The following is a 56,080-nucleotide window of genomic DNA, read 5'->3' on the forward strand; positions in this document are numbered from 1 at the left end:
GCCTGGGGGGGGGGGGGGGGGGCCGGGTGGGGCGGGTGTTGGGGGGGGGGGGGGGGGGGGGTGGTTTTTTTTTTTCTCGCGGGGGGGGGGGGGGGGGGCCCCCCGGCCGGGGGCGCTGCCCCCGGACCCCCGGGATATTTTTTGCAAGAAAAAGCAGGGGGTTGTCTTGAAGGGAGATAGGCTATGAGCAAGGTCATCAAGGGCGGCACGGTTGTCACGGCGGATCGCCAGGTGAAGGCGGATGTGCTGATCGAGGGCGAGGTGATCGTCGAGATCGGCGAGGGGCTGAAGGGGGATGAGGTCATTGACGCCTCGGAGGCTTATGTGATCCCCGGCGGGATCGATCCGCATACCCATCTGGAGATGCCCTTTATGGGCACGACGGCGGCGGAGACCTTTGAGACCGGGACCTGGGCCGCGGCCTGTGGTGGCACGACCATGGTGATCGATTTCTGCCTGCCGGGCGAGGACGGGTCTATCAAGAACGCCGTGGCGGAGTGGCACCGGAAATCGGCGCCGCAGATTTGCTCGGACATCGGCTATCATATGGCGATCACCGGCTGGAACGAAAACATCTTTGAGGAGATGAAGGACGCGGTGGATGCCGGGGTGAATTCCTTCAAGCATTTCATGGCCTACAAGGGCGCTTTGATGGTGGAGGATGATGAGATGTTCGCCTCCTTCTCCCGCTGTCGCGAGCTGGGGGCGCTGCCGATGGTGCATGCGGAGAATGGCGATCTTGTCGATCTGATGCAGAAGAAGTTTCTGGCGGAGGGGAAGACGGGCCCCGAATGGCATGCACGCTCGCGCCCGCCCGAGTTCGAGGGCGAGGCGGCGAACCGGGCCATTACCATTGCCGATGCGGCGGGGACGCCTTTGTACATTGTGCATGTGAGTTGTGAGCAGGCGCATGAGGCGATCCGCCGGGCGCGTCAGAAGGGGATGCGGGTCTATGGCGAGCCGCTGGCGCAGTTCCTGACGCTGGATGATGACGAGTATCTGAGCGAGGACTGGCTGCATTCGGCGCGCCGGGTGATGTCGCCGCCGTTCCGCGGCAAGGAGCATCAGGACGGGCTCTGGGCCGGGTTGCAGGCCGGGTCGCTGCAGGTTGTGGCGACGGATCATGCGGCGTTCAATTCCGACCAGAAGAAGATGGGCGTGGGGGATTTCACGAAGATCCCCAATGGGACCAACGGGCTGGAGGAGCGTCTTGGGGTGCTCTGGACCCGGGGCGTGGAAACGGGGCGGCTGACGCCTGAGGAGTTTGTCGCCGTGACCTCGACCAATATCGCGAAGATCCTGAACATGTATCCGCAGAAGGGGGCAATCGTGCCCGGGGCGGATGCGGATATCGTGGTCTGGGATCCGTCGATCAAGAAGACGATCTCGGCCTCCAACCACCATTCCATCCTTGATTACAATGTCTTCGAGGGGATGGAGGTGACGGCGCAGCCGCGTTACACGCTGAGCCGTGGCGAGGTGATCTGGGCCTGGGGGCAGAATTCTCAGCCGCAGCCGGGCCGGGGGCGGTTCGTGCCGCGCAAGCCGTTCTCCTCGGCCGCGAAGGCGCTGACGAAGTGGAAAGAGCTGAACTCGCCCCGGTCGGTGCAGCGTGATCCGATGAATATTCCGGCGGGGATCTGAGTGGCGCCTGTTCCCGTTATTTCCGCCAAGAGCCTCGATCTGACCTTCCAGACGGGCGACGGCCCGGTCCATGCGCTGAAGGGCGTGGACCTCGATATCGGTAAGGGCGATTTCGTCAGCTTTATCGGGCCGTCGGGCTGTGGCAAGACGACCTTCCTGCGGTGCATCGCGGCGCTGGAGACGCCGACCGGCGGCACGCTCACCGTCAACGGGATGGAGCCGGAGGAGGCGCGGCGCGCGCGGGCCTATGGCTATGTGTTTCAGGCGGCGGGGCTTTACCCCTGGCGGACGATTGCCGGGAATATCAAGCTGCCTCTGGAAATCATGGGGTTTTCCAAGGAGGAGCAGAAGAAACGGGTTGAGCGGGTGCTGGAGCTGGTCGATCTGGCAGGCTTTGGCGGCAAGTTCCCCTGGCAGCTGTCGGGCGGCATGCAGCAGCGCGCCTCCATCGCGCGGGCGCTGTCCTTTGACGCGGATATCCTGCTGATGGACGAGCCCTTCGGGGCGCTGGACGAGATTGTGCGGGATCATCTGAACGAGGAGCTGCTGAAGCTCTGGGCGCGGACCGGCAAGACCATCGGATTTGTCACCCATTCGATCCCGGAGGCGGTGTATCTGTCGACCAAGATCGTGGTGATGTCTCCGCGGCCGGGCCGGATCACCGATGTGATCGACAGCCCGCTGCCGAAGGACCGGCCGCTCGATATCCGGGACACGCCGGAATTCCTTGAGATTGCGCATCGGGTGCGTGAGGGGCTCCGGGCCGGGCATGCTTATGACTAAGGCGCCGCAGACCTCTGCCGATCTGGCCGCGATCTGGTGCAGGCGCTGGCTGCCGACCTATGGGCTGATGGTTGTGACGGTGATCGGGGCCTATCTGCTGTTGGCGCCGGAGCCGCCGGAGGACAGTGAACTGCCGCCGCGGCGCGCGCTTCCTGTGTGGATTTCCCTGCCGGGGCTGGTGGCGGTCTTCGGGGGTTTTGGCTGGCTGGACTGGCGGTTGATCCGGCAGCATCCGGAGGCGCCTGAGAAATGGCTGTTCAGCAGGGGGCGCCGGACATGAGCCGCATTTTCCCTGTTGCCGTTGTCGTGGCCGCGATCATGGCCTTCTGGTATGTGGCCTGCATTCCGATGAACATCCATCTGGCCGCCAATCTGGCTGGCCGGGCGGGGATCGAGATCTCGCCCGAGGCACCGGGAGAGCGGCGGGAGATGGGCGCCTTTGCCCTCGCCGCGCGCAATCCGGCGGCCTGGGGGCTGACCTATCAGCTGGACAAGCCGAAGCTGCCGGCGCCGCATCAGGTGGTGGCAGAGCTCTGGCAGACGACCGTGATGCAGAAGGTGACGTCGAAGCGCAGCCTTGTCTATCATGGCTGGGTGACGCTGTCTTCGACGCTCTTGGGCTTTGCCATCGGGACGGTGGCCGGGATCGTGCTGGCGGTGGGGATCGTGCATTCGCGGGCGATGGATATGTCGGTGATGCCCTGGGCCATCGCCTCCCAGACCATTCCGATCCTGGCCATTGCGCCGATGATCATCGTGGTGCTGAATTCGCAGGGGATACAGGGGCTGCTGCCCAAGGCGATCATTTCTGCCTATCTGTCCTTCTTTCCGGTGCTGGTGGGCATGGTGAAGGGGCTGCGCAGCCCCTCGCTGATGCAGCTGGATCAAATGCGGACCTGGAATGCCTCCCGGGAACAGACGTTCTTTAAACTGCGGCTGCCATCCTCGGCGCCCTATCTCTTTGCCTCGCTCAAGATCGGTATCGCGGCTTCGCTGGTGGGGGCGATTGTCGGCGAATTGCCGGCCGGTGGCGGGCGGGGGCTGGGTGTGCGGCTGCTGACGGGGAGCTATTACGGCCAGACGGTGCAGATCTGGTCGGCGCTCTTTGCCACGGCGATCCTGGCGGCGGTGCTGGTGGCGATCATCTCGGGGCTGGAACGGACGACGCTCCGCCGTATGGGGGTGGGGCGATGATGCTGGTTGGTGTGGCGCTTGTGCTCTGGGGGCTGGCCTGGTGGCTGAACGTCCGGCTGGCCAATGGCCCGGCGGCAGAGACGCGGCCGGTGAAATTCGCGGTGCCGGCGATCTTCGGCCTGACGCTGCTGGTGGGGTGGGAGCTGATCGTGCGCGGCCTGTCGGTGCCCATGGTGATCCTGCCCGCGCCGACGCTGATTGCGGAGCGGATTTCGGTCAGCCTGCCGGTGCTCTGGCAGGATTTTCTGCAGACGGTGATCAAGGGAGCGCTGTCGGGCTATGTGATCGGGGGGCTTGCGGCCTTTGTCGTGGCCATCGCCGTGGACCGCAGCGATTTCCTGCGGCGCGGGCTGATGCCGGTCGGGTCTTTCGTGGCGGCGCTGCCGATTGTCGGCACGGCGCCCATTCTCGTCATGTGGTACGGGTTCGACTGGCAGTCCAAGGCCGCGGTGGTGGTCGCCATGGTCTTTTTCCCGATGCTGGTGAACATCACCGCCGGGCTGCAGGAAACCACGCAGATGCAGCGGGACCAGATGAAGACATGGGCGGCAAGCTATTGGCAGGGCTTGTGGAAACTGCGTCTGCCTGCGGCTATGCCCTTTGTGTTCAACGGGCTCAAAATTTCATCGACGCTGGCTCTGATCGGGGCCATCGTGGCGGAGTTCTTCGGCTCTCCCATTGTGGGGATGGGCTTCCGCATTTCAATATCCGTAGGTCAGCTGGCGCTGGACATGGTCTGGGCGGAAATCGTCGTGGCCGCTCTGGCGGGGTCTGCCTTCTACGGTATCGTGGCCCTCATCGAACGAAAGGTCACGTTCTGGCATCCCTCGCAACGGGGATAAAACTAAACCAACGGGAGCTAATGGTATGAAACAAGTTCTGAGCTGGGCCGCGCTGACCGCGGCCATGGTGGCGGGCGGTGCGGCACAGGCGGTCGATCCGGTCACGCTGCAGCTGAAATGGGTCACACAGGCGCAGTTCGCGGGCTATTACGTGGCCGAGGCGAAGGGGTTTTATGACGAGGCCGACCTCGACGTGACGATCAAGGCCGGTGGCCCGGATATCGCGCCGGAGCAGGTGATCGCAGGCGGCGGTGCCGATGTCATCGTGACCTGGATGGCGGCCGGTCTGGCCGCGCGTGAACGCGGTGTGCCGCTGGTCAATATCGCCCAGCCGTTCAAATCGGGCGGGCTGCAGGTCAACTGCCTGAAGTCCACCGGTGTCGAGAGCCCGGCGGATTTCCCCGGCAAAACCATGGGCGTCTGGTTCTACGGCAATGAATATCCGTTCTATGCCTGGATGGCCTCTCTGGGTGTGGAGACGGACGGTGCCGACGACAATGGCGTGACCGTGATCAAGCAGGCGTTCTCCGCCGATCCGCTGATCCAGGGTCAGGCCGACTGCATCTCGACCATGACTTATAACGAGTACAAGCAGATCCTCGATGCCGGGATCACCGCGGACGAGCTGGTGACCTTCAACTACCTTGAAGAAGGGTTCGGCATGCTGGAGGACGGTCTTTACGTGCTGGAGGACAGCCTGTCCGACGATGCGTTCAAGGACAAGATGGTCCGGTTTGTCGCGGCATCCATGAAGGGCTGGAAATATGCCGAGGAGCATCCCGACGAGGCCGCGGAGATCGTGGTTGAGGCCGACGAGACCGGTGCCCAGACGCTGGAGCACCAGACCTACATGATGGGCGAGGTCGCCAAGCTGACCGCAGGGTCGGACGGCGCGCTGGACCCGGCGGATTACGAGCAGACGGTGGCGACGCTGCTGAAGGCCGTCTCGCCGGAGAACCCGGCGATCACCAAGGAGCCCGAGGGCGCCTATACGCTGGAGATCACCGACGCGGCGCTGAAATAAGCGATCCGTATCGGACCTGATTTCGGGCCGTCTGCACGGCCCGATCCGCACGCCGGGTCCTGCGGACCCGGCGCGTCTCTGCCTCCGGCGGGAGTATTTTTGGAAAGATGAAGTCGGACTGTCGTCAGCTGCGGTTGGGTTGAATTGCGGCGGTTGGCCGTGTCGGGCCGGGAAGGCGCAATTTCTCATGATGAATTGTCTTGGCAAGGGGGGCTGCGACGCGGTAATCCAGTTAAATGCCAGGTGACGGGACGGACAGGTCGGAGCTCAAGGCAGGTGCGGAGGTGCAGAAGCGATCCCGCCCTGTTGCGGTGGCTGACGCGATCAAGGACTGGGTGGTTTCCCAGGGGCTGCGCGGTGGCGACAGGCTGCCTGGCGAAGCCGAGATGATGGAGCGGTTCGGTCGGTCCAAAGGCACGATCCGCGAGGCGATGCGCATTCTTGAGGCGCAGGGGCTGGTCAAGACGCGGACCGGCCCGGGGGGCGGCAGTTTCGTGCATGAGGTGTCGGGCGAGCGGGCGCGGGCGCTGCTGGGCAATTACTTTTATTTCCGCGATCTGACCCTGCATGACATCTACAGCCTGCGGCGGATGATGGAGCCGGAGCTGGCAGCATCGCTTGCCGGAAAGCTGCGCGAGGATCAGCTGGCCACGCTGGAGGAGATCGCGGAGCGCTATCGCCATCCTGCCACCACGGCGGAGGAGGAGCGGGCGCAGCATGTGGCCTCTCTGCTCTTTCACCAGCGGCTGGCGGGCTATGCGGAGAATGAGCTGCTGGGCTTCATAATCGGGTTCATGGCGCAGATCCTCACCGATATGACGGTTTATCGGAAGCTGTACGATCCGCCCAATGTGGAGCTCTGGTCCAAGGGGCGTGCCTATCAGTTGCAGCTGATCGAGGCCTTGCGCGACGGCGATGCGGTGCGCGCACGGCTGGTGATGTCCGATCACATGGCCACGGCGGAAGCGCTGATGGAGGCGCAGGAGGCCGAGATCCTCAAGGGGTTCATGTCGGCCTGACGGCGATGCTGCCCGGACTGTCAGTCGGTTTCGACAAAGGGCGTCGGGATATCGTCATCGGGGTCGGCGGGCTGACTGAGCCGGTCGATATCTTCGGGCGTCGGCGCGCGGTCAGGCGTCTGAATGGTGGGCACGAGGTGCATCCATTCGGCATAGGCGCCCTTGGTGGCGCGCAGGTGCAGTTTGCGCAGATCCTCCAGCGGGGTTTCGGAATAATCGACGCGCAGGGTGAGGGGCGGCATATCATAGCCGATCATCAGCAGTGCGGCGGACATGAGGCCACGGGAATCACTTCCGGCCGCTTCGCCGGCGTTGAGGGCGGCGAGGATGCGTTTGTCGAACCGGTCTTCCGTGGTCAGGAAGGTGTCGAGGATGGCCTCGAGCACGGCTTCGCTGGCCAGCATATTGCCGGAAACGATGACATTCTCAGCCGCGCGGTGGCCGCAGGCGGGCACGCTTTCACCGCCGGTAAAGGCGGATGTCGTGCCTCTGGGGTCGATGGCGGCGAGCTGGCGATAGGCCCGGCCTTTGTCGGCTGAGGTGACCTTTTCGACGGCGTCTGAGGCGCTAAGTCCTTGTTTCATATGGTCCAGAACCGTTTCCCCCCAGACGGTGGAGGGCGCCGTGCCCTGGCTGGCCGACATGCCGGAGGCGAGGGTGCCGCGCAGAACCCATCCGCCGACACATAAGGAGCCGGTTGCGGCACCTGCGCCGAATCTGCCCGTTTCTGCGTCATATGCGAGGATGGAAAAGGTCATTGGCCGGTCTCCCTTGTCTGGCCTCTTGAATTTATCATGACAATTTGCCTGACTGCAATTTATCATGATCAATATAGCAGCCTGCAACAGGGAGAGGCGCATGACTGATGGATTTCTGAACTGGACCCGTCGGGGGGTTCTTGCGGCCGGGGTGGCCGTGGCAGCATTGGGCGCGGCGGTGCCCGCGCTGGCGCAGACACCGCCCGGCGTGCTGATCGTCGGCCAGATCGCGGAGCCGAAGGCGCTCGACCCGGCGGCGGTGACCGCGGTGAACGACTTCCGTATCCTGATGAACGTCTATGACGGGCTGGTGCGGTACAAATCGGGCACACTGGAAGTGGAGCCCGCACTGGCCGAATCCTGGGAGATTTCCGAGGACGGCACGGAATATACGTTCAAGCTGCGCGAGGGTGTGAAATTCCACGACGGCAGCGATTTCAACGCCGAGGCGGTGAAGTTCAACTTTGACCGGATGCTGAAAGAAGACCATCCGTTCCACGACACCGGGCCTTTCCCGCTGTCGTTCTTCTTCTCTTCGGTGGAGGAGACAGAAGTTGTCGATCCGCTGACCGTCAAATTCAAGCTGAGCGCGCCCTATGCGCCGTTCCTGTCCAATCTGGCCTATCCGACGGGGCTCATTGTCTCTCCGGCGGCGGTGGAGGCCAACGGGGCCGATTTCGGTCGCAATCCGGTTGGGACGGGCCCGTTCAAATTTGCCGAATGGCGGTCGAACGAGGCGGTCGTGGTTGAGGCGAACCCTGACTATTGGGACGGCGCGCCGGCCACCGAGGCGGTCGTGTTCCGGCCCATCACCGATGCGAACACCCGGACGGCAGAGATGCTGGCGGGCGGGATCGACGTGATGGTCGAAGTGCCCCCCGTCGCGCTGTCGGAATTTCAGGGCGATACCTTCAGCGTGCTGGAACAGGCCGGACCGCATGTGTGGTTTCTGATCCTGAATGCCAAGGAAGGCCCCTTTGCCGAGAAGGCCGTGCGTCAGGCGGCCAATTACGCGATCAACAAATCCGCGCTGGTCGATCAGGTGCTGGAAGGCACGGCGGATGTGGCCGCGGGGCCCACGCCGCCGGCCTTTGCCTGGGCCTATAATGAAGCGCTGGAGCCCTATCCCTATGATCCGGAGAAGGCGAAGGCGCTGCTGGCCGAGGCTGGTATGGAGAGCCCGGAACTGACGTTCTATGTCACCGAGGGCGGCTCTGGCATGCTGGACCCGATTGCCATGGGGACGGCGATCCAGGCCGATCTGGAAGCCGTGGGTTTTGACGTTAAGATCGAGACCTATGAGTGGAACACCTTCCTGGGTGAGGTGAACCCGGGGCTTGAGGGCAAGGCGGATATGGCCGAGATGGCCTGGATGACCAACGATCCGGACACGCTGCCCTATCTGGCGCTGCGCACGGATGCATGGCCCGACAAGGGCGGGTTCAACTCGGGCTATTATTCCAACCCGGAGGTCGACAAGCTGCTGGAAGAGGCACGGGTCGCCACGGATCAGGCGGAGCGCGCCGCGCTTTACAAGAAGATGCAGGAGATCGTGCAGGAAGATGCACCCTGGGTCTTTGTGGCGAACTGGAAGCAGAATGCCGTGATGTCGGACCGGGTGGAGAATTTCGAGCTGGAGCCGTCGTTCTTCCTGCTGCTCAAGGATGTCGTGAAGAACTGACGTTCTGTTTGTGATCAGGATCGGGGCGCTGGCGCGCCCCGATCCGACAAGGTTTGATTGTGCTGCTGTTGCGGTCCGGCCTGAGATGATTTGATCGGGCCGCTTTGCGGCCCGATCGGGGCGCCGCGCGTGCCGCGCGGCGCGGCCTCCGGCGGGGATATTTGAGGCAAGAAAAAGCTGAAGGCCCCGCATTGCCCGACCCAGTCACTGGCCAGGAAAGGGAAGCCCCATGGGTGGATATATCGTAAAACGACTGATCTCGGCGATCCCGGTGCTGTTCGGGATCACGGTGATCGTGTTCCTGATCATGGCGATGATTCCGGGCGATCCGGCTCTGGCCATTCTGGGGTCTTATGCGACGCCGGAGAATGTGGAGAAGCTGAACCGGGACCTGGGGCTCGATCAGCCCCTGGTGGCGCGGTATTTCATCTGGCTGGGCAATATGGTGACGGGCGATTTCGGACGGTCGTTTTCGCTGAACCGGCCGGTGATCGACGAGGTGCTGGACCGGTTTTCGGCGACGCTCATACTGGCGGGGACGTCCTTTGTGCTCTGCGCGATACTGGGGATCGCGGCGGGGGTCGTGTCGGCGGCGCGGCAATACGGGTTTGCGGACAAGGCAATCACCTTTGCGGTTTTGCTGGGGATTTCGATCCCGTCGTTCTTCCTCGGCATGATGATGATCCTGCTGTTTGCGGTGCGCTGGAAGATGCTGCCGGTCTCGGGGATGTATGCGATCTATGGCGGGGGGGATCTGCCCGATCTGCTCAATCACCTGATCATGCCGGCTTTGGCGCTGTCGGTTGTGGCGACGGGGGTGGTGGCGCGGCTGTCACGCTCGGCCATGCTGGAGGTGCTCAGGCAGGATTTCATCCGGACGGCACGGGCCAAGGGGGTGCGCGAGGGGCGCGTGGTCTGGGCGCATGCGCTGAAGGCCGCCATGGTCACGATCATCCCGGTGCTGGGGGTGCAGGCGGGGTTCGTGCTGTCGGGCGCGGTCTATATCGAGATGGTGTTCCAGTGGCCCGGCGTGGGGCGGATGCTGGTGGATGCGATCCTGAAGCGGGACATCCTGCTGGTGCAGGGGGGCGTGGTCTTTGTCGCGGCCTGCTACGTGCTTTTCAATATTGCGGTTGACGTGGCGCAGTCGCTTCTGGACCCGAGGATCAAGACATGACCTTTCTCAAGCTCCTCTTCCGCAATCGTCTGGCCGCCGCTGGCGCCGTGGTGATGATCTTTGTGCTGCTGCTGGCGCTGCTGACGCCGGTGCTGCCGCTGGCCGAACCCAATGTGACGGATACGGCCAACCGGTTCCTCAAGCCCTTTTCGGAGGGGCATCTGCTGGGGACCGACCATCTGGGGCGCGATCTGCTGTCGCGGCTGTTGTGGGGGACGCGGCTGTCTTTGGCCGTGGGGATCGCGGCGGCGATCTTTGCGGCGTTTTTCGGGGCGGCGATCGGGATCGTGGCGGGCTATTTCGGCGGGACAACGGATAACGTGATCATGCGCGGCGTCGATATGCTGATGGCCTTTCCCTATATCCTTCTGGCTTTGGCCATTGTTGCGGCTCTGGGACCGGGGCTGGTGAATGCGCTGATCGCCGTGGCCGCGGTGAACATCCCCTTCTTTGCGCGCAATATTCGCGGGGTGACCGTGGGGATTGCGCATAAGGAATTTGTCGATGCGGCCAAGCTGGCGGGCGAGGGGCATCTGAAGATCATCGTCTCGGAGATCCTGCCGAATGTGATCCCGGTCATCGTGATCGCCATGTCGACGACCATCGGCTGGATGATCCTTGAGACGGCGGGGCTGTCGTTTCTGGGGCTGGGGAGCCAGCCGCCGCAGGCCGATCTGGGGTCGATGCTGGGGGAGGCGCGTTCGGCGCTGATCACCAATCCGCATACCTCTGTCGTGCCGGGGGTGATGATCCTGATCATCGTCATGGCGATCAATCTGCTGGGCGACGGGGTGCGGGATGCTCTGGACCCGCGCCTGCGCTCTGGCGCGCTGACCCGGCCGATGCCCGCGACGCGGGTGGAGCGGGCAGGGCCGGTGCCGGAGCCGGTGGAAGAGGGCGCGCTGGTGCTGACCGATCTGCAGACGCAGTTCCATGTCGGGCCGCGGGTCTACAAGGCCGTCAACCATGTCTCGCTGCATGTGGCGCCGGGGGAATGCCTGGGGGTGATCGGCGAGTCGGGGTCGGGAAAATCCGTCACGGCGCTCAGCATCATGGGGCTGGTGGCCTCGCCTCCGGGCGTGATCGTGGGCGGCTCGGCCCGCTATGACGGGACAGAGCTGATCGGGGCGCCTTATGAGAAGCTGCGGAAGTATCGCGGCGACAAGGTGGCCTATATCTTCCAGGATCCGCTGGCGACGCTGCATCCGCTTTATACCGTCGGCGATCAGCTGTGCGAGGCGATCCGGGTGCATCATTCCGTCAGCAAGGCGGAGGCGTGGAAACGGGCGGTCGATCTGCTGAAACAGGTGCGGATTCCCAATCCGGAGGGGCGCGCCAAGGTCTATCCGCATGAGATGTCGGGCGGCATGCGGCAGCGCGTCGGCATCGCCATGGCGCTGGCCAACGACCCTGACGTGATCATCGCGGATGAGCCGACGACGGCGCTTGACGTGACGGTGCAGGCGCAGGTGCTGGCGCTGCTGAATGACCTGCGGCGGGAGCGGGGGCTGGCGATCATCTTCATCACCCATGACTTTGGCGTGGTGGCGCAGCTCTGTGACCGGGTGGCGGTGATGTATGCGGGCCGGATCGTGGAGACGGGGCCGACGCAGGCGGTGCTGGACGACGCCGCCCATCCCTATACGCGCCGCCTGATCGCCTGTGTGCCGGAGCTGGGCGAGGGGCGGAGGGAACTGCATGCCATCCCGGGCCTGCCGCCTGCGGTCGACAAGCTGCAGCCGGGCTGTGCCTTTGCGCCACGGTGCCAGAAGGCGCAGGCGCTCTGCCAGGTCGGCAATGTGGAGCTTGAGGGGAATGCGCGGCGCAAGGTGCGCTGCCTCTATCCCGAAACGCATCTGGAGGGCATGCCCACCGTGGTGGCCAAGGTGCCCGACCATCTGACGCAGGAGGGCCAGGCATGACCATCGCGCTGAAGCTTGAGAACCTGAGCAAGACCTTCGAGATCGGCAAGCGGATGTTCCGGCCCGCCAAGGCCCATGTTCATGCGGTGCGGCCGGTGTCGCTGGATGTGGAGCTGGGGGAGACTTTGGGCATTGTGGGCGAGTCGGGCTGTGGCAAGTCCACGCTGGCGCGGATGCTGGTGGGGCTGCTGCCCGCGTCGGAGGGGCTGATCGAGATCAACGGCGCCAAGCTCGACAATGCCAATCCGGCGGAGTTCGGCAAGAAGATCCAGTATGTGTTTCAGGACCCGATCTCCTCGCTCAACCCGCGCAAGACGATCCGGCAGGTGATGGAAGCACCGCTGAAGAACCTGCATGGCATGAACAAGGCCGCACGCGACAAGCGGATCGCGGAGATTTTCGACAGTGTGAACCTGCGGGAGGAATTCCTCGAACGCTATCCGCATGAGTTTTCGGGCGGGCAGGCGCAAAGGATCGGGATCGCGCGGGCTCTGGCGGCGGATGCGAGAATTATCATTCTGGATGAGCCGGTCTCCGCGCTTGATGTGTCGATCCAGGCGCAGGTGCTGAACCTGCTGGAACGGCTGAAGGCGGAGCTGGGGCTGACCTATCTGTTTATCTCGCATGATCTGGCGGTGGTGGAGGCGATCTCCACCCGCGTGGCGGTGCTCTATTTCGGGTCGCTGGTGGAGCTGGCCCCGGCGGAGGATATCTTCAAGGCGCCGCGCCATCCCTATACCAAGCTGCTGGCGTCGTCCGCGCCGGTTGTCGGGCGGCCGCTGGTCAATCCGGAGGGTAAGGCCACGGATCTGCCTGATCCGATGAACCCGCCCAAGGGCTGCGCCTTTGCGGCGCGCTGCCCCAAGGCCACGGATATCTGCCGGGAGGCGCCACCGCCGCTGGCGCCTTACGCCGAGGGAAAGGCGCATCAGGTGGCCTGTTATCATCCGCTGTCGGACGGAGAGACGGTGTTTTCCTGATCCGCGGGATATCAAGATGAGATGGGTGCAAGCACCCATCCTACGGGTGGTGCGCGGAGTGTGTCGAAACGTGTGATGGGACGGGGGCATAAACCCGTCCTACGGGCGGTGCGCGGAGTGTTTAGAAACGTGGGACGGGATGGGGACAGGCCCCCATCAAACGGGTGGTGCGCAGGGTCCTGTAGGATGGGTGATCGCACCCATCGCACCGCAATTATGCTGCCGAAGCTTCCAAACCCCTATAATTTGATGCAGCCAGGCGCGAAACGCGCTTGCCGCACCCGGCCACGACGGGCACACTGGCGTGAACAGGTTGACTCCGGGCACAGGCATACCCAGATCCACCTTTCGTAAACGGAAAGCCGTCCGCTGCCAGATTTTGGGGTGGCCCGCTTTGCCCAACATAAGGATAGAGCATGAACGAGCCTCTCAATCCCACTTATCCCGTCCTGCCGCTGCGCGATATCGTCGTGTTCCCGCATATGGTCGTGCCGCTCTTCGTGGGGCGCGACAAGTCGGTGCGCGCGCTGGAGGAGGTGATGGCGGAGGACCAGCAGATCCTGCTGTCCAGCCAGAAGGACCCCTCTGAGGATGAGCCCTCGGCCGACGCGATTTTCGAAACCGGCGTGCTGGCCAATGTGCTGCAGCTGCTGAAACTGCCCGACGGCACCGTGAAGGTGCTGGTCGAAGGCACCGCGCGCGTGCGCATCACCGAATATCTGGACAACCCGAATTACTTCGAGGCGCGGGCCGAGCTTCTGGAAGAAGAGCCCGGCGACGAGGAGACCACGACGGCGCTGCTGCGCTCTGTCGGGGAGGAATTCGAGCGTTACGCCAAAGTGAAGAAGAACATCCCCGAAGAGGCGCTGACCGCCGTGTCGGAAGCCATGGAGCCGGCGAAGCTCGCCGATCTGGTGGCCGGTCATCTGGGGATCGAGGTCGACCAGAAGCAGGATCTGCTGGAGACGCTGGCGGTGAGCGAGCGGCTGGAGAAGGTCTATGGTCTGATGCAGGGCGAAATGTCCGTTCTGCAGGTCGAGAAGAAGATCAAGACCCGCGTGAAATCCCAGATGGAGCGGACGCAGCGCGAATATTATCTGAACGAACAGATGAAGGCGATCCAGAAGGAGCTGGGCGACGGCGAGGATGGTGAGGGCGAGATTGCAGAGCTCGAAGCCAAGATCGCGGAGACCAAGCTGTCGAAGGAGGCCAAGGAGAAGGCCGAGGCGGAGCTGAAAAAACTCAAGAACATGTCGCCCATGTCGGCCGAGGCCACCGTGGTGCGCAATTACCTCGACTGGATGCTGTCGATCCCGTGGGGCGTGAAGAGCCGCGTGAAGAAGAACCTGCATGGCGCCGAGGAGGTGCTGAACGCCGATCACTACGGCCTTGAGAAGGTCAAGGAGCGGATCGTCGAATACCTTGCCGTGCAGCAGCGCTCGAAAAAGCTGAAGGGGCCGATCATGTGCCTTGTCGGCCCTCCGGGCGTGGGTAAAACCTCGCTGGGGAAATCTGTGGCCAAGGCGACGGGGCGTGAATTCATCCGGATTTCGCTGGGTGGCGTGCGTGACGAGAGCGAGATCCGCGGTCACCGCCGAACCTATATCGGCTCCATGCCCGGCAAGATCATCCAGGCGCTGAAAAAGGCCAAGACGACCAACCCGCTGATCCTGCTCGATGAGATCGACAAGATGGGTCAGGATTTCCGGGGCGATCCGGCGTCCGCCATGCTGGAAGTGCTGGATCCGGAACAGAACGGCACCTTTGTCGATCACTATCTGGAAGTCGAATATGACCTCTCGAACGTGATGTTCCTGACCACGGCGAATTCCTACAACATGCCGGGGCCGCTCTTGGACCGGATGGAGATCATTCCGCTGGCGGGCTACACTGAGGACGAGAAGGTCCAGATCGCCAAGCAGCATCTGCTGCCGAAGCAGGTGAAGAACCACGGGCTGCGGAAAGGCGAATTCTCCGTCTCCGAGGATGCGCTGGTGGAGATGGTGCGCCGTTACACCCGCGAAGCCGGGGTGCGGAACCTTGAGCGCGAACTGGGCAAGCTGGCACGGAAGGCCGTGACCTCCATCATCAAGGGCGATGTGGAGACGGTGGCCGTGACGGCGGAGAACCTCGACGACTACCTGGGCGTGAAGAAATATCGCTACGGGCTGGCGGAGAAGGAGGATCAGATCGGTGTCGTCACCGGGCTGGCCTATACCTCCGTGGGCGGCGACCTGCTGCAGATCGAGGCGCTGCGCCTGCCGGGCAAGGGCCGGATGAAGACCACCGGCAAGCTGGGCGACGTGATGAAGGAGTCGATCGATGCGGCCTCGTCCTACGTGCGGTCCATCGCGCCGGAGATCGGGGTGAAACCGCCGCGGTTCGACCGGATGGACATCCACGTCCACGTGCCGGACGGGGCGACGCCGAAGGACGGCCCCTCGGCCGGTCTGGCGATGGTGACGGCGATCGTGTCGGTGCTGACGCAGATCCCGGTGCGCAAGGACATCGCGATGACCGGGGAGGTGACGCTGCGTGGCAATGCCTCTGCCATTGGCGGGTTGAAGGAGAAGCTTCTCGCGGCGCTTCGCGGCGGCATCAAGACGGTGCTGATCCCGGAGGAGAATGAGAAGGACCTGGCCGATATCCCCGACAATGTGAAAGAGGGGCTGGAGATCATTCCCGTCACCCATGTGCGGGATGTGCTGAAGCTGGCGCTGGTGCGGGAGCCGGAAGCAGTGGAATGGGATGAGGAGGCGGAGGAAGCCGCCGCCGCAGCCCGGGCCGCAGCCACGGCGGATGCGATCAGCGAGGCGTCGCGCGCGGCGCATTGATCGGTCTGGTTTGAAAATAGAAGAAGGCGCGTTCCGAAAGGGGCGCGCCTTTTTCTTTGGACCTGTGCCTGTGGCGGGCGGCGGCCTGCCTCCGGCGGGAGTATTTTTGCCAAGATGAAGGGGTTAGGGCGTGTCTGGCCGGATGCCCCGCGGGTCAGCAGGCCGGTCAGGGTTGCGGTCAGGGCTGCGAGGCCCCAGAGGGTCCAGATGGCCTGGGGCTGGCCGGTGTCGAGGTCGGAGACGAGGTCCAGCTGGCTGGCAAGCCAGCCCGAAAGCCCGGCGCCGACGGCAAAGCCTGTCGTCTGCAGCGTGGGCAGGAAGGTCGAGGTGCGGGCCGTTTCCCCGGGCGGGGTGATGGTCATGATGACCTCTGAGATCGGGCCCCAGGTGAGACCGAAGGCAGCGCCGCAGCAGATCTGACCCAGAAGCACCAGCGGCAGGAGTTGCAGGGAGAGGCCGGCGGCGAGGCAGGCGAGCCCGGCGGCCTGCACGAAGGGGCCGAGGCGCAGGAGCCGGGCGCGGCGGGGGGCGGTGGTGAGGGAGAGCAGGAAGGCGGTGCCGCTCCAGCTGAGGGCGAGGGTGATGATGATCCAGCCGGTGATAATGGGAGAGAGCCCCCAGATTTTGACAAGCGCCAGCGCCAGGAAGACCGTGGAGGTGGCCTGGGCCACCGGCATCAGGAAATTTGTCCAGGCGGCGCGGCCGAGGGGCGAAAGCGTAAAGAACCCGGTGGGGAAGAACCTGTTCGGTCGCTGCTGGTCGAGCTGGAAAGCGAGGCCGAAGCCGCCCAGGCCCAGGAGCAGCATGGGCAATGTCCAGACGGTTTCGGGGAGGGCCGAGGGCAGGGCGACGACCAGCGTGGCGGCAAGCGCCACGGCGACCGGGAGGCCGAGCGCTCTGCGGTCAGCGGGTGAAACGGTCAGATCTGTCGATCTCAGCACGGGCAGGGCGAGCAGCAGGAAGGTCAGGACCAGCGGCAGGCAGGTCAGCATGGCGGCGCGCCAGCCCAGGGCTTCGGTCACATAGCCGCCGATGAGGGGGCCAAGGCCGGCCGCGAGGGCCCAAACCACCGCTTCGACCGAAAAGACGCGGGCTCTCATCTCAGGCCGGATCAGCCTTGGGATCAGGCCATAGCACAGGGCGACGATGATCCCGTCCGACAGGCCCTGGAGCAGGCGGCCCGTGGCAAAGCTGATCCCGTTGGGCGCTGCACATGTCAGAAGGACGCCGGTCAGGAAGAGGGATGTTCCAAGAATGGATGTTCTTGTCAGCCCGATCCGGCTTTGCACTTCGGCCGATATCAGCCCGCCGGAGACGACGCCCAGGTAAAAGAGGGCATATGCGGCGGGCAGCAGGGACAGATCGCCAAGTGCGGTGAAGGCCAGAGGGATTGTCGCGGCGATGGCGAGGTCATTGAAGGCATGCATGCCGATGCCGCTGGAGATCAACAGGACGGGTCCGCGCTGGCCCGGTGACAGGAGCCGCTCGGCGGGGCCGGTTGTGGCGGTGGGATAATCGGTCATTGGCATTCCTTGCTGATGAGGCAGGATGCGGGGTCAAGCCCGGTTGAGGTCAAGGAGTTATTACAGCAGAAATTCAGGTGGTTGCGGATCGGCCCGGTGATGCCCGTTCGGCGGGCTTGCGGCGACTCGCTGGCAATTCGGGGCTTTATCTGCTTTCCTGTAGCGGCGCTTCAACTGGAAGGCAGAGCCATGACAATCAAGAAAGACACGTCCGGGCAACCGGAGGATACCGGCGGGCAGGCCGAGTCAAAACCGAAATTGCAGGAGGCCGCGATTGCGGCGGCACCGGCGGTCAAGCCGACGCTCGTGACCTTGTCATCGCCCGATCCGCAGTCGGAACCATTGAAGAACAAGGAGCTGCTGGATGCTGCCGCCGAGCGGTCCGGCATCAAGCGTGGCGAGGCCAAACCTGCGATCGAGGCGGCTCTGGCGATCATCGGCGAAAGCCTGGCAGAGGGGCGGGATGTCGATCTGCCCGGTTTGGGAAAGGTAAAGATCAAGCGTGTGAAAACGCTGTCGGGCCGCCGGATCGTGGAATTGCGTCTGCGACAAAAGACGGAGTGACCTGACCGGACGCTCGCGGAATGGAAGAGCGATTCAGAGGGTTGCAATGCTTTGCAGGTGTCGATAAACGGCGCCTCACGGGTGATTAGCTCAGTGGTAGAGCGCTTCGTTCACATCGAAGATGTCAGGAGTTCGAATCTCTTATCACCCACCAAAGACTTTCGCGCAGCGAAAGTCGTCCGCCGAGAGAGATTGCGGAGCAATCGCGTCGGCCCTTCGCGCAGCGAAAGTCGTCCGCCGAGAGAGATTGCGAAGCAATCGCGTCGGCCCTTCGCGCAGCGAAAGTCGTCCGCCGAGAGAGATTGAGGAGCAATCGCGTCGGCCCTTCGCGCAGCGAAAGTCGTCCGCCGAGAGAGATTGCGGAGCAATCGCGTCGGCCTTTCACGCGCAGCGAAAGTCGTCCGCCGAGAGAGATTGCGGAGCAATCGCGTGCAAAGGGCGCCTGCGCGGCGGTCAAAGCCGGCGCCGAATATTGCCGCAACCCCGGCCCACATCGAACTGACGGGGACTGGGTTTGGCACTGGGGCTTGTCCTTCGCCCACCGATCTGGAAAGTGAAAGAAAAGCTCCGGGATACGATGCAAGAGTTCGACGCCACCTTTCGCGCCCGCCTGATGACTCTGATCGGGCAAATTTATCCCGATGCCGACGCATCGGCGCTGGCCGTCAGCATAACGGAGACCTTCTGGCCGGAAGGAACACAGCATCGCCGCAGAGGCAGAGTTCCCGGCAACCGGCAATGGTCCGAACGCGATGCCATGGTGATCACCTACGGCAACTCTATCGTGGACGGGCAGCATAAACCATTGGATCTGCTTCGTGATTTCCTGCACCGCGAGATGGCGGGCGTGGTCAATGGCGTGCATATCCTGCCCTTCTTTCCCTATACCTCCGACGACGGGTTTGCCGTGACGGATTACCGGGCAGTGAACCCGGTGCTGGGCGACTGGGCCGATATCCGGCGGATCGGGTCGGAATTCCTGTTGATGTCCGATCTGGTGCTGAATCACGTGTCGTCGCAATCGACATGGTTCAACGAATATCTTCAGGGGCATGAACCCTATGACGGGTTCTTTTTTGAGGCCACGCCGGAGGATGATCTGTCGGACGTGGTGCGCCCCCGGACCCATCCGCTGCTGCGGGAGGTGGAGACCTCGCGCGGGGTGCGGCATGTCTGGTGCACCTTCTCGCATGACCAGATCGATCTGGACTTCCGCAATCCGGAGGTGCTGCTGGAATTCCTGCGGGTGATGCGGCTGCATATCGACAATGGCGTGCGGATTCTGCGGCTGGATGCCGTGGCCTTCATCTGGAAGGAGATCGGGACCAAGTCGATCCATATGCCGCAGACCCATGCGATCGTGCGGCTGATGCGGCTCTTGGCGGATTTCGCGTCGGAACCGCTCATTCTGCTGACCGAGACCAATGTGCCGAACCAGGAGAACCTGAGCTATTTCGGCAATAGGAACGAGGCGCATGCGGTCTACAACTTCACCCTGCCGCCGCTGGTGCTGCATGCGATGATGGCGGGAACGGCGAAGAACCTGATCCGCTGGCAGGGCTCCATGCCGCCGGCGCAGCTGGGCTGTGCCTATCTGAACTTTACCGCCTCCCATGACGGGATCGGGATGCGGCCGGCCGAGGGGATCCTGAACCCCGAGGAGACCGCGCAGGTGATCGAGACTGTCCGGTCTCTGGGCGGTCGGGTGTCGATGCGGGCGCTGCCGGGCGGGGGCGAGTCGCCTTATGAGCTGAACATAACCTGGTTCAGCGCGATGAAGGGGACCTTTGCCGGAGAGGACGGGTATCAGATCCCCCGGTTTCTGACCTCACAGACGCTGGTGATGGCGCTGGAAGGGATCCCGGCGTTCTACATTCATTCGCTGGTGGCCACGTCGAACGACCTCGAAGGTGTGGAAAAGAGCGGGCACAACCGGGCGATCAACCGTCATCGCTGGGATTACGGGGAATTGCAGGCGCATCTGTCCGATCCGCAAAACGACCATGCGATCGTTCTGGAAGAGATGAAGCGGAGGATCGACATCCGCCGGCGGCAGCGCGGCTTCCATCCGAACGCCACGCAGTTCACCCTGCAGCTGGATCATCGCATCTTTGGCCTCTGGCGTCAGAGCCTCGACAGGGATCAGTCGATCTTTGCGCTGCACAATGTCTCTGCCGACGAGGTGGAGATCGAGCCGTTTGCGATCAACCTGATTGAGGGCGAGGACTGGGTGGACCTCTTGTCCGGCGAGGAGATCGACCCGGCCGATCCGGCGATCCGCTTTGCCCCCTATCAGTGCCGCTGGATCACCAACCGCGCCTGATCCAAATGCGCGCCTGCGGCGCGTTCGATTTTATTTTGCTCAGGCCGCAAGGGCCCTGGAGGGCGCTGCCCTCCAGACCTCCCGGGATATTTCCAGCAGGAAAATCTATTTTTCTTGCCCCAAATATCCTGGGGGGGAGTCTCGCAGAGACGGGGGGCAAAGCCCCCCTCCCGCCGCCTGAGCCAAGGCTCAGGCATAATCTTTGAGATCGGCGGCAACAGCTCTCAGCATATCCGTCATAAGACCGGGATCGGCCGCGTGAACGCGGCTCCAGGTGGGAATGAACGGCGTCTCAGACGGGTTTTCGAGGAAGATGCGCCCCGCTTCCATGATGTTCTCGGCAAAGAGTTCGGCTGTTCTTTCTTCGGTATGCCGGTCCACGGCGAGGCCATTCATGGTGGCGTCGTTGTAATAGGCCTCAAGCAGATCGAGTGCGGAGCGATAATAGGTTGCCTTGAGCGTCCGGAAGACCTCTTCGTTGAAGACGGTGCCATCGGCGGCGAGCTTGCGGAAGACCGCTTTGCAGATGTCGATGGACATGCGCGAGAGACCGGTGGTCTTGTCTTCTTCGGACAGGTCCTGATGCTTGTGGTCGTAATGGTCCGCGATCTCTACCTGGCAGACGGATTTTGGTGCCAGATTGCGCCAGGCCTCTGACAGTACGCCGATTTCCAGGCCCCAGTCAGAGGGGATTCTCAGGTTGCCCAGAATGGATGTTCTCATCGCAAATTCGCCGGAGAGCGCATAGCGGAAGGCGCGGAGGAAATCGATGTAGTCGCGGTCACCGATCACGCGTTTCAGGGCGATCAGAAGTGGCGACACCAGCATTCTGGACACGCGTCCATTGATTTTGCCCTGGCCGACACGCGCGTAATATCCCTTTGCAACCTGGTAGGGGAAATTGGGATTGGCGACGGGATAGACCAGACGGGCGAGCATCTCTTTTTCATAGGTGACGATGTCGCAGTCGTGGATGGCCACGACTTCCGTATCGGCGCAGGCCAGAAGGAATCCGATGCAACCCCAGACATTCTTGCCTTTGCCGGGTTCCGTCGGGGCGAGCCCAAGATCGAGCAGGCGGGATTCGATCTCTTTCATGCGGGGGCTGTCGTTCCAGATCACCACATGGTTTTGCGGCAGGACCGAGAAGAATTCCCTGGCGTGGCGATATTGGGCCTCGTCTGCGCGGTCCAGGCCGATGACGATCCGGTGGAGGTAGGGCACATCCGCCAGTTCCTTGAGGATATTGGGCAGGGCGTCGCCTTCCAGTTCGGAATAAAGCGATGGCAGAATCAGGCTGATTTTCCGGGTGGTGGCGAAGCTGACCAGTTCGCGGGTCAGATCGTCATTCGACATCGTCCGCAGGTTATGAAGCGTCGCGATATTGCCATTCTGGTGAAAATCCGACACTTGCTGGCTCCTAATCCTGTGATGTCAGTGTTGAAACTAGTCTGAGGATCATCTCGTTCCAACCGGTTGGGCCAGTATTTTCGCTGCGACGGATACGCCCATCCCGTTCGCCGGCCAGCCGGGGCAGGTCATTGCCGTCGGGGTTGGTGATGATGACGCCGTGATCGGCATGTTCCAGCATTTCGACATCATTGGGCGCATCGCCCAGGGCGATCGAGGTCGGGTTGCCGTAGGGGGCGGCGATTTCATCCATGCGATCCGCCTTGGTGCCGCCGAAGGACAGGGTCAGGAACCGCCCGCCGCGCCGCGCGGTGACGCCCAGGTCCGACAGGCAGGAGACAAAGGCGTCGAGGTCTTCGCGGCTGCTGTCGAAGAGCCCCGGTTCGGAAAAGGCGCGTTTGCGGGCGAGGATCGCCTGGGGGCCGGGCAGGCCGGTGATCCTGGCCACGTCATCATCGCTGAGATCGCCGAAGCCGCGGAACCCGGCGCGCAGAGCCTGCGGCACCTTGTCCAGCGTGGCGCGCAGTCTGGCATAGCTGTCGCCGGTCTGGTCGGCATCGGCATGGGGCGGCAGGATGCCGGCGCCGTTTTCGACGATGGCGGGGCAGGCGGACAGGCGCATCTCGCTGCGCAGGGGGGCAATCTCCGCGGCGGTCTTGGAGGATGCCAGTATGACGGGCACCTGCATCGCCCGCAGCCGGGACAGGGCGGGAAGCGCGGGGGCCCAGGAATAATCGTGGTGATCCAGCAACGTTCCGTCGAGATCGGTGAAGACGATCAGGGAGGGTGCTTTCATATGGGTCTTGCCTGTCCTGCCCCGGGTTTGCTATGGCGTCCCGCACGGGTGATTAGCTCAGTTGGTAGAGCGCTTCGTTTACACCGAAGATGTCGGGAGTTCGAGTCTCTCATCACCCACCAAAGACTTTCGCGCAGCGAAAGTCGTTCGCCGAAAGCGATTGCCCCGCAATCGCGTAGGCGCACCTTAAGCGCAGCGAAAGTCGTCTGCCGAAAGCGATTGCCCCGCAATCGCGCAGGCGTTTCTAGAGCGCAGCGAAAGCCGTCCTCCGAAAGTCATGGCGCGGCGAACGCGCAGGCGCTCGGAAAACCCATTCATGCCGTCACCGGATGCGGCGTTCCATACCTGCCTCCGGGAAACAGGTCTCTGCCAGGCCCGCGCTGGCCTGCCACCGGCCGATGGAGCGGCGGGTCTTGAAGCCGGGCAGGCCGTCGACACCGCCGACGTCATGGCCCTTTGCTTCAAGCCGGCGCTGGATGTCGGCGATGCCGGCGCGGCTCATCTTGCCAACATCGCGCCAGGGAGCCGCAAAATCGCCGGAGCCATACTGGATCCGGTCGCCGACATGACCGACGAAGAGCGCGTAGAGATCGCTCATGTTGTAATCCTTGAGAACGTAGAAATTGGGCGTGACCAGAAAGGCCGGGCCCTTGCGTCCTGCGGGCATCATGAGAAACCCCTGACCGCGCTGCTCATGCTGGGGAAAGGGGCGCCCGGAGGTGCGGCGAATCCCCAGTTTCTCCCAGTCGGAGATGCGGCGGCCCTGATCGGGGCCCTCCAGCGCGCAGGAGACCGTATCCGGCACCGTGACCTCGAACCCCCAGTCGCGGCCGGCGACCCATCCGTGCTGCCCCAGATAGCGGGCGATGGAGGCGATCGTGTCGACCTCTGACCGCCAGATATCGGCGCGCCCGTCGCCATCGCCATCTGCGGCATAGCGCAGAAAGCTGGAGGGCATGAACTGGGGCTGGCCCAGGGCGCCGGCCCAGCTGGATTTCATGGCGCTTTCCGGGGCGTGTCCGGCCTGAGCGATCCGGAGGGCGGCGATCAGTTCTTCTGTGAAATAGGAGGCGCGGGTGGACATGAACCCCTGTGTGCCCAGAATCTCAAACACGTCATGGGGGATGGCGGCGCGGCCATAGGCGCTTTCCCGGCCCCAGATGGCCAGGATGATCCGGCCGGGCACACCTGTGGCCTGTTCGGCACGGGCCAGCGCCGTGGCATGGCGTCTGGCCATCTGGCGGCCGGTGGCGGTGGCGCCGGACAGGTTTGCGGGGGCGAAATAGCGCGCGGGGGCGCCAAATTCGGATTGCCGTTGCTTGCCGGGCTTTGCCGTGGTGCCCGGCGGGACCAGATCGGGCAGGTCCCAGTTCAGGCGGGCGTTACGGAAGGCCCCATCGAATATGCTGCGGGAGACGCCCTGACCCCGGGCCGCCGGCCAGATCACCTGTTCGAGCCATGTTCGGTACTGCGCCTCTATCGCGGCCCGGTCGAGGGCGCGAAGCGGGCCGGGAAAACAGGCAAGGCAGGCAATGGTGAGGGCGAGGATCAGGGCGAGGCGCGTCAAGGCAGGCTCCGGCGCGGGGATGGTCGCGCCCATCTTAGCCCCGCGCCGGTGCTCTGGCCACCGGCCAGACGGATCAGCTGCGCACGGTTTTCAATGCCGGCGCAAGCTTGGCCAGCTCTGTCAGCATGATCTGGGCGCCTTCGGACATCTTCTCGTTCGGGGTAAAGACACCGTCCTGCACGAACTCCGGATAGAAGGGGAGCGGGACAGATTGCGGGATCGGCATCATGCCAAGATTTACGGCAAGTTTCCGAAGTTCTTCCGCCCCGCGCATCCCGCCGGAGACACCGCCATAGCTGACCACGCCCGCCGGTTTGTAGCGCCATTCATGAACGAGGCACTGAATGGCGTTCACGATCGAGGCGGGAGGGAAATAGTCGTATTCCGGCGTCACGAAGATAAAGGCATCTGCCGGGGCGATGGTGTCGCTCCATGCTTTGGTATGGTCGTGCTGGTAGTCCTGCATGCCCGGGTGGTTGGGTTCGTCCAGAAGCGGCAGGTTCATTGCGGCAAGATCAACCTCTGACACGTCGAACGACCCATGTGCTCTGGCCGTCTTGGCAACCCAGTCGGCAATGACGGGCCCGGCACGGCCCGGACGGGTCGAGGCGGTGATAACGAGCAGATTCGTGGACATGGCGGATTCCTTTTTTCGTCTTCCGGCCCGGCGGCCGGGGGATTTTCGATGAGAATCAGACCTAGTTCGCAGGTGCAGCATCGACAATGGACCGGGATGTAGGGCTGTCCCTGCATTTCCGCACGAAAAGGCGTGCAATTGACGCTTGACGCCATGAGCCTGGGTGCATAGAACCCGCGCCACGGCAGATGCGCGGTTGTAGCTCAGTTGGTTAGAGTACCGGCCTGTCACGCCGGGGGTCGCGGGTTCGAGCCCCGTCAACCGCGCCACTGCCGTCATTCAAAAGCGCCCTCCGGGGCGCTTTTGTCGTTTCATGGGCAGGCACGCGATGCAGAAGGCTACGATTTTGGCTTGACCGGATCGTGGCGCATCGCCTATTCCGCCCCTCACGCGCGGTTGTAGCTCAGTTGGTTAGAGTACCGGCCTGTCACGCCGGGGGTCGCGGGTTCGAGCCCCGTCAACCGCGCCACACTTTCCTCAGGAAAGTGACCGACCTTGCAAAGATCAGAGCGTAGCGGCTGCGGTTTTATGAAACCGCGAGCGCGAGCGCGGTCGCGGTTTGGAATTTGCCCTCTCTTGTGCGCCATTCTCGCCTTGGCAGGCCAATTCGATGTTTCCGTTACGGAAGCTTGAGGATGGGGGGCTGGTTGCAGGCAGAACGGAGTGTCCGCCCGGTGCGCTAGCCGGGGTAAATTGTGATTATCTCCTTTTATTCAAGGAGCTATATCGAAATCGCGAAATGTGCATGCACGACATTTCTTTCGTTGCACGCAATGGCGGCATTGCTCGGATCCACGCAACCTTAAAGGGATTTTTGATAAATTTTCCGTAGTTTGGCCACAATGTGGGACCAACATGGGATCAACGATAACAACAAGAAGATCCCGGATACGAGATGAAAAGCTTTGCTCGTGTTGAGGTTACCGATCACGTCCACGCCGTCCTTGAATCGCTGGATATTTTTCAGAAACGCGTGGGATTGCGGGGCAGGACGCCCGTGCATCGCTACCCGCGTCGCTGGCGCAACGGTCAAATCCTGCAGGTGCGCCCCGGCACGGTCGTAGAACCCTATTGCACCATTGCCGAAGGCAGCGCGATTCCCTCCATTGGATCGTTTTCGGAACTTGCGTCGGCATTCCCCGCCAATGCGCGGATCGGCCGGTTCTGTTCCGTTGGAACGGGCGTTACGTTTACCGGCTTTCGTCACCCGATTGAGGCGGCCTCGTCGTCATCGGCGTTCTTTAATTCCGGTCGCGAGTTGTTCTACGCCTATGCCGACCGTCGCGAAGAGGTGACGGGCCAACGACCGTCCCTGCGTCAGGTTCCGGCCTGCCCGCAACCCCAGCGAGACCCGATTACCCTGGGCCATGACGTCTGGATCGGCGATAATGCCGTTCTTCGTGGCGGGATTTCGATCGGGGACGGGGCCGTCATCGCCAGCGGAACGGTGGTCACAAAGGATGTCGCGCCCTATACGATTGTCGGCGGTAATCCGGCACGGATCATCCGCAAACGTTTCCCGGACGAGCTGTGCGCCGCTCTTCAGGAAAGCCGCTGGTGGGAGATCGAGATGGCGGATTTGCTGAACCTTCCCATGCACGATCCCGAAGCCCTGGTGACAGCCATTGCGCAGCAGCGGAACAACCTGCGGCTGGCCTATTCAGAAAGAACACCGCTTCTGGTTCACCTTCGGGGAGATATGCAGCGGATCGCTGCGGAATAGACCGTCAGTAGTCGTAGCCCAGCTGAGCCTCCAGCGGCAGATCAAGCTGCGTCTTCATGAAGGCGATGTCCTCCGGTGCCATCTCCGAAGGGGTCTCGGGGCGCGTGGACCCGATCTTGTGCCGGGTTCCCATCCGCCGTTTCACCAGCTTCAGATCGTCGTGCTTTCGGATAAGATCGAAGGCCCGGCACAGATGCTGAAGCGCGCTTTCAGGGTCGTTCAGAAAGCTTTCCATTCTGACAACCATGACGTCGCCCCCCCGGCGCAGCATCGACAGATGCCCCTCCAGCTTGGCCCGGCGCAGCGCGAAGAGGTTATCGAAGGGGCGGCCGGTGAGGGGGTGCCGGTCGAACTGGAGATCGGCGCCTTGGGCCTTCAGCTCCGGATGGATTGTCTCGAAATCGGTCACCCGGTCGACAATACCGCGCCAGGGTGTGCGGATGAACTCCGCAAAGCCAAGCCGGTGCATCTCGGGATGGGCGTGCCAGGGGCGGTCATGCATCGACAGGGCCCAGTTGCGCGCATCGCGGATACAGACAACCGTCAGCAGATTGTCAGGGACAGCGATCATATGGGGAAACCCGTGTTTCCAGCCAAGCGCCTCGGTCCGGAAGGTGCGGACATTCTTGTCGATCAGCTTGCGGACGACATTTGTTCCCGAGCCGCGTTCGCCCAGGACCTGATACATCTCTGGCGCGGCCTGATTGACGCGATGGATATGAATGCCGGTTTCGGCAAAAGACTGCGGCAGCATGTGGCTCTCCTTGCCCGCATTTAGGTGGCTCTCGGGGCGGGAAACAAGTTACAAAGCGGAAAGGGCCAGGAAAGCGCCCGGATATAAGAGGCCCGTTCGATGCAATCCACAGCCTGTGCCGTTACTATGGTCCGTGACGATGAATTTTTTCTTCGCATCTGGCTGGACTATTATGGCGGGCTGCTGGGGCTGGAAAATTGCTATGTCATCAACCACGGCCGCGGACGGTCAGTGGCAGAGATGGCAGCAGGGGCCAATGTGATCGGCATTCCCGGCGATCCGCATAAAAATTTCGATGCAAAGCGCTGGAAACTGCTGAACGGGGTCGTGGCGGGGCTGCGATCCTACTACAAGCATGTGATCGTGGGGGATGTGGACGAACTGGTCGTTCTGGATCCGGAAGCCGGCAAGAGCCTGCTGCAGTTTCTCGAGGATCGGCGCGGCAACCGGGTGTTTACGCCGCTGGGGCTGGAGGTGATCCACCGGATCGATATCGAACATGCTCCGATCCGTGACCGGGTGCTGGGCCCGCGCCGGCATGTGCGGCTGGCGCCGCATTATTCGAAACCCTGTGTCACCTCCGTTCCCGCCAAGATCGCGCGCGGGGGGCATTTTACGGAGTTTCCGGAGCTGATCACGCCCGACAATCTCTACCTTTTCCACCTGAAATTCTGCGATTTCCCGGCCTATGCAGAGGCGATGGACCGGCGCAATGCCGTGACGGCCGCCGTGGAGGCCGACAGGATATCCGATGTCTCCATCGGTCGGCACTGGTTTGCCGATGCCCGGGGCGACGACAGGGCGCTTTTCGAAAGCTTTGCCGATCTCCCCCTGCAGGAGGGGTTCGAGATGAAACCCTTCCGCAAGGCCATGCACAACAGCTGGGGTAAGCGCGGAGACACCGGATACTACGAATTTGACCGCGAGGACCAGCCTGTGCAATTTCAATTGCCGGAGCGGTTTGACGGGATGTTCTGAGGAACTTTTCGGACCGCACTGCGCGTTGCATACATGAGCGCCTGCGGCGCATTCGATTTTATTTTGCTCAGGCCGCAAAGGCCCTGGAGGGCGCTGCCCTCCAGACCTCCCGGGATTTTTCCAGCAGGAAAATCTCTTTTTCTTGCCCTAAATATCCTGGGGGGAGTCTCGAAGAGACGGGGGGCAAAGCCCCCCCTCCCGCCGCCTGAGCTGCAGCTCAGGCAACTCATATCAGACAGCCAACAAAGATTTATCCAGACAGGGCGTCGAGGACCCGGGCCCAGGAGCGGATACCTTTGTGGAAACTCTCCATATCGTATTTTTCATTTGGCGAGTGAATCTGATCATTGTCTTTGCCAAATCCGATCAGCATGGCATCGGTGCCGAGGATGGTCTTGAAATAGCCCGCGATGGGAATGGAACCGCCGCAGCCGATATAGGCGGCCGTATCGGGCCATTCGTCGGACAGGGCCTGGCGGGCGGCCTCAAAAGCCGGATCGCCTGTTTCCATCTGGCCGGCGGCGCTTGCACCGTGGCCGTGGAATTCTACCGTGCAGTCCTCGGGCAGCTGGTCTTCCACCATTTTGCGGAAGTTTTCGCGGATTTTCAGAGGGTCCTGCTGGCCGACCAGCCGGAAGGAGATCTTGGCAGAGGCTTTGGACGGCAGCACTGTCTTGAAGCCTTTGCCGGTATAGCCGCCCCAGATGCCATTGACCTCGCAGGTGGGGCGGGACCAGATCATCTCCAGCGGGGATCGGTTCTGTTCGCCCGCCGGGGCGGAGAGGCCGACATCGCCAAGGAACCCTTTGCTGTCGAAATTCAGCCCGTCCCACTGAGCCTTGAGCGCATTGGAGATTTCCGGCACGCCCTCGTAGAAATCGGGGATCGTGATCCGGCCCGTCGCGTCGTGTAGTCCGGCGATGATGCGCGACAGGACCCGGATCGGGTTCATGGCGATGCCGCCGTACATGCCGGAATGCAGATCCTTGGAGGGGCCGGTGATCGTCAGCTCTTCGCCGAGGAGGCCTCGCAGCATGGTGGTGATGGCGGGCACACGGCTTTCGAAGAGGCCGGTGTCGCAGATCAGCGCGATATCGGTTTTCAGTTCCTCGGCATTCTCCTTCATGAAGGGCACGAGGGAGGGGGAGCCCGATTCCTCCTCGCCTTCGAAGAAGAAGGTGATCTTGCAGGGCAGTTTGCCATTCTCCGCGATCCAGGCACGGCAGGCTTCGACAAAGGTCATCAGCTGGCCCTTGTCATCGGCCGCGCCGCGACCGCGGATGACCTGACCCTTGTCTGTCTCCTGCAGTTCGGGATCGAAAGGATCGCGGTCCCAGAGATCGAGCGGATCGACGGGCTGCACGTCATAATGGCCGTAGAAGAGCAGATGCGGCGCGCCCTCGCCAATATGGCCCACGACCATCGGGTGGCCCGGGGTGGGGCGCTTTTCGATCTTGGCGCCCAGGGATGTCAAATCTGCGACCAGCCAGTCGGCGGCGCGGTCGCAATCGGCTTTGAACTCCGGATCGGTGGAGATTGAGGGAATGCGCAGAAGGTCGAGGAGGCGATCGGTGGCAGCGGGCAGGTCGCTGTCGATGCGCGAGAGGACGGCGTCGAGAGACATGGATAAGCTCCTTGTTTTGCCGGACCCTAGCACCGGGGTGATGGGAGTCCAGTCAACGCAGTGTTTCGGGCCGCGCACAGGCGCTGTGGCAGGATCCGAGGGACGGGATCGCCGTGGTTTCAGGCGAGATCCAGCACGGCGCGGAGCGTGTTGAGGTTGCGGGCCGTGGTCACGCCGCTGATCGCCGCGGGGATTTTCTGTGCGATTTTCGATTTGCCAATGCCTCTGGGGGGCCAGTGATAGAGGCATCCGTCGCCCGGCGCGATCTCCTCGCCATCGTAGGCGTTGGTTCTGATGGCTGTCAGGCGGGTCATATCCACCGTGCCGTCAAAGAGGTGGAAGGTCATGAATTTGGGCTCCGCCGCCTGTGGAAAGGGATTGGCCGCGATGACGTTACGCAAGGCCTCTGCCGTCAGGGCCAGCGCGGGCGGGCGGTGGCCGAATTCTGCTGCGATCAGGTCGGAGGTCCAGTCAGCCAGGTTTCGGGCGTTGTCCAGATCATGGGTGAAGACGAGGTTGCCGGACTGGATATAGGTGGCGACATCCTGTGCGCCTGCCGTCTCCAACGCGGATTTCAACGGTTTCATGGGCAGTTTGCCGTGCCCGCCGACATTTACCCCACGAAGAAGAACGATCCATCTCATACTCATGACCCAGTTTGGAACGCCTCCGGGTTAGCAGGAAGTTCAGGCGCCGTCACGCCGGGCAAGCCGGACCACCAGCGGCAGGTGGTCAGAGGCGATACGGGCGGGCTGGGCGATATGGGCGCGGGGCGGTTCCGCGACCGTCAGATCGGCGCTGAGCGCGATCCGGTCGAGGCGACCGATGGGCCGGGGGGCAGGATAGGTGGGCGGCGTCGGCACCAGCCTCAGGGGGGCGATCTCATGTTCGATCACGCGGGGCGCGCCCCATTCGTTGAAATCGCCGGTGATGACCGTGGGCGCGGGCGGCAGCAGGGCCAGCGCGCGCCGGATCGCGGCCAGTTGTAACAGGCGGTAGCGCCGGATCAGGCCCAGATGGACGCCGATGACGCGCAGGGGACCAAGCGGGGTGTCGAGCTCTGCCCGGATGGCGCCGCGCGGCTCCAGCCCCGGCAGCTCGATCCGGTGGGTGGAGCGGGCGGTGACGCCGGGGCGGGCAATCATCGCATTGCCGTGCCAGCCGAGCGAAGGACCGCCTGCGCTGACAGGGCTGAAGGGCAGGATGTGCCAGCCATCGCTTTCCACCATGTCATGCAGCAGGGCGGCCGGACGCGGCGGCAGGCGTTTGTCGACCTCCTGCAGCACGGCCAGCTCTGCGCCGGTTGCCGCAAGAACCTGCAGGGAGCGCTGCGGATTGCGTTGCAGGTCCAGACCCACACATTTCTGCAGGTTCCAGCTTGTCAGGGTGAGGATGGGTGCTTTCATTGGGGGTGTCATGACCTTTCAGGAGATAAGACACCGATGTTGCGCGAACAGTCCATCCTGACCCGGCTGATCTGGGCCGCGCTTCTGCTGGCTGCCGTCGAAGCGCTCATTACCGAGCGGTTTTCGCTGGCCTTCATCGCGCTGATGACGCTGGGGCTGTCGATGGCCCCGGCCTTTGTCGCCCGCTGGGCCGAGGTGGTGGTGCCGCCGGGGTTTTACGCGGCCGTGGTCATGTTTGTCGGCGGCACGATCTTTCTGGGCGAGGTCTTTGATTTCTATAACAGATACTGGTGGTGGGACATCCTGATGCATGGCGGTTCGGCTGTGGGGTTCGGGCTGATCGGCTTTGTGCTGGTCTTCATGATGTTCCAGGGCGACAAATACGCGGCACCCCCCTGGGCGATCAGTTTCTTTGCCTTCTGTTTTGCCGTGGCCATTGGCGCGATATGGGAGATTTTCGAGTTCACGATGGATCAGACCTTTGGCACCAATATGCAGAAATCGGGCCTGATGGACACGATGGGCGATCTGATCGTGGACTGCGTGGGCGCCGTGCTGGGGGCGGGCGTGGGCTTTGCCTATCTTAAGGGGCAGCAGCTGGGCGGGCTGACCGCAACGATCGAATATTTCGTTTCGCGCAATCCCCGGTTCTTTTCCAAGCGGCGCAAATAGGCGTTGACCCCGGGCGGGCGCCCGGGGCTCATGGCGTCCGGGAGAAGGACTTCATGAGAAAAGACGCGCTTGACCTGCCGGGAGTGCTGGGGCTTTTGGCGATTACGCTGATCCTTGCGGGCAGCCAGATCGTCATGAAGCTGACGAATGAGGCGCTGTCGCCTGTGGCTCAGGCGGCGGTACGGTCGGTTCTGGCGCTGGTGCTGGTGGGGGGCTGGGTGCTGGTGCGGCGGATCGATCTGGGCGATCTGCGGCGGCAGCTCTGGCCGGGGGTGCTTCTGGGTGTGCTTTTTACCGTCGAATTTATCGGGATTTATACCGCGCTGGATCTGACGACGGTCTCGCGCGCCTCGATCATCTTCTACACCATGCCGATGCATCTGGCGCTGGCGGCGCATTTCCTGATCCCCGGAGAGCGGCTGACGGGCAAAAAGCTTCTGGGGCTGGTCTGCGCCTTTCTGGGCGTGGCGGTGGTGGTGATGGACCGGGGCGGCGGTCAGGCGAGCCTGGCGGGCGATCTGCTGGCCTGGCTGGCGGCAATCGGCTGGGCGGGGATCGCGCTGACGGTGCGGGTGACGCGGATGTCAGAGGCACCGCCCGAGGCGCATCTGCTTTGGCAGCTTGGGCTGTCGGCGGTGTTGCTGACGGTGGCGGCTCCGTTTTTCGGGGAGATGGTGCGGGAGTTTCGTCCGGTGCATCTGTGGCTGGTGGCCTATCAGGTGGTGCTGGTGGCCGGGGTCAGCTTTCTGTTCTGGTTCCGGCTGCTGAAGGTCTATCCGGCCTCCTCCATCGCCAGTTTCGCATTTCTGACGCCGGGGCTGTCGGTGACCTTGGCCTGGCTGGTCTTGGGCGAGGTGCTGCACTGGAACGTGCTGGCGGGGCTGGCGCTTGTGTCGCTGGGGATCGTGCTGATCAACCGGCGGGTCGGTGTCTGAGGGCGGAGCGGGGGCTGCCTGCCCCCGCGCGGCTGCGCCGCCGCCCCCGGGAGTATTTCTGCCAAGATGAAGGGGCGGCCGCGGTAGGGGCGGTCAGGTACCGCAGAAGGTGGCGGTGACGATTTCGTTTTGGGCGGGCGGATTGGTGAGGTCGGTGTCTTCGGGCGGGTCGAAGGGGGTGGCGAGGGCCTTTGTGAGGCGCGCGAACGGGGCCATGTCGCCGTTGGTGGCGGCGGCGATCATCTGCTCGATCCGGTGGTTGCGTGGGATAATCGCGGGGTTGGCGCGGGTCATCGTGGCGAGGGCGTCGGGTTCGGCCTCAAGCCTGGCGTGCCAGCGGTCCGCCCAGTCGAGGAAAGCTTCGCGGTCGGCGATCTGGTCCCTGGCGTCATCGGTGGGCAGGGCGCGGAAGGTATTGGTGAAATCGGAGCTGCCGGCCTGCATGAGGCTCAGCAGGTCGTCGATCAGGGCGCGGTCTTCGGGGCGCGGGGCGGCGATGCCGATCTTGGCGGCGAAGATGCGGAGCCACTCGGCCTCGATCTGCTCGGCCATGCCATGCACGGCATGGGTATAGGCCGGGATGGCGGCGTCGGGATCGGGCAGGAGGGGCAGCAGGGCCGAGGCGAGCTTGGCCATGTTCCAGGGCAGGACGCGGGGCTGGTTCGACCAGGCGTAGCGGCCATACTGGTCGATGGAGCTGAAGACCGTATCTGGGTGATAGGCATCCATGAAGGCGCAGGGGCCGTAGTCGATCGTCTCGCCGCTGATGGAGGTATTGTCGGTGTTCATCACGCCATGGATGAAGCCGAGACCCATCCATTGGGCGACGAGGCGGGACTGGCGGGCGATGACCGTCTGGAGGAAGTCGAGCGGGTCCTTGGCCGCGGGCGCGTGGCGGTCCACGGCATAGTCGTAGAGCGCCTGCAGGGAGGCGCGGTCGTCGCGGGCGGCGAAATATTCGAAATGACCGACGCGGAGATGGGAGGCGGCGACGCGGGTCAGAACGGCGCCGGGCAGGGCGGTTTCGCGCTGGATGGTCTCTCCGGTTGCGGTGGCGGCCAGTGCCCGGGTGGTGGGCACGCCCATGGCCTGCATCGCCTCCGAGATCACGTATTCGCGCAGCACTGGCCCCAGCCAGGCGCGACCGTCGCCGGCACGGGAATAGGGGGTGCGGCCGGAGCCCTTGAGCTGAATGTCGCGGCGCTGCCCGTCACGGTCGATGACTTCGCCCAGCAGGATCGCGCGGCCGTCGCCCAGCGAAGGGGAGAAGCCGCCGAACTGATGCCCGGCATAGGCCTGTGCCAGCGGCATGGCGCCTTCGGGCAGGGCATTGCCGGAGAAGGTGGCGGCGAGGTCCAGCCCCTCCGGATCGATCCCGAGTTCCGCCGCAAGGGGGGCGTTGAAGGCCAGCAGGCGGGGCGCCTTGACCGGGGTGGGGTCGGTGCGCGTGAAGAGGGCGGCGGGGAGCCGCGCATAGGAATTGTCGAAGGGGATATGGGCTGTCATGTCCCAGAGGTAGGCGCGAGCAGTCGCGCCGTAAAGCCCTCAGAACCGGCGGGTCATCAGCATGTAACGTTCGCGGGGCACAAATCCGGCGCGGCGGTAGGTGTCCTGCGCGCGGACATCGGAGGTCAGCACCTCCATATGCAGGGCCCTGAGTCCGGCGCCTGCCAACTCCTTGGGGAGCGTCAGCATCACGTCGGAGCCGATGCCGCGGCCCCGGACGGAGGGGCGGATGTAGAGCTCATCCACAAAGCCGTCCATGCCGCCGAACTCGATCGACCAGCCGAAGGCGATAATGACGTAGCCGATGGGGGCGCGGGTGGGCCCGATGATCCAGGCGGCGCCATGGGGGGAGCCTTCCAGCAGTGGCGTGAGGGCGCCTTCGCGCATCTCTTCGGTTGTGCGGAGCCCGAATTCCTCGTGGAAGGCATTCACAAGCGGCAGCAGGCGGGGCAGGTCTTCGGGCGTGGCGAGGTGCAGGGCAGTCACAGGCGGGCGAGCCTTTCGGTCAGCAGGTCAAAGAAGCCCTGCGCGTCGATTGTGCCCATAAAGAGCGCATTGGGGGGGCGGTCGGTGACGCCCCACCAGTCGGCCACGGTCATGCCCATGGTGAGTTCCGACTGCGTCTCGATCTCCACATTGATATGACGGCCGGAGAAGAGCTCTGGCCGGATCAGATAGGCGGTGACGCAGGGATCATGCAGCGGTGCGCCTTCGGAGCCGTATTTGGCCAGATCGAAGCGTTCAAAGAAATCCGTCATCTCCGCCACGGCGGTGCCGACGCGGTTGCCGATGGCGCGGAAGGCTTCGTTGCGGGCCGGGGTGACCAGCGCCTTGTGGGTGATATCGAGCGACATGACCACAATCGGCGCGCCGGATTTGAAGACGATCTCCGCCGCCTGCGGATCGACGTAGATGTTGAATTCGGCGGTCGGGGTGATATTGCCGACCTCGAAATACGCGCCGCCCATCAGGACGATTTCCTGCACCTTTTCAACGATATCCGGGGCGCGTTGAAAGGCTGTGGCGATATTGGTCAGGGGCCCGAGGGGGCAGAGGGTGACGGTGCCCGCAGGCTCTGCCCGCAGCGTGTCGATGATGAAATCGACGCCATGTTCCGGCTGCAGCTCCATCACCGGATCAGGGAGTTTCGGGCCGTTCAGCCCGGTCTCCCCATGCACATGTTCGGCGGTGACCAGCACGCGGCCCATCGGTTTTTCGCAGCCGGCATAGACCTTTACATCGGGTTTGCCGGCCAGTTCACAGACGATGCGCGCATTCTTGGCGGTCAGCGACAGGGGCACGTTGCCGGCCACGGCGGTGATGCCCAGCACCTCGATCTCCTCGGGGCTCGCGAGGGCCAGCAGGATGGCGACGGCGTCGTCCTGGCCGGGGTCGGTATCGATGATGATCTTGCGGGTCATGGCGCCTCGGGTCGTAAATCTGGCGCCACACTCTAGGAGCGGCGGAGGCTGTGCAAGCGGGAAAGGGTTGTTTTGGGACGCGCGCGGTGTAGCCTGCCGCAAAGCGCCGCCGGGACAGGTGGTTAGGCAGAGGGCAGAGGCATGAAACTGGCGTTCCTGACGATGGTCTGGCGGGATTACTGGCTGCTGGAGAAATGGGTCGCGCACAACGCGCGTTACGTGCCCAAGAAGCAGCTCTACGTGATCAACCACGGCGGGGATCCGGAGATCGACCGGATTGCAGAGGGGTGCAACGTCATCTCCATCCCGCGAGAGGAGGTCACGCCCGATCTGACGCGGCGGCGGTGGGACCTGAAGGGCGGGATCGCGGCCGGGCTGATGGGGTTTTACGACATGGTCGTGACCACGGATGTCGATGAATTCCTCGTCTATGTGGGCGAGGGGCCGGGGCTGGTGGACCATCTGGCGGCGGCGGAACGGGATACGGCGGCGCTGTCGCCCGTCGGGCTGAACATGATCCCGACGGAGGGCGACGGCACGGGCGGCAAGGTGCTGGAGAACCATCCCAATGCGATGGTCGCGGCCAAATATACCAAGCCCTGTATCGCCAACCGGCCTGTCGGCTATACCATTGGCGGGCATGGGCTTTTCCGGGGCAACTTCCGGATCGATCCGGAGCTGGTGCTGCTGCATCTGCATTATGTCACCCCCGATTATCAGGAGCGGATGGCCGCGCGGGAGGAGATCGTGCAGCAGTCCAAAGACTATAATGCAGCGCAGGAGACGCCCGACGCGATGCCCAAGCGTTACTGGATCAACTGGTCCCAGCCGGGGATGATCCGTGACAAGGATTTTGGCAATTTCGCGCGGGCAGAGGAGATGGATGTCTCTGGTGGCTTCGGCGAGGTGGCGGCGGTGCTGCGGGAAGCCGTGGTCGTGCAGGGCAAGAAATCGGTTGTGGAGCCCAAGATCGTGAATGCGCGGCCGCGACGCATTGTGTTGCCGCAACGGTTTAGATCTTTGATATAAGTTTCTGTTTTTGAGTATTTTTAAAGGGATTTGTTCGTGCCGCTTATCCGCTACCTGACGCATCCGCAGATTGTGGTCGACGCGGCCGTTCCGGTGCCGGACTGGTCGCTGAGCCCGGTCGGGGCGGCCCGGGTGGCAGCCATTGCAGACGCGCCAATCTGGCAGGGCACCCGGCAGGTGATTTCAAGCGGCGAGCGCAAGGCACTGGAAACGGCGGGGCCGATTGCCACCTGTCTGGGGCTGCCGGTCACCGTACGGGAGCGGATGGGGGAAAATGATCGGTCCTCCACCGGTTTTCTGCCGCCCGACGAATTTGAACTGATGGCGAACCGGTTCTTTGGCGATCCGGATATCTCTGCCGAGGGGTGGGAGACCGCGCGGGATGCGCAGTCACGCATTTTGGCAGAAGTGCTTGAGGTGATAGAGGGACCGCTGTCGGGTGACGTGCTCATCGTGGGACATGGCGGGGTTGGCACGCTGCTTTGGTGTGCGCTGTCGGGAGTGCCCATCGACCGGGCGCATGATCAGGGGCCGGGAGGCGGCGGCAACTGGTTCGCCTTTGACGCGGTGGAGCGGCGGCCGTTTACCGGCTGGTTGCCGATGGAGCAGCTCATCCAAGGCTAGCCGGACGGCACCGTATGGCGCCGCCCGGCGGGAAGATCAGCCGTCGAAATCGACAGTCTGGATGATCTTCAGCGCTTCGGCGCGGGCCTTGGCGAGGTCCATCAGGTTGAGGCTGTCTGCCTCGAACGTGCCCCAGCCGGACACCAGTTCCGCAGGCTCCGAGCCCGGTGCGATGGGATATTCAAAATTCGCCTCTGCATAGATTTCCTGCGCCTTGGGGGAGCTGAGGAATTCTATCATTTTCAGCGCGTTATCTCGATTCGGGGCGGCTTTGGTCATGGCCACGCCGGAGATGTTCACATGGGTGCCGCCATCCTCAAACACCGGGAAGACGATATTGACCGACTCGGCCCATTCGACCTGCTCCGGATCGTTCAACATCTGGCCCATGTAATAGGTGTTGCCTAGAGAGATGTCGCATTCGCCGGCCCAGATCGCCTTGACCTGCGCGCGGTCATTGCCCTGCGGTTTGCGGGCGAGATTGGCTTTCACACCTTCCAGCCAAGTCTTGGTTTCCTCCGCGCCGTGGTGCAGCAGATATGCCGCCGCGAGCGCGACGTTATAGGGATGCGTGCCGGAGCGGGTGCAGATGCGGCCCTTCCACTTCGGATCGGCCAGGTCCTCATAGGTCGTGACCTCGCCTTCGGTCACACGGTCCTTGGAGGCATAGACGACGCGGGCACGGGTGGTCAGCCCCCACCAGGACCCTTCGGGGTCGTGATAGGTGGCGGGCACGTTCTGGCTCAGGATATCGCTGTGCACGGGCTGGGTCAGGCCGGCCTCGACAATCTCGTAGATGCGCGACACATCGACGGTGAAGACCAGATCAGCAGGAGAGCGGTCGCCCTCCGCCTGCAGACGTTCGACCATGCCGTTGTCCAGATGGGCGACATTCACCTTGATGCCGGTTTCCTCGGTAAAGGCATCGGTGAGCGGCTTCAGCAGCTCTGGCTGGCGGTAGGAATAGAGGTTCACCTCCTGCGCAAGGGCAGGCAGGGCGGTGAGGGCGGCGAGGCCGCCAGCAAGGGCGGAGATACGCAGGGACATGATCGGCTCCTAAAGTGTCGATTAGAGCCGCTTTAATCCGAGTGTTTTGATCGGGTCAATGTCCGAGTGAAATTATCGGGCTTTCTCACGGAGTTTTGCTTCGGTCCAGAGCGCGTCCATCTCCTCCAGCGTGCTGTCCTGGGGGGCCTTGTTTTGCTGGGCCAGCGCGGCTTCGATATAGGCGAACCGGCGGGTGAACTTGGCATTGGCGCGGCGCAATGCCGCCTCCGGGTCGACCTTCAGGTGGCGGGCAAGGTTGGCCATGTTGAACAGAAGATCGCCCATTTCGTCTTCGATCTCATCGGGGCCGAGGTCTGTCTGCGCCTCCACCAGCTCGGCCGCTTCTTCCTGCATCTTGGCCAGGACCTGCGTCGTCTCCGGCCAGTCGAATCCGACCCGCGCCGCCCGTTTCTGAAGCTTCTGTGCGCGCAGAAGCGCCGGAAGGCCAACCGCTACGTCGTCCAGAACGCCCGATGCGCCCTTGGCGGCGCGTTCCGCGGCCTTCACGACCTCCCAGTCGCGGGTCTGCTGCTCTGCCGATTTGTCGCGGCTCTCGTCGCCAAAGACATGGGGGTGACGGTGGATCATCTTTTCGGCGACGCCCGCGGCAATGTCATGGAAATTGAATAACCCCATTTCTTCAGCCATTTGCGCGTGGAAGACGACCTGAAGCAGGAGGTCGCCCAGTTCGCCGCGCAGCTCGTCCATGGCGCCGCGTTCGATCGCATCGGCGACCTCGTAGGCCTCCTCGATCGTGTAGGGGGCAATGGTCGCAAAGTTTTGTTCCACATCCCAGGGGCAGCCGGTTTCGGGGTCACGCAACCGGCGCAGGATTGCCAGAAGCTGGGGCAGGCCGGCGGCTTCGTGATGGATCGGGTCCGTGAGGGTGTCGGCAGGCATTGCAGGCTCTCGCTGTTTCGGATTTGGTGCCAGGGTGACCAGGCAGCCGACAGGAGTCCAGTGATGCCCGTAATCAATCGAATTGCCGGCTATGCCGAAGAGATGACCGCCTGGCGCCAGCATCTGCACCGGAATCCGGAGCTGGGGTTCAACTGTTTCGAAACTGCGGCCTTTGTCGCCGAACGGCTGCGGGAGTTCGGGGTCGATGCGGTTCATGAAGGGATTGCGCAAACCGGGCTGGTGGCCGTGATCGAAGGCAAGGGTCCCGGTGGCTGCATCGGGCTGCGGGCGGATATGGACGCGCTGCCGATCGATGAGGCGACCGGCGCGGATTATGCCTCTGTCGTGGCGGGCAAGATGCATGCCTGCGGCCATGACGGGCATACCACCATGCTGCTGGGCGCTGCCAAATATCTTTGTGAAACCCGTAACTTCTCTGGCAAAGTTGCACTGATCTTTCAACCTGCCGAAGAAGAGGGCGGCGGTGGTGGCGTTATGGTCGAAGAGGGGATCATGGACCGGTTTGGCATCGATCAGGTCTATGCGCTGCATAATGCGCCCGGCTTTGCCGAGGGGCTGTTCGTGACCGGGCCGGGGCCGGTGCTGGCCGCCGTCGACACCTTCCATATCGATGTCAAAGGGGTTGGCGGGCATGCGGCCAATCCGCATGAAACCAAGGACCCGATCCCCTGCGCCGTGTCGATTGTGCAGGCGATCCAGACGATCGTGTCGCGCAACCATTATGCGCAGGACGATCTTGTAGTCTCGGTCACGCAGATCCACGCCGGATCGGCCGAAAATGTCGTGCCGGACAAGGCTTATGTCAACGGCACTGTACGGACCTTTGATCCGGCTGTGCAGGACATGGTTGAAAAACGGATGGAGGAGATCGTGGCCGGGCAGGCGGCGTCCTTTGGTATCGAGGCCAAGCTGCGCTATGAGCGGTATTATCCCGCCACGGTGAACGACGCGGAGAAAAGCGTCTTTGCCGCCGATGTGGCGCGCGATGTCTCCGGCGATCTGGTGGTCTACAAAGAGGGGCGCGAGATGGGGGCGGAGGATTTTTCCTATATGCTTCAGGCGCGTCCGGGGGCTTTTGTCCTGCTTGGTCAGGGCGAGGGCGGCGCGGGGCTGCATCAGCCCGACTATGATTTCAACGATGCGGTGGCGCCGGTCGGGGCCTCGTTCTTTGTGCGGCTTGTGGAGCAGGCGCAGCCGGTGAAAGGATAAGGCATGGCACTGGAAGATGCAGGGCGGGAGATTGACGGGGCCTTTACGCGGTGCGATCCCAAGGGCCTGGCCCATGAGAATGCCTTTGCCGGGGCGACGTCCTTCCTGCGGCGGAAATATACCAAGGATCTGAGCGGGTTCGACCTGGCGGTGACGGGCATTCCCTTCGATCAGGCGGTGACGCACCGGACGGGCGCGCGGTTCGGGCCGCGGGCGATCCGGGAGGCCTCCACCCTGCAGCCCTATGATCCGCCCTATGGCTGGGGCTTTGACGTGCTGTCGGAATTTGCCGTGGCGGATTACGGGGATATGGCCTTTGACTATGCCAAGGTCTGGGAGTTTCCGGCCGCCGCGCAGGCGCATATCGCGGGGATGCTGGCGCAGGGCGTGGGGACGCTGGTGCTGGGCGGGGATCATTTCGTGACCCTGCCGGTGCTGAAGGCGCATGTGGAGAAATTCGGTCCGCTGGCGCTCATTCAGTTCGACGCGCATTCGGACACCTGGGCTGATGACGATATGGAGCGGATCGACCACGGGACCTTTGTCTACAAGGCCGCGAAGCTGGGGCTGATCGACGTGGACCGATCGGTCCAGATCGGCATCCGGACGGTCTGTGACGACCATTGCGGCATCCATGTGATCGACGCGCCGGAGGTGCATCGCACGGGACCGGAGGCGGTGGCCGCCAAGGTGCGGGAGATCGTGGGGGATGCGCCGGCCTATCTGACCTTCGATATCGACTGCCTCGACCCGGCCTTTGCGCCGGGGACGGGGACGCCGGTCTGGGGCGGGCTGTCCTCCGCCCAGGCGGCGGCTGTGCTGCGCGGGATCGCGGGGGTGAACCTGACCGGCGGCGATATCGTGGAGGTCTCGCCCCCCTTCGACCATGGCGCGATCACGGCTGTTGCGGGCGCGCATGTGGCGATGGAGATCGCCTGCCTCTGGGGCTGGACCCGGCGTTAGTCGGCGGGGTCATCCCAGGTGCTGGGGTCATCTGGGTCGAAGCCAATGGAACTCTGGTGGGCGCGCCAGGCGGTTTGGAACTTCAAAGGAGTAAGTGGTTCGGCGTTTTTCGGATGCCAGTGGTCGGGCCAGTCCAGTCCGGCGGGGAGGCTAACATCACTGTCACCATAACTTTGGTTGACGATCCTCTGATCAAGCTCGAGCATAGAGAGGTCGACAGCCTTCAAACCTGCACCTCGAAGACTTGCCGGTTTGAAGGCTGTTTCAATTGAGAAAGTCGTCGCCTCAAGTTTCGCCCCCTGCAACTGCGCCTTCGCGAGGTTCGCGCCCTGCAACTGCGCTCCCCACATGGTCGCCCCCTGCAACTGCGCATGCCCGAGGTCCGCCCCCCACAACTGCGCCTGCTCGAGGTGCGCCCCCTGCAACTGGGCCTGCCAAAGGTCCGCCCCTTGCAACTGAGCCTGATTGAGGTTCGCCCCCTGCAACTGCGCTCCCCACAGTGTCACCCCCTGCAAATGCGCCGCCCGGAGATCCGCGTTTACGAACAAACACCTAGATAGGTTGAGTTTACGAAAGCGCACGTAATTCAAATTGGCGCGGTAGTCAGCTTTCGCTTCAATATTGAGACGGTCTGGATTTCGACGACCAAGTATGCGCAGGGCCACGTCTAAATCTGCGCGGGGTCGAACAGGCGGATTCGATTGGCCCCATGTCCTCCAAGTGTCTGGTGACGCGTTCTCATCTTTTGGCAGAGCTATATGGGACTGATCCATATTCTCCACGATATAGGCGCATAGGATTTCGATGATCTGAATATGGTCGCGCTCGCTGTCCTGCGAAATGCGCTCAAGGGCGAAGAGGGCGCCGATGCGGACTTCGAGGTTGGGTTCCGTCACCTCGTCCCAGACGGGGCGCGACAGATCGGGTTTTCCTTCACCATCCTGTTCGAAAATCTTTTTGCCGGATGAATCGATGCGCTGACGTTTGACGGTCTTGTCTGTGCCAAGCCCGGCAACCGCCTTGTTGATCCGGTCGGTGATGAGCCCTTCTTCCGCAACATTGACCTGCCGTTGCGCGACCATAGACCTCCAGACGATGAATGGGAGGCCGATAATCGCCGCGAGCGCGAGACCAACATTGCGGACAGCCTCATGCTGGGTGGTATCCGTCTCTAGGTCGATACCCAGCAGAGCTTGATAGATTTCGATCAGAACGAGGATGCCTATACTCGCGGTGTTCAGTACCAGAACAATGCCGATCAGTCTGCCCAGCCTGCGCGCTTTCCGAAGGTCCGGGCTCGAGTTGATGCCGAGCCATTCGAGCCACGTGATCTTTTGGTCTTCTTTCACCCAGTGCCCTCGTGTGTCGCGATTTGGCGTCAGGTTAATGGTGTGACCGTCACCGGCCAAGGTGTTTTGCCTATTCAGTTCATCAGTTTCCGAAGGTGCGCCTGCGGCGCAAGCGATTGTCGAGTTTTCCGGGGCGGAAAACCGGGATGCCTCCGGCGGGGATATTTGGGACCAGAGAAGAGCGGGGCCGTGCGGCTTGGGGTCGCGGGCCGATGGGGGGCGGCATAGTCTTGCAATCCCGCACCGGCGCTCATAGGTTCCGCCAAACTCCGCGGGATGCCCGCCAGACAAGAAGGATTCCCCCATGGACGGTGGCGCAATCGCCCAGTTTCTGCCTCTCATCCTGATCTTCGCGATCATGTATTTCCTGCTCATCCGGCCGCAGCAGAAAAAGCTGAAGGACCATCAGGCCATGGTGAATGCCGTGCGCCGGGGCGATCTGGTCGTCACGCAGGGCGGGATCGTCGGCAAGGTCGCCAAGGTCCGCGAGGATGGCGAGGTCGAGGTGGAGATCGCCGAGGGCGTCAAGGTGCGGGTCATCAAATCGACGCTGGCAGATGTGAAATCCAAGACCGAACCGGCTGCGGAAGCCAAGTAAGGGGCGCGTCGCGTCCCTTTTCTTACCTTTGTTTGACGTCAGAGCCGCGCAGAAAGGCCGACCATGCTGCAGATCGAGCTGTGGAAACGTATCCTGATCTGGGGCATCGTCGCCGCCGGTCTGCTGCTGGCGCTGCCCAATGCGTTCTATTCCCGGGTTGAGGGGTATAATGACGCCCGGGCCGTCGGCGCGCCTGCAGAGGGCTGGGTCGACTGGATGCCCGGCAGCCTGGTGAACCTGGGGCTGGATCTGCGGGGCGGCGCGCATCTGCTGGCAGAGGTGCGGGTGGACGAGGTTTATGCGACGCGGATGAAGGGGCTCTGGCCGGAGGTGCGAAACCGGCTGCGGGACGCGCGCGATCAGGTCGGCACGATCCGTCTGCAGGAGGGGCCTGCGGATGAGCTGCGGATCCGGATCTCGGAGCCGGCGAATATGGATGCCGCGGTCCGGATCGTACGGGAGATCGCGCAGCCTGTGGTGTCGGTCACCGCGACCGGCCAGTCCGATCTTGAGGTCAGCGGGCAGGGCGATATCCTGACCGTGCGCCTGTCGGAGGCCGAGAAGGCCGCGACGGACGACCGGACGGTGCGCCAGTCGCTGGAGATCATCCGGCGGCGGATCGACGAGGTCGGCACGCGCGAGCCCACCATTCAGCGCCAGGGTGCGGACCGCATCCTGATCCAGGTGCCGGGTGTCGGATCGGCGGCGGAGCTGAAGGCGATCATCGGCACCACCGCGCAGCTGACCTTCCAGCCTGTGGTGCGGCGCACCAGCAATGCGGAAACCGTGCCGGGTGTCGGGGAATCGCTGCTGCCGTCGCTGGACGAGGAGGGGACCTATTACCTGCTCGAAGATGCGGCCGTTGTCTCCGGCGAAGAGCTGGTGGATGCCCAGCCTTCGTTTGATCAGAACGGGCGGCCGGCGGTCTCTTTCCGGTTCAATCCTTCGGGGGCGCGGAAGTTCGGCGATTACACGGCGAATAATATCGGCAATCCTTTTGCCATCGTGCTGGATAATGAGGTGATTTCGGCCCCGGTGATCCAGAGCCATATTCCCGGCGGCTCGGGCATCATCACCGGCAATTTCACCGTGGATCAGTCGACCAATCTGGCCGTGCTGCTGCGGGCAGGGGCGCTGCCGGCAGGGCTCGATTTCCTGGAAGAACGGACGATCGGGCCAGAGCTTGGCGCCGACAGTATCCAGGCGGGCAAGATCGCCTGTATTGTCGCCGGGGCGGCCGTGCTGATTTTCATGTGGGCCTCCTATGGGTTGTTTGGCCTCTTTGCCAATATCGCGCTGGTGCTGAACGTCGGGCTGATCTTCGGTCTGCTCAGCATGATCGGGGCGACGCTGACCCTGCCGGGTATCGCCGGGATCGTGCTGACCATCGGTATGGCGGTGGATGCCAATGTGCTGGTGTTTGAGCGGATCCGGGAAGAGATGCGATCCGCCAAAGGTCCGGCGCGGGCGATCGAGCTGGGCTATGAACGGGCGCTGTCGGCGATTGTCGATGCCAATATCACCACCTTTATCATCGCCGTCATCCTGTTTGTTCTGGGGTCCGGGCCGGTGCGCGGGTTCTCGGTGACGCTGGGGATCGGGATCCTCACATCGGTGTTTACGGCCATCTGGGTCACGCGGCTGCTGATTGTCACGTGGTTCGAACGGGCCCGGCCCAAAACGATAGAGGTCTGAGATGCGGTTGAAACTGGTCCCCCAGGATACCAGCTGGGATTTCTTCAAATACCGGACGCTGACCTTCGGCTTTTCGGTCGTGATGATGGTGGCCTCGCTGGTGCTGTGGCTGTCGGTCGGGCTGAATTTCGGGATCGACTTCCGCGGCGGCACGACGATCCGGACCCAGTCCGAGCAGCCGGTGGATGTGGGCGCCTATCGCGATGCCATTGCGCCGCTGGGGCTGGGGGATGTGTCCATCTCCGAGGTCTTCGACCCCTCTTTCGCCGATGATCACCATGTGGCCATGATCCGTATCCAGGCGCAGGACGGGCAGGAATCCATTTCGGCCGAGACCATCGCGCAGGTCGAACAGGCTCTCAAACCGCTGGATGAGAGCGTTCACTTCACGCAGGTTGAATCGGTGGGTCCCAAGGTCTCGGGAGAGCTCATCCAGACGGCCGTTCTGGCCGTGGCAGCGGCGCTGGCGGCGATCCTCGTCTATATCTGGCTCCGGTTCGAATGGCAGTTCTCCGTCGGGGCGGTTGCGGCGCTGTTTCACGACGTGCTGGTGACGATCGGGATCTTCTCGCTTTTGCAGATCCGGTTCGATCTGGCGACCATTGCCGCACTGCTGACGATCATCGGCTATTCGATCAACGACACCGTGGTGATCTTCGACCGGCTGCGTGAAAACCTGCGCAAATACAAGACCATGCCGCTGAAGGATGTGATGAACGTTTCGGTGAACGAGACGCTGAGCCGGACGCTGATGACCTCCGGCACGACCCTGATTGCGCTGATCGCGCTTCTGGTGCTGGGCGGCGATGTGATCCGCGGTTTTGTCTTCGCCATCACCTGGGGTGTGGTGATCGGCACCTATTCCTCCGTCTATGTCGCCAAGAACATCGTGCTCTGGCTCGGGGTCAAGCGCGACTGGACCAAGCCCACGGATACGACCGGCAACCAGTTCGCCAATATCGATGCCTGACTGGCTGCCCGCAGGGGTCGAGGCGGCAGAGCTCGCCCTGCTTCTCGGGACGGTCTATGTGGCCGGTGTGGTCTACGGGTTTGCGGGGTTTGGCGCGGCGCTCCTCTATATGCCGATTGCGGCGCGGATCATCCCTCTTGATCTGGCCATTGCGGCCTTTGCCGTCTCGGCGCTGGCCTCGCTGGTGACGGTGGTGCCGCAGGCGCTTCCGCTGGTACACCGGCGCGGGACGGCGGTGATGATCGGCACAGCGGTTCTTGCCTCTGCCGCCGGTATCATGGTGCTCAAATCCGCCGACCTGGCCCTGCTTCGCTGGGTCATGGTCGGGCTGATTGCCATTACCCTGCTGGCGCTTGTCTCCGGCTGGCGCTACCGCGCCGAACCAAGCCTGCGGACCCGCGGGCTGGTGGGGCTTGGCGCGGGCTTCATGGGCGGCGCCACCGGGTTGCTCGGGCCCGTCATGGTGCTCTTTCAGCTGGCGGGTCAGGGGGATGCGGCGCGCAATCGGGCCAGCACGCTGGTCTTTCTCACCGTGACCTCTGTGATGCTGCTGCCGCTGATGTGGATGCAGGGGGTGGTGCCGCTCACGGCGCTGTGGCTGGGCCTCGTGATGCTGATACCCTATGCTCTGGGCACGACAACGGGGCGCTGGCTCTTCCGTCCACATCTGGAAAAAGCCTACCGCCTGACGGCCTATATCCTGATCGGTGTGGCGGCGCTGGCAGGGCTGCCGCTTTTCGACTGAAAGGACCGTTATGGAACTCAATGAGATCGATTATGGCCGTGCGCGTCCGATTGACGGCTACGGGCCCGGCTTCTTCCGTATCGATGGCAAACTGGAGCAAGGCGCGCTGCTGGTGACAGCCGACGCCGTGCAGATCTGGGGCGGTTATGGCGACCTCGACAGGCTGCTGGCGCTGGTCGGGCAGGCCGATGTGCTCTTTGTCGGCACCGGGGCGGAAATGGCCCCGCTGCCCGCCGCCTTCCGCAGCACGCTGGAAGAGGCCGGCCTCGGCGTGGAGCCCATGGCCACGCCCGCCGCCTGCCGCACCTATAACGTCCTGCTCAGCGAAGGCCGGCGCGTGGCTGCCGCGCTGATGCCTGTCTGACGCGCCGTCCCCCTGCTTCTCTGGTCTTCAAATATCCTGGGGGGGCTGACAAAGGCCTGCCTTTGTCGGCGGGGGGCAAGGCCCCCCTCGGACCCTGCCAGCTGCGCGGCCTGCGCCTCAGGGCCTCAGCACGTCTTCCCGCTCCGATCCCGATCTGCTAGGGGCAGATCATGAGACTAATGGTGCTCGATCTCTGCGTGTCCCGGGGCGGTATGCCGGTTCTGGACGGGGTCAACTTCCAGGTTGAGGCCGGGGAGGCCGTGGTGCTGACCGGGCCTAATGGTATCGGAAAGACAACCCTGCTGCGGACGCTGGCCGGGCTTCAGCCGCCGGTCTCCGGCAAGATCGTCGTCCCCGATCCCGAAGCGATTACCTATGGCGCCCATGCCGACGGGATCAAATCCACCCTGACCGTTCGCGAAAACCTGGGATTCTGGGCCAGAATTTACGGCAGTACACATCTCGATCTGGCGCTGGAGACCTTCAACCTGGCCGATCTGCGCGATCGCGCCGCCGGCACGCTCTCGGCCGGGCAGAGACGGCGTCTGGGACTGGCGCGGCTGCTGGTCACCGGGCGGCCGATCTGGGTGCTGGACGAGCCGACGGTGTCGCTGGACCATACCTCCGTCGGGCTTTTTGCGCGAACGGTCGAGGCGCATCTGGACCGCGGCGGTCTGGCGGTGATGGCCAGCCATATCGACATGGGACTGAACCTGCGCTCCATCGACCTGTCGCCCTTTGCCGCCCGGGCCAAGGCGTCGCGCAAATTCGACGAGGCCTTCCTGTGAAGGCGCTGCTGCTGCGGGACCTGCGGCTCGCCGTGCGCGCAGGCGGCGGCTTTGGCCTTGGCCTTGCGTTTTTCCTGATCGTGGTGGTGCTGGTGCCCTTTGCCGTGGGGCCCGATACCGCGCTGCTGACCCGGATCGCGCCCGGCGTGCTCTGGATCGGGGCTCTGCTGGCCTGCCTGCTGTCGCTCGACCGGATCTTCGCGCTTGACCGGGAGGACGGCTCGCTCGACCTGCTGGCCACGGCGCCGCTTCCGATGGAGGGGATCGTCACGGTCAAGGCGGCGGCCCACTGGATCACCACGGGCCTGCCGCTGGTTGTCGTGGCGCCTCTGTTGGGGGTTCTGCTGAACCTCGCCCCCGCGGGCTATCCCTGGCTGGTGGTGTCGCTGCTGATGGGCACGCCGGCGCTCTCCGCAATCGGGACCTTTGGCGCGGCGCTGACCGTGGGGATCCGGCGCGGCGGGCTGCTGCTGTCGCTGCTGGTGCTGCCGCTTTACACGCCGACGCTGATCTTCGGGGCCGAGGTGGCGCGGCGCGGCGCCTCCGGCATGGCGCTGGAGGTGCCGCTGGTGCTTCTGGGCGCGGTGACCTGTCTCACCCTCGGGCTCTTGCCCTTCGCCTCTGCGGCGGTATTGAGAATGAACCTGCGGTAATGTGAATGGCCCGCTGCGGGCGGAGGAGATAGGAAATCGGCATGGCCTCGCTCTGGGAATATGCAAATCCGAAGAAATTCGTCGCCACGGTGGACCGTGTCCTGCCGTTTGTGGCGGTTCTGGCCGTTGCGACGCTGGCGGTGGGGCTGATCTGGGGGTTCTTCTTCACGCCGGAAGATTACCGGCAGGGCTCGACGGTCAAGATCATCTACCTGCATGTGCCCTCTGCGCTGCTGGCGATCAATGGCTGGCTGATGATGCTGGTGGCCTCGCTGATCTGGCTGATCCGGCGGCACCATGTCTCGGCACTGGCGGCGCGGGCGGCGGCGCCGGTGGGGGCGGTGATGACGGTCATCGCGCTGCTGACCGGGGCGATCTGGGGGCAGCCGATGTGGGGCACGTGGTGGGCCTGGGATCCGCGGCTGACGTCGTTCTTGATCCTGTTCCTCTTCTACTTGGGCTATATCGCGCTCTGGGCAGCGATCGAGAATGACGATACGGCGGCCGATCTGACCTCCGTCCTCTGCATCGTCGGATCGGTCTTTGCGGTGCTGTCGCGCTATGCGGTGAATTTCTGGAACCAGGGGCTGCATCAGGGCGCGTCGCTGAGCCTCGATAAGGAAGAGAACGTGGCGGATGTGTTCTATTTCCCGCTGCTCGTCTCCATCGGCGGGTTCATCCTGCTGTTTCTGGCGCTGGTGCTGCTCCGGACCCGGACAGAGGTCAGGGCGCGGCGGATGCGGGCGCTGATCGCGCGGGAACGGATGGTCTGATGCCGGAGCTTGGGAAATATGCGGGGGCGGTGCTCAGCTCCTACGGGCTGTCGCTGGGGCTGATTGCCCTGCTGGTGGGCGTGAGCATCTGGCGGTCGCGCCGGGTGGCACGGGCGCTTCGGGATATCGAGGGACGGGTGAAGAATGGGTAAGGTCTCTCCTTTGATGATGCTGCCGCCGGTGATCTTTGCGGGGCTGGCCGGGGCCTTCTGGTTCGGGCTACAGCGCGAGGACCCGGATCAGCTGCCCACGGCGCTGGCCGGAAAGACGGCGCCGCCCGTGCAGGTCGAGCCGCTGGGTGACACCCCGGTGTTTAACGATGCGACACTGCGCGATGGCGAGGTGAAGCTGGTGAACTTCTGGGCCTCCTGGTGCGCGCCGTGTCGGGTGGAACATCCCAACCTCACGGCGCTGTCCGAGGAGGGGATCACCGTGCTTGGTGTGAACTACAAGGACCAGCCGGAGAAGGCGCTCGGCTTCCTGGCAGAGCTTGGCAATCCCTATGCCGGTATCGGGGCCGATGCACAGGGGCGGATGGCGCTCAATTGGGGGCTCTATGGCGTGCCGGAGACCTATGTGGTGGATGGCGACGGAACCATCATTCTTCGTTTCGCCGGACCAGTGACGCAACGCGTTATCACCGAGCAAATCCGCCCCGCGATGGAGAAGGCCGCCCGCTAGAGCGGCCGGCGGTGGCGGGGGGCTTTGCCCCCCACGGCTCGTTCCGAGCCTCCCCCCAGGATATTTCAGGCAAGAAAAAGAGCGGGGCAACAGGCACAACAATATGCTTCTTTGGTCGAAAAATATCTCGGGGAGTCCGGCCCGGCAGGGCCGGACGGGGCAGAGCCCCATGAAGCATGTCTTGCGCCGCAGGCGCGCCTTTGGATCAGGGGCGTGGATGTGAAAAAGGCCGGCTTTGGGGCCGGCCTTTTCAATTGGTCTGTCGTCGAGATTAGGAGGCTTTTGCCAGGTCCCGCAGCACGTAGTGCAGAACGCCACCGTGTTCGATGTATTCGATCTCGATCGCGGTATCGATCCGGCACTTGATCTGGATTTCCTTGGTCGAGCCGTCGCCCATGGTGATCGTGCAGGGCACGGTCTGCAGGGGCTTGATCGTGTCGAGGCCGGAGATGGAGACGGTCTCATCCCCCTTCAGGCCTAGCGATTTGCGGGTGTCGCCGCCGGTGAACTCGAAGGGGATGACGCCCATGCCGACGAGGTTGGAGCGGTGGATACGCTCGAAATTCTCGGCGATCACGGCCTTCACGCCCAGGAGCGCCGTGCCCTTGGCCGCCCAGTCGCGCGAGGAGCCCGCGCCGTATTGTTCGCCGCCAAAGATCACCAGCGGGGTGCCGGCCTCTTCATAGGCCATGGCCGCGTCGTAGATGGAGGTCTGCTGGCCGTCCGGCCCGAGGGTGTAGCCGCCCTCGACCCCGTCCAGCATCTCGTTCTTGATGCGGATGTTGGCGAAGGTGCCGCGCATCATGACCTCGTGGTTGCCGCGACGCGAGCCGTAGGAGTTGAATTCCCGCACCGGCACCTGATGGTCGAGCAGGTATTTGCCCGCAGGGGTCGTGTCCTTGAAGGAGCCCGCCGGGGAGATGTGGTCGGTGGTGACCATGTCGCCCAGGATGGCCAGGACCTTGGCGCCCTCGATATTCGAGATCGTGCCGGGGGTCTTGGACATGCCCTGGAAGTAGGGCGGGTTCTGGACGTAGGTGGAGGTCGCGGGCCAGTCGTAGGTCTCGCTGTCCGTCGTGTCGACGCCCTGCCACTTCTCGTCGCCTTTGAAGACATCGGCGTATTTGGAGGTGAAGGCCTCTTTCGTCACGGTCTTTTCGACGAGATCGGCGATCTCTTTCTGGCTCGGCCAGATGTCCTTGAGGTAGACGTCATTGCCGTCCTTGTCGGTGCCGATCACATCGGTGGCAATATTGACGTTCATGTCGCCCACGAGCGCATAGGCCACGACGAGCGGCGGGGAGGCCAGGTAGTTGGCGCGGACGTCGGGGGAAATACGGCCCTCGAAGTTGCGGTTGCCCGACAGGACGGAGGTCGCCACCAGATCGTAATCGTTGATCGCCTTGGAGATCGGCTCCGCCAGTGGGCCGGAGTTGCCGATACAGGTGGTGCAGCCGTAGCCCACGAGGTTGAAGCCAACCGCGTCGAGGTCTTCCTGCAGGCCCGCGGCCTCCAGATAGGCCGAGACGACCTGGGAGCCGGGGGCGAGGGAGGTCTTCACCCAGGGCTTGCGGTTTAGGCCGAGGGCACGCGCCTTGCGGGCAACGAGGCCGGCGCCGATCATCACATAGGGGTTCGACGTATTGGTACAGGAGGTGATCGAGGCGATCACGATGGAGCCGTCATGCAGCTGATGGGCCGCATCGGCATCCTTGTACCAGCCCTTCTTGTGGTTGCCGGTATCGCCGGGGATGTCCTTAGGCTCGGGCGCGCCGCCCTCGGCTTCCCAGCGGCCTTCTGCTACAGGGCCGGCATCCTTGCCGCCACGCAGGCCGGCGATGAATTTGCCAAAGGCACCTGCCGCCTGATCCAGCGCGATATAGTCCTGCGGACGCTTGGGGCCGGAGATGGCGGGAACGATCGTTCCCATGTCGAGCGCCAGCGTGTCGGTGTAGATCGGATCGTAATCCGCCGCGCGCCAGAAGCCGTTTTCCTTGGCATAGGCCTCCACCAGGGCGACGACATCATCGGGACGGCCGGTGTTCTTGAGGTAGCGCAGGGTTTCGTCGTCGATCGGGAAGAAGCCGCAGGTGGCGCCGTATTCGGGGGCCATGTTGGCGATGGTTGCGCGGTCAGCCAGCGGCAGGCTGTCGAGGCCTTCGCCGTAGAATTCGACGAATTTGCCGACAACGCCCTTTTCACGCAGCATTTCCACGACCTTGAGGACGAGGTCGGTGCCGGTGGTGCCTTCGACCATCTTGCCTGTCAGTTTGAAGCCGATGACCTCGGGGATCAGCATGGAGATGGGCTGGCCGAGCATGGCGGCCTCTGCCTCGATCCCGCCGACGCCCCAGCCGAGGACGGCGAGGCCGTTGACCATGGTGGTATGCGAGTCGGTGCCGACGAGCGTGTCGGGATAGGCGACCGTTTCGCCCTGCTGGTCCTTGTCGGTCCAGACGGCCTTGGCCAGGTATTCGAGGTTCACCTGGTGGCAGATGCCGGTGCCCGGCGGAACCACGCGGAAGTTTTCAAACGCGCCCTGGCCCCATTTCAGGAACTGGTAGCGTTCCATGTTCCGCTCATATTCGCGGTCCACGTTCATCTGGAAGGCGCGGGGGTTGCCGAACTCGTCGATCATGACGGAGTGGTCGATCACGAGGTCCACGGGGTTCAGCGGGTTGATCTTCTGGACGTCGCCGCCCAGCCCCTTGATGCCGTCACGCATGGCGGCAAGGTCGACCACGGCCGGAACGCCGGTGAAGTCCTGCATCAGCACGCGGGCGGGACGGTAGGCGATTTCCACCGGGTTCTGGCCGCCCTTCTTGCCCCAGTCGGAGAAGGCCTTGATATCGTCCACCGAGACGGTCTTGCCGTCTTCGAAGCGGAGCATGTTTTCCAGCACCACCTTGAGGGCTGCGGGAAGTTTGGAGAAGTCGCCCAGCCCGGCAGCTTCGGCCGCGGGGATGGAGTAATAGGCATAGCTGGACGATCCGACCTTGAGCGTCTTGCGCGTCTTGGCGGTGTCCTGTCCGACGGTGATGGGCATGATGGCTCCCTTCCAACTGATATGAGGGTGATGCTGACCTGCTTCTGCCCGATTGCCGTGGTCCGATCAAGGGGGCTGAGCTCTGTTTTGTGCACAATGGTATACATTAACGCGGAAACGTGCGGTTTCAAGGCGGTCGGGCAGGGGACACGGCCAAATGACAGGCAATCTCGAAACCTTGATTGGTTGTTTCAGAGGGGGCTGGGTAGGTAGAGAGGGCTTTGGACGGCTGACAGGGGATCGCATGTTCGCACGCTGGGTAATGACGGGAGCCATGGCGCTCTGGGGGGCGGTTGCGGCCGTGGCAGAAGATCGACCTGTTGTGGTTGAGCTTTTCACCTCTCAGGGATGTTCCTCCTGCCCACCTGCGGATGCCTTTCTGGGGTTGCTGGCGCCGCGCGATGACGTGATCGCGCTGGCCTTCCACGTGGACTACTGGGATTACATCGGCTGGAAGGATATCTTCGGCTCGCCAGTCAATTCCGCGCGGCAGAAGGCCTATGCCAAACATGCCGGGCGCCGGGCGATCTACACGCCGCAGATGATCGTGGACGGCAAGGCCGATGTTGTGGGGACGCATCCGATGGATGTGACCGATCTGATCGCACAATATCGGGAGACGCCCAGAACGATTGATCTGGATATTGAGCGCGTGCCGCCCGATCTGGTGGAGATATCCGCCAGGGCATTGAGATCCCATACAAAACCCTTGCTGGTGCAGATCGTGCGCTATCAGCCCGAGGCGCATGTGAAAATCGACCGCGGCGAAAATGCCGGGCATAAGCTGACCTATTCCAACATCGTGACAGACTGGAAGATCGTCGGGGAATGGGACGGGGCGCGGCCTTATTCGGCCAGGGTTCAGGCGCCGGGCGATGCGCCTGTGGTCGTGCTGATCCAGCGCATGGGCCCCGGAGCGATCGAGGCGGCGGCACGGCTGCGATAAGCTTTTGGCCAGTTTCGGTGAAGCGCCAGTGGCGCGACCTTCGGCGGCCGGTGGTCCGATGATGAAGGGCCCACCTGTGTCCGGGGCCCAGATCGCGTCAGCTCATCACCTCGCCGGTCTCTGATTTCCAGCGGCGGTGGAACCAGAGCCATTGTTCGGGATGCTGGCGCACCTGCGCCTCCAGCGAGTCGTTGAGCTGCTGCGCCATCTCCTCGGCGGTGGAATGCGGGATCGGGTCTTCGAAGATGATCCGGAAATTCAGGCCGTCCGGCTGGCGGATGCCATAGGCCGGCACCACCAGCCCGTTGAATTTCAACGCAAGTTCCGTCGCGGACAGGGCGGTGAATGCGCGCTGGCCAAAAAAGCTGAGCGCCGCGCCGCCGCCCGCATGCTGGTCGATCAGCAGGGCCAGTGCATTGCCGCCCCGGATGTATTTCATCATCTCGGCCAGGCCGCGTCGCCCGCGCGGGAAGATCGGGCTCGCGACAGAGCCGAGCGCCTCGACGTAGTGCCGGTTGAAGTAATAATTGCTCATCGGACGGTAGAGCGTCGCGATCTGGCCCATATGCAGGGCCACGGTCATGCGCGCGGCGTCGTAATTGCCGAAGTGGCCGGAGATGAAAAAGATCGGCCGTTTTTCTTCATGCGCCTTCAGCACCTCGGGCCAGCCGGGGCCTTCGGGTGTCAGCTTTTCCAGACGGGGGCGCAGATCGGCATGCGAATAGCTTTCGATCAACGACCGGCCGGCATTGTCGGGAACGGCGCGGACCAGACGGTCGACCTCTGCCTGCGGAAGCTCGGGCCAGGCATAGGCCAGATTGCGGCGGATCCGTTTGTCCCAGCCGGCGAGCGGGGCAACGAGCCGCGCGGTGACCCATCCGGTAAAGGGCACCCGTTTTTCATAGGGCAGGGCCATGGCCAGCCCCAGAATGGCCCGGGTCACGGCATTGCCCGCAAATTGCCGCAGCCGGACCGAGAGCGGCAGTTCCGTGACATCCGTATTCGGCAGGGTCTGGTCTTTGGCGGTCATGTCCGTCTCTTTGGTCAGCGCGGCTCGCTGCCCTTTGTCTCGGCCACCAGGGGGGCGGCGCGGGTTTCACGATGCCAGACATAGACCCCGGAGGCGACGATCACAACGGCGCCGGTGACGGTCCAGATGTCGGGCACCTCGCCAAAGGCGGAATACCCCCAGAAGGTCGCAAAGATCAGACCGACATAGCCAAAGGGGGCCAGCATGGCGGCCTCGCCCGCTGTAAAGGCACGGATGAAGAGCAGCTGCGCCAGAGTACCGACACAGGCGATCGCGGCCATCAGGACCATGGTGGTCAGGTCGGGCGTCTGCCAGGATACAAGGACGATGCCTGTCATCACGATGCTCCCGAACAGGGCGCCATATAGCAGGGATGTCCAGGGATCCTCCCGATTGCCGACATGGCGCGTGATCAGCGAGAAGGTCGAATAGAAGATGGCGGAGCCGAGGGGAAAGAGCGCAGCCCAACTCATGACGCCGCTGCCGGGGCGGATGACGATCATGGCGCCGATCATGGCAATGACAATGGCGATGATCCGCCGGGGGCCAAGCTTTTCGCCAAGAAAGACCGCCGCGCCGAGCGTGATGATCATCGGATTGATATCCATGATTGCCGTCGCTTCGGCGATTTCGAGATAGCCGAGCCCCACGAAAAAGCACCCGGTTGCGCAGAGCAGCAGGACCGACCGGACCAGTTGCAGCCCGGGGAAGTTGGATCGCGCCACGGTTCGCAGGCGCGGGGCAACCAGGATCAGAACGATAATTCCCTGACCGGCATAGCGCGCCCAGAGCGCCATGACAGGGCTACTGCGCAGAGAGATCGCCTTGGCCAGCGCATCCATGGAGGTGAAGCAGAAGACCGCTCCGAGCATGAACAGGATCGCCTGCGTTTTAGGTGAGAAACGGGTCCACATGGCGGCGGCTTACGGGGGCTTCGGGCAACTGTCCAGTC

General features: G+C 63.3%; 51 protein-coding genes, 4 tRNA genes and 1 pseudogene. 37 read left to right on the forward strand and 19 right to left on the reverse strand.

Annotated elements, in window-relative coordinates; translation table 11 throughout:
• Positions 1–183 precede the first annotated feature (183 nt).
• The 7 genes from hydA to ACRARG_RS20475 all read left to right on the forward strand — a co-directional run bounded on the left by hydA (position 184) and on the right by ACRARG_RS20475 (position 6,506).
• Complete coding sequence (gene hydA, locus ACRARG_RS20445) at positions 184–1,644, forward strand: dihydropyrimidinase (RefSeq protein ID WP_432691880.1); 1,461 nt, start codon at positions 184–186, stop codon at positions 1,642–1,644.
• Positions 1,645–2,427, forward strand: a complete 783-nt coding sequence (locus tag ACRARG_RS20450; protein WP_432691881.1) for an ABC transporter ATP-binding protein — start codon at positions 1,645–1,647, stop codon at positions 2,425–2,427.
• A complete protein-coding gene (locus tag ACRARG_RS20455; RefSeq protein WP_432691882.1) occupies positions 2,414–2,707 on the forward strand; it encodes a hypothetical protein in 294 nt (97 codons plus the stop codon). Before ACRARG_RS20450 ends, ACRARG_RS20455 begins: the two co-directional genes overlap by 14 nt.
• Positions 2,704–3,621, forward strand: a complete 918-nt coding sequence (locus tag ACRARG_RS20460) for an ABC transporter permease (protein WP_432691883.1) — start codon at positions 2,704–2,706, stop codon at positions 3,619–3,621. Before ACRARG_RS20455 ends, ACRARG_RS20460 begins: the two co-directional genes overlap by 4 nt.
• On the forward strand, positions 3,618–4,463 hold the full coding sequence (locus ACRARG_RS20465) for an ABC transporter permease (protein ID WP_432691884.1): 846 nt from the start codon (positions 3,618–3,620) through the stop codon (positions 4,461–4,463). Before ACRARG_RS20460 ends, ACRARG_RS20465 begins: the two co-directional genes overlap by 4 nt.
• A gap of 25 nt (positions 4,464–4,488) precedes the next feature.
• The gene (locus ACRARG_RS20470; protein WP_432691885.1) at positions 4,489–5,487 is read left to right on the forward strand and encodes an ABC transporter substrate-binding protein; all 999 of its coding nucleotides are present in this window, start codon (positions 4,489–4,491) and stop codon (positions 5,485–5,487) included.
• A gap of 236 nt (positions 5,488–5,723) precedes the next feature.
• Positions 5,724–6,506, forward strand: a complete 783-nt coding sequence (locus ACRARG_RS20475; RefSeq protein WP_432691886.1) for a FadR/GntR family transcriptional regulator — start codon at positions 5,724–5,726, stop codon at positions 6,504–6,506.
• A gap of 20 nt (positions 6,507–6,526) precedes the next feature.
• Here ACRARG_RS20475 and ACRARG_RS20480 read toward each other — a convergent pair whose 3' ends face one another.
• A complete protein-coding gene (locus tag ACRARG_RS20480; protein ID WP_432691887.1) occupies positions 6,527–7,264 on the reverse strand; it encodes a DUF1028 domain-containing protein in 738 nt (245 codons plus the stop codon).
• Positions 7,265–7,364: 100 nt separating this feature from the next.
• On the opposite strand from ACRARG_RS20480, the gene ACRARG_RS20485 reads away from it, so the two are divergent.
• The 5 genes from ACRARG_RS20485 (at position 7,365) to lon (ending at position 15,858) form a co-directional block, all read left to right on the forward strand.
• A complete protein-coding gene (locus ACRARG_RS20485; protein ID WP_432691888.1) occupies positions 7,365–8,945 on the forward strand; it encodes an ABC transporter substrate-binding protein in 1,581 nt (526 codons plus the stop codon).
• 229 nt (positions 8,946–9,174) lie between these two features.
• The gene (locus tag ACRARG_RS20490; protein ID WP_432691889.1) at positions 9,175–10,122 is read left to right on the forward strand and encodes an ABC transporter permease; all 948 of its coding nucleotides are present in this window, start codon (positions 9,175–9,177) and stop codon (positions 10,120–10,122) included.
• Complete coding sequence (locus tag ACRARG_RS20495; RefSeq protein ID WP_432691890.1) at positions 10,119–12,044, forward strand: dipeptide/oligopeptide/nickel ABC transporter permease/ATP-binding protein; 1,926 nt, start codon at positions 10,119–10,121, stop codon at positions 12,042–12,044. Before ACRARG_RS20490 ends, ACRARG_RS20495 begins: the two co-directional genes overlap by 4 nt.
• Positions 12,041–13,024 carry an ABC transporter ATP-binding protein gene (locus ACRARG_RS20500; RefSeq protein WP_432691891.1) on the forward strand — a complete coding sequence of 328 codons (984 nt, stop codon included), beginning with the start codon at positions 12,041–12,043 and terminating at the stop codon, positions 13,022–13,024. The genes ACRARG_RS20495 and ACRARG_RS20500 overlap by 4 nt, the downstream gene beginning before the upstream one ends.
• Before the next feature lie 416 nt (positions 13,025–13,440).
• Positions 13,441–15,858, forward strand: a complete 2,418-nt coding sequence (gene lon / locus ACRARG_RS20505) for an endopeptidase La (RefSeq protein ID WP_432691892.1) — start codon at positions 13,441–13,443, stop codon at positions 15,856–15,858.
• 926 nt (positions 15,859–16,784) lie between these two features.
• Here lon and ACRARG_RS20510 read toward each other — a convergent pair.
• Positions 16,785–17,387, reverse strand: a pseudogene (locus ACRARG_RS20510) (MFS transporter); the annotation flags it as partial.
• A 183-nt stretch (positions 17,388–17,570) separates the two neighbouring features.
• Here ACRARG_RS20510 and ACRARG_RS20515 point away from each other — a divergent pair.
• From ACRARG_RS20515 to ACRARG_RS20525, 3 genes are all read left to right on the forward strand, one after another.
• Positions 17,571–17,945 carry an HU family DNA-binding protein gene (locus tag ACRARG_RS20515; RefSeq protein WP_432691893.1) on the forward strand — a complete coding sequence of 125 codons (375 nt, stop codon included), beginning with the start codon at positions 17,571–17,573 and terminating at the stop codon, positions 17,943–17,945.
• Positions 17,946–18,024: 79 nt separating this feature from the next.
• A tRNA-Val gene (locus ACRARG_RS20520) sits at positions 18,025–18,099 on the forward strand.
• A gap of 423 nt (positions 18,100–18,522) precedes the next feature.
• A complete protein-coding gene (locus ACRARG_RS20525; protein ID WP_432691962.1) occupies positions 18,523–20,268 on the forward strand; it encodes a sugar phosphorylase in 1,746 nt (581 codons plus the stop codon).
• A gap of 189 nt (positions 20,269–20,457) precedes the next feature.
• Here ACRARG_RS20525 and ACRARG_RS20530 read toward each other — a convergent pair whose 3' ends face one another.
• Both ACRARG_RS20530 and ACRARG_RS20535 read right to left on the reverse strand, forming a co-directional pair.
• Entirely contained in the window at positions 20,458–21,678 is a 1,221-nt protein-coding gene (locus tag ACRARG_RS20530; protein WP_432691894.1) for a glycosyltransferase family protein, read from the reverse strand.
• 10 nt (positions 21,679–21,688) lie between these two features.
• A complete protein-coding gene (locus tag ACRARG_RS20535; protein ID WP_432691895.1) occupies positions 21,689–22,474 on the reverse strand; it encodes an HAD-IIB family hydrolase in 786 nt (261 codons plus the stop codon).
• A 46-nt stretch (positions 22,475–22,520) separates the two neighbouring features.
• Here ACRARG_RS20535 and ACRARG_RS20540 point away from each other — a divergent pair.
• A tRNA-Val gene (locus tag ACRARG_RS20540) sits at positions 22,521–22,596 on the forward strand.
• A gap of 200 nt (positions 22,597–22,796) precedes the next feature.
• Here ACRARG_RS20540 and ACRARG_RS20545 read toward each other — a convergent pair.
• On the reverse strand, positions 22,797–24,074 hold the full coding sequence (locus tag ACRARG_RS20545; RefSeq protein WP_432691896.1) for a lytic murein transglycosylase: 1,278 nt from the start codon (positions 24,072–24,074) through the stop codon (positions 22,797–22,799).
• A 40-nt stretch (positions 24,075–24,114) separates the two neighbouring features.
• Positions 24,115–24,678 (reverse strand): NADPH-dependent FMN reductase, encoded by a 564-nt coding sequence (locus ACRARG_RS20550; protein WP_432691897.1) that lies wholly within the window; start codon positions 24,676–24,678, stop codon positions 24,115–24,117.
• A gap of 192 nt (positions 24,679–24,870) precedes the next feature.
• Here ACRARG_RS20550 and ACRARG_RS20555 point away from each other — a divergent pair.
• The 3 genes from ACRARG_RS20555 (at position 24,871) to ACRARG_RS20565 (ending at position 26,401) form a co-directional block, all read left to right on the forward strand.
• Positions 24,871–24,947 (forward strand) — tRNA-Asp (locus tag ACRARG_RS20555).
• Between the two features lie 123 nt (positions 24,948–25,070).
• Positions 25,071–25,147 (forward strand) — tRNA-Asp (locus ACRARG_RS20560).
• A gap of 426 nt (positions 25,148–25,573) precedes the next feature.
• Positions 25,574–26,401 carry a CatB-related O-acetyltransferase gene (locus tag ACRARG_RS20565; protein WP_432691898.1) on the forward strand — a complete coding sequence of 276 codons (828 nt, stop codon included), beginning with the start codon at positions 25,574–25,576 and terminating at the stop codon, positions 26,399–26,401.
• Positions 26,402–26,405: 4 nt separating this feature from the next.
• Here ACRARG_RS20565 and ACRARG_RS20570 read toward each other — a convergent pair whose 3' ends face one another.
• Positions 26,406–27,155 (reverse strand): hypothetical protein, encoded by a 750-nt coding sequence (locus ACRARG_RS20570; protein WP_432691899.1) that lies wholly within the window; start codon positions 27,153–27,155, stop codon positions 26,406–26,408.
• Between the two features lie 126 nt (positions 27,156–27,281).
• On the opposite strand from ACRARG_RS20570, the gene ACRARG_RS20575 reads away from it, so the two are divergent.
• Complete coding sequence (locus tag ACRARG_RS20575) at positions 27,282–28,133, forward strand: glycosyltransferase family 2 protein (protein ID WP_432691900.1); 852 nt, start codon at positions 27,282–27,284, stop codon at positions 28,131–28,133.
• Between the two features lie 250 nt (positions 28,134–28,383).
• Here ACRARG_RS20575 and ACRARG_RS20580 read toward each other — a convergent pair whose 3' ends face one another.
• From ACRARG_RS20580 to ACRARG_RS20590, 3 genes are all read right to left on the reverse strand, one after another.
• A complete protein-coding gene (locus ACRARG_RS20580; RefSeq protein WP_432691901.1) occupies positions 28,384–29,757 on the reverse strand; it encodes a M20/M25/M40 family metallo-hydrolase in 1,374 nt (457 codons plus the stop codon).
• 119 nt (positions 29,758–29,876) lie between these two features.
• The gene (locus tag ACRARG_RS20585) at positions 29,877–30,407 is read right to left on the reverse strand and encodes a DUF1697 domain-containing protein (protein WP_432691902.1); all 531 of its coding nucleotides are present in this window, start codon (positions 30,405–30,407) and stop codon (positions 29,877–29,879) included.
• A 36-nt stretch (positions 30,408–30,443) separates the two neighbouring features.
• A complete protein-coding gene (locus tag ACRARG_RS20590) occupies positions 30,444–31,163 on the reverse strand; it encodes an endonuclease/exonuclease/phosphatase family protein (RefSeq protein ID WP_432691903.1) in 720 nt (239 codons plus the stop codon).
• Between the two features lie 36 nt (positions 31,164–31,199).
• On the opposite strand from ACRARG_RS20590, the gene ACRARG_RS20595 reads away from it, so the two are divergent.
• Together ACRARG_RS20595 and ACRARG_RS20600 are read left to right on the forward strand one after the other, a co-directional pair.
• Positions 31,200–31,835 (forward strand): DUF2238 domain-containing protein, encoded by a 636-nt coding sequence (locus ACRARG_RS20595; protein WP_432691904.1) that lies wholly within the window; start codon positions 31,200–31,202, stop codon positions 31,833–31,835.
• 53 nt (positions 31,836–31,888) lie between these two features.
• Positions 31,889–32,770, forward strand: a complete 882-nt coding sequence (locus ACRARG_RS20600; protein WP_432691905.1) for a DMT family transporter — start codon at positions 31,889–31,891, stop codon at positions 32,768–32,770.
• Between the two features lie 93 nt (positions 32,771–32,863).
• Here ACRARG_RS20600 and ACRARG_RS20605 read toward each other — a convergent pair whose 3' ends face one another.
• Genes ACRARG_RS20605 through ACRARG_RS20615 form a run of 3 tightly spaced genes read right to left on the reverse strand, consistent with a single transcriptional unit; the run spans position 32,864 to position 35,697 of the window.
• On the reverse strand, positions 32,864–34,276 hold the full coding sequence (locus tag ACRARG_RS20605) for a protein adenylyltransferase SelO (protein ID WP_432691906.1): 1,413 nt from the start codon (positions 34,274–34,276) through the stop codon (positions 32,864–32,866).
• A gap of 39 nt (positions 34,277–34,315) precedes the next feature.
• Complete coding sequence (locus ACRARG_RS20610) at positions 34,316–34,762, reverse strand: GNAT family N-acetyltransferase (RefSeq protein ID WP_432691907.1); 447 nt, start codon at positions 34,760–34,762, stop codon at positions 34,316–34,318.
• Positions 34,759–35,697 (reverse strand): nucleoside hydrolase, encoded by a 939-nt coding sequence (locus tag ACRARG_RS20615; protein ID WP_432691908.1) that lies wholly within the window; start codon positions 35,695–35,697, stop codon positions 34,759–34,761. Before ACRARG_RS20615 ends, ACRARG_RS20610 begins: the two co-directional genes overlap by 4 nt.
• Positions 35,698–35,838: 141 nt before the next feature.
• Between ACRARG_RS20615 and ACRARG_RS20620 the strand changes: the two genes are divergently transcribed.
• Both ACRARG_RS20620 and ACRARG_RS20625 read left to right on the forward strand, forming a co-directional pair.
• A complete protein-coding gene (locus ACRARG_RS20620; protein WP_432691909.1) occupies positions 35,839–36,726 on the forward strand; it encodes a glycosyltransferase family protein in 888 nt (295 codons plus the stop codon).
• A 36-nt stretch (positions 36,727–36,762) separates the two neighbouring features.
• Positions 36,763–37,350, forward strand: a complete 588-nt coding sequence (locus ACRARG_RS20625) for a histidine phosphatase family protein (RefSeq protein WP_432691910.1) — start codon at positions 36,763–36,765, stop codon at positions 37,348–37,350.
• A gap of 36 nt (positions 37,351–37,386) precedes the next feature.
• Here the strand turns inward: ACRARG_RS20625 and ACRARG_RS20630 are convergent, their stop codons facing one another.
• Positions 37,387–38,397 (reverse strand): Fe(3+) ABC transporter substrate-binding protein, encoded by a 1,011-nt coding sequence (locus ACRARG_RS20630; RefSeq protein ID WP_432691911.1) that lies wholly within the window; start codon positions 38,395–38,397, stop codon positions 37,387–37,389.
• Positions 38,398–38,469: 72 nt separating this feature from the next.
• Positions 38,470–39,297, reverse strand: coding sequence for a nucleoside triphosphate pyrophosphohydrolase (gene mazG / locus ACRARG_RS20635; protein ID WP_432691912.1), 828 nt, complete (start codon positions 39,295–39,297; stop codon positions 38,470–38,472).
• Between the two features lie 63 nt (positions 39,298–39,360).
• Between mazG and ACRARG_RS20640 the strand changes: the two genes are divergently transcribed.
• Together ACRARG_RS20640 and speB are read left to right on the forward strand one after the other, a co-directional pair.
• Positions 39,361–40,527, forward strand: a complete 1,167-nt coding sequence (locus tag ACRARG_RS20640; protein ID WP_432691913.1) for a M20 aminoacylase family protein — start codon at positions 39,361–39,363, stop codon at positions 40,525–40,527.
• A gap of 3 nt (positions 40,528–40,530) precedes the next feature.
• Entirely contained in the window at positions 40,531–41,490 is a 960-nt protein-coding gene (gene speB / locus ACRARG_RS20645) for an agmatinase (RefSeq protein ID WP_432691914.1), read from the forward strand.
• Here speB and ACRARG_RS20650 read toward each other — a convergent pair.
• Positions 41,487–42,899, reverse strand: coding sequence for a pentapeptide repeat-containing protein (locus tag ACRARG_RS20650; protein ID WP_432691915.1), 1,413 nt, complete (start codon positions 42,897–42,899; stop codon positions 41,487–41,489). The two genes, speB and ACRARG_RS20650, sit on opposite strands and share 4 nt — an antisense overlap.
• A 244-nt stretch (positions 42,900–43,143) precedes the next feature.
• Here ACRARG_RS20650 and yajC point away from each other — a divergent pair, with 244 nt between their 5' ends.
• The 10 genes from yajC (at position 43,144) to ACRARG_RS20700 (ending at position 50,106) form a co-directional block, all read left to right on the forward strand.
• Positions 43,144–43,437, forward strand: a complete 294-nt coding sequence (gene yajC, locus ACRARG_RS20655) for a preprotein translocase subunit YajC (protein WP_432691916.1) — start codon at positions 43,144–43,146, stop codon at positions 43,435–43,437.
• A gap of 63 nt (positions 43,438–43,500) precedes the next feature.
• Positions 43,501–45,132, forward strand: coding sequence for a protein translocase subunit SecD (secD, locus tag ACRARG_RS20660; RefSeq protein ID WP_432691917.1), 1,632 nt, complete (start codon positions 43,501–43,503; stop codon positions 45,130–45,132).
• A gap of 1 nt (position 45,133) precedes the next feature.
• On the forward strand, positions 45,134–46,102 hold the full coding sequence (gene secF / locus ACRARG_RS20665; RefSeq protein WP_432691918.1) for a protein translocase subunit SecF: 969 nt from the start codon (positions 45,134–45,136) through the stop codon (positions 46,100–46,102).
• Positions 46,095–46,847 (forward strand): sulfite exporter TauE/SafE family protein, encoded by a 753-nt coding sequence (locus ACRARG_RS20670; RefSeq protein ID WP_432691919.1) that lies wholly within the window; start codon positions 46,095–46,097, stop codon positions 46,845–46,847. Before secF ends, ACRARG_RS20670 begins: the two co-directional genes overlap by 8 nt.
• A 10-nt stretch (positions 46,848–46,857) precedes the next feature.
• On the forward strand, positions 46,858–47,211 hold the full coding sequence (locus ACRARG_RS20675; RefSeq protein ID WP_432691920.1) for an Mth938-like domain-containing protein: 354 nt from the start codon (positions 46,858–46,860) through the stop codon (positions 47,209–47,211).
• Positions 47,212–47,381: 170 nt separating this feature from the next.
• Positions 47,382–47,999, forward strand: a complete 618-nt coding sequence (ccmA, locus tag ACRARG_RS20680) for a heme ABC exporter ATP-binding protein CcmA (protein WP_432691921.1) — start codon at positions 47,382–47,384, stop codon at positions 47,997–47,999.
• Positions 47,996–48,652, forward strand: coding sequence for a heme exporter protein CcmB (ccmB, locus tag ACRARG_RS20685; protein ID WP_432691922.1), 657 nt, complete (start codon positions 47,996–47,998; stop codon positions 48,650–48,652). The genes ccmA and ccmB overlap by 4 nt, the downstream gene beginning before the upstream one ends.
• 41 nt (positions 48,653–48,693) lie before the next feature.
• The gene (locus ACRARG_RS20690; protein ID WP_432691923.1) at positions 48,694–49,425 is read left to right on the forward strand and encodes a heme ABC transporter permease; all 732 of its coding nucleotides are present in this window, start codon (positions 48,694–48,696) and stop codon (positions 49,423–49,425) included.
• Positions 49,425–49,577, forward strand: coding sequence for a heme exporter protein CcmD (gene ccmD / locus ACRARG_RS20695; protein ID WP_432691924.1), 153 nt, complete (start codon positions 49,425–49,427; stop codon positions 49,575–49,577). The genes ACRARG_RS20690 and ccmD overlap by 1 nt, the downstream gene beginning before the upstream one ends.
• A complete protein-coding gene (locus tag ACRARG_RS20700; protein WP_432691925.1) occupies positions 49,570–50,106 on the forward strand; it encodes a DsbE family thiol:disulfide interchange protein in 537 nt (178 codons plus the stop codon). Before ccmD ends, ACRARG_RS20700 begins: the two co-directional genes overlap by 8 nt.
• Positions 50,107–50,377: 271 nt before the next feature.
• Here ACRARG_RS20700 and acnA read toward each other — a convergent pair whose 3' ends face one another.
• Positions 50,378–53,152 (reverse strand): aconitate hydratase AcnA, encoded by a 2,775-nt coding sequence (gene acnA / locus ACRARG_RS20705; RefSeq protein WP_432691926.1) that lies wholly within the window; start codon positions 53,150–53,152, stop codon positions 50,378–50,380.
• A 244-nt stretch (positions 53,153–53,396) separates the two neighbouring features.
• Here acnA and ACRARG_RS20710 point away from each other — a divergent pair, with 244 nt between their 5' ends.
• Positions 53,397–54,098: a DUF1223 domain-containing protein gene (locus ACRARG_RS20710; RefSeq protein ID WP_432691927.1), complete on the forward strand. Its 702-nt coding sequence runs from the start codon at positions 53,397–53,399 to the stop codon at positions 54,096–54,098.
• Between the two features lie 97 nt (positions 54,099–54,195).
• On the opposite strand, the gene ACRARG_RS20715 is transcribed toward ACRARG_RS20710, so the two are convergent.
• Together ACRARG_RS20715 and ACRARG_RS20720 are read right to left on the reverse strand one after the other, a co-directional pair.
• A complete protein-coding gene (locus ACRARG_RS20715; RefSeq protein ID WP_432691928.1) occupies positions 54,196–55,128 on the reverse strand; it encodes a lysophospholipid acyltransferase family protein in 933 nt (310 codons plus the stop codon).
• A 14-nt stretch (positions 55,129–55,142) separates the two neighbouring features.
• Positions 55,143–56,000 carry a DMT family transporter gene (locus ACRARG_RS20720; RefSeq protein ID WP_432691929.1) on the reverse strand — a complete coding sequence of 286 codons (858 nt, stop codon included), beginning with the start codon at positions 55,998–56,000 and terminating at the stop codon, positions 55,143–55,145.
• Positions 56,001–56,080: the final 80 nt, after the last annotated feature.

Source organism: Pseudooceanicola profundi, assembly GCF_050897955.1.
Classification (GTDB): domain Bacteria; phylum Pseudomonadota; class Alphaproteobacteria; order Rhodobacterales; family Rhodobacteraceae; genus Pseudooceanicola.

Bases quoted from the DNA above. Each gene is read 5' to 3' on its own strand.
- hydA (WP_432691880.1), top strand. From the start codon at position 184: ATGAGCAAGGTCATCAAGGGCGGCACGGTTGTCACGGCGGATCGCCAG.
- ACRARG_RS20455 (WP_432691882.1), top strand. From the start codon at position 2,414: ATGCTTATGACTAAGGCGCCGCAGACCTCTGCCGATCTGGCCGCGATC.
- ACRARG_RS20460 (WP_432691883.1), top strand. From the start codon at position 2,704: ATGAGCCGCATTTTCCCTGTTGCCGTTGTCGTGGCCGCGATCATGGCC.
- ACRARG_RS20465 (WP_432691884.1), top strand. From the start codon at position 3,618: ATGATGCTGGTTGGTGTGGCGCTTGTGCTCTGGGGGCTGGCCTGGTGG.
- ACRARG_RS20470 (WP_432691885.1), top strand. From the start codon at position 4,489: ATGAAACAAGTTCTGAGCTGGGCCGCGCTGACCGCGGCCATGGTGGCG.
- ACRARG_RS20475 (WP_432691886.1), top strand. From the start codon at position 5,724: ATGCCAGGTGACGGGACGGACAGGTCGGAGCTCAAGGCAGGTGCGGAG.
- ACRARG_RS20480 (WP_432691887.1), bottom strand. From the start codon at position 7,264: ATGACCTTTTCCATCCTCGCATATGACGCAGAAACGGGCAGATTCGGC.
- ACRARG_RS20485 (WP_432691888.1), top strand. From the start codon at position 7,365: ATGACTGATGGATTTCTGAACTGGACCCGTCGGGGGGTTCTTGCGGCC.
- ACRARG_RS20490 (WP_432691889.1), top strand. From the start codon at position 9,175: ATGGGTGGATATATCGTAAAACGACTGATCTCGGCGATCCCGGTGCTG.
- ACRARG_RS20495 (WP_432691890.1), top strand. From the start codon at position 10,119: ATGACCTTTCTCAAGCTCCTCTTCCGCAATCGTCTGGCCGCCGCTGGC.
- ACRARG_RS20500 (WP_432691891.1), top strand. From the start codon at position 12,041: ATGACCATCGCGCTGAAGCTTGAGAACCTGAGCAAGACCTTCGAGATC.
- lon (WP_432691892.1), top strand. From the start codon at position 13,441: ATGAACGAGCCTCTCAATCCCACTTATCCCGTCCTGCCGCTGCGCGAT.
- ACRARG_RS20515 (WP_432691893.1), top strand. From the start codon at position 17,571: ATGACAATCAAGAAAGACACGTCCGGGCAACCGGAGGATACCGGCGGG.
- ACRARG_RS20525 (WP_432691962.1), top strand. From the start codon at position 18,523: ATGCAAGAGTTCGACGCCACCTTTCGCGCCCGCCTGATGACTCTGATC.
- ACRARG_RS20535 (WP_432691895.1), bottom strand. From the start codon at position 22,474: ATGAAAGCACCCTCCCTGATCGTCTTCACCGATCTCGACGGAACGTTG.
- ACRARG_RS20545 (WP_432691896.1), bottom strand. From the start codon at position 24,074: ATGGGCGCGACCATCCCCGCGCCGGAGCCTGCCTTGACGCGCCTCGCC.
- ACRARG_RS20550 (WP_432691897.1), bottom strand. From the start codon at position 24,678: ATGTCCACGAATCTGCTCGTTATCACCGCCTCGACCCGTCCGGGCCGT.
- ACRARG_RS20565 (WP_432691898.1), top strand. From the start codon at position 25,574: ATGAAAAGCTTTGCTCGTGTTGAGGTTACCGATCACGTCCACGCCGTC.
- ACRARG_RS20570 (WP_432691899.1), bottom strand. From the start codon at position 27,155: ATGCTGCCGCAGTCTTTTGCCGAAACCGGCATTCATATCCATCGCGTC.
- ACRARG_RS20575 (WP_432691900.1), top strand. From the start codon at position 27,282: ATGGTCCGTGACGATGAATTTTTTCTTCGCATCTGGCTGGACTATTAT.
- ACRARG_RS20580 (WP_432691901.1), bottom strand. From the start codon at position 29,757: ATGTCTCTCGACGCCGTCCTCTCGCGCATCGACAGCGACCTGCCCGCT.
- ACRARG_RS20585 (WP_432691902.1), bottom strand. From the start codon at position 30,407: ATGAGTATGAGATGGATCGTTCTTCTTCGTGGGGTAAATGTCGGCGGG.
- ACRARG_RS20590 (WP_432691903.1), bottom strand. From the start codon at position 31,163: ATGAAAGCACCCATCCTCACCCTGACAAGCTGGAACCTGCAGAAATGT.
- ACRARG_RS20595 (WP_432691904.1), top strand. From the start codon at position 31,200: ATGTTGCGCGAACAGTCCATCCTGACCCGGCTGATCTGGGCCGCGCTT.
- ACRARG_RS20600 (WP_432691905.1), top strand. From the start codon at position 31,889: ATGAGAAAAGACGCGCTTGACCTGCCGGGAGTGCTGGGGCTTTTGGCG.
- ACRARG_RS20605 (WP_432691906.1), bottom strand. From the start codon at position 34,276: ATGACAGCCCATATCCCCTTCGACAATTCCTATGCGCGGCTCCCCGCC.
- ACRARG_RS20615 (WP_432691908.1), bottom strand. From the start codon at position 35,697: ATGACCCGCAAGATCATCATCGATACCGACCCCGGCCAGGACGACGCC.
- ACRARG_RS20620 (WP_432691909.1), top strand. From the start codon at position 35,839: ATGAAACTGGCGTTCCTGACGATGGTCTGGCGGGATTACTGGCTGCTG.
- ACRARG_RS20630 (WP_432691911.1), bottom strand. From the start codon at position 38,397: ATGTCCCTGCGTATCTCCGCCCTTGCTGGCGGCCTCGCCGCCCTCACC.
- mazG (WP_432691912.1), bottom strand. From the start codon at position 39,297: ATGCCTGCCGACACCCTCACGGACCCGATCCATCACGAAGCCGCCGGC.
- ACRARG_RS20640 (WP_432691913.1), top strand. From the start codon at position 39,361: ATGCCCGTAATCAATCGAATTGCCGGCTATGCCGAAGAGATGACCGCC.
- speB (WP_432691914.1), top strand. From the start codon at position 40,531: ATGGCACTGGAAGATGCAGGGCGGGAGATTGACGGGGCCTTTACGCGG.
- yajC (WP_432691916.1), top strand. From the start codon at position 43,144: ATGGACGGTGGCGCAATCGCCCAGTTTCTGCCTCTCATCCTGATCTTC.
- secD (WP_432691917.1), top strand. From the start codon at position 43,501: ATGCTGCAGATCGAGCTGTGGAAACGTATCCTGATCTGGGGCATCGTC.
- secF (WP_432691918.1), top strand. From the start codon at position 45,134: ATGCGGTTGAAACTGGTCCCCCAGGATACCAGCTGGGATTTCTTCAAA.
- ACRARG_RS20670 (WP_432691919.1), top strand. From the start codon at position 46,095: ATGCCTGACTGGCTGCCCGCAGGGGTCGAGGCGGCAGAGCTCGCCCTG.
- ACRARG_RS20675 (WP_432691920.1), top strand. From the start codon at position 46,858: ATGGAACTCAATGAGATCGATTATGGCCGTGCGCGTCCGATTGACGGC.
- ccmA (WP_432691921.1), top strand. From the start codon at position 47,382: ATGAGACTAATGGTGCTCGATCTCTGCGTGTCCCGGGGCGGTATGCCG.
- ACRARG_RS20690 (WP_432691923.1), top strand. From the start codon at position 48,694: ATGGCCTCGCTCTGGGAATATGCAAATCCGAAGAAATTCGTCGCCACG.
- ccmD (WP_432691924.1), top strand. From the start codon at position 49,425: ATGCCGGAGCTTGGGAAATATGCGGGGGCGGTGCTCAGCTCCTACGGG.
- ACRARG_RS20700 (WP_432691925.1), top strand. From the start codon at position 49,570: ATGGGTAAGGTCTCTCCTTTGATGATGCTGCCGCCGGTGATCTTTGCG.
- acnA (WP_432691926.1), bottom strand. From the start codon at position 53,152: ATGCCCATCACCGTCGGACAGGACACCGCCAAGACGCGCAAGACGCTC.
- ACRARG_RS20710 (WP_432691927.1), top strand. From the start codon at position 53,397: ATGTTCGCACGCTGGGTAATGACGGGAGCCATGGCGCTCTGGGGGGCG.
- ACRARG_RS20715 (WP_432691928.1), bottom strand. From the start codon at position 55,128: ATGACCGCCAAAGACCAGACCCTGCCGAATACGGATGTCACGGAACTG.
- ACRARG_RS20720 (WP_432691929.1), bottom strand. From the start codon at position 56,000: ATGCTCGGAGCGGTCTTCTGCTTCACCTCCATGGATGCGCTGGCCAAG.